At 57.5% G+C, this 56,471-nt stretch carries 53 protein-coding genes, 2 tRNA genes and 1 pseudogene (1 of these 56 running past the window's edge); 20 read left to right on the forward strand and 36 right to left on the reverse strand.

The genetic code is table 11. The features are described 5' to 3' along the window. Nucleotides 1–217: 217 nt before the first annotated feature. Nucleotides 218–574 (reverse strand): 6-carboxytetrahydropterin synthase QueD, encoded by a 357-nt coding sequence (queD, locus tag ACODS3_RS02795; protein WP_025259462.1) that lies wholly within the window; start codon nt 572–574, stop codon nt 218–220. A 200-nt stretch (nt 575–774) separates the two neighbouring features. Between queD and ACODS3_RS02800 the strand changes: the two genes are divergently transcribed. The 6 genes and pseudogenes from ACODS3_RS02800 to ACODS3_RS02825 all read left to right on the forward strand — a co-directional run bounded on the left by ACODS3_RS02800 (nt 775) and on the right by ACODS3_RS02825 (nt 5,164). Next, entirely contained in the window at nt 775–1,083 is a 309-nt protein-coding gene (locus ACODS3_RS02800; RefSeq protein WP_025259463.1) for a PepSY domain-containing protein, read from the forward strand. Continuing rightward, nucleotides 1,083–1,391 carry a PepSY domain-containing protein gene (locus ACODS3_RS02805; protein WP_095068634.1) on the forward strand — a complete coding sequence of 103 codons (309 nt, stop codon included), beginning with the start codon at nt 1,083–1,085 and terminating at the stop codon, nt 1,389–1,391. The genes ACODS3_RS02800 and ACODS3_RS02805 overlap by 1 nt, the downstream gene beginning before the upstream one ends. Then, nucleotides 1,391–2,059: a response regulator transcription factor gene (locus ACODS3_RS02810; protein ID WP_025259465.1), complete on the forward strand. Its 669-nt coding sequence runs from the start codon at nt 1,391–1,393 to the stop codon at nt 2,057–2,059. The genes ACODS3_RS02805 and ACODS3_RS02810 overlap by 1 nt, the downstream gene beginning before the upstream one ends. Next, a complete protein-coding gene (locus ACODS3_RS02815) occupies nt 2,056–3,378 on the forward strand; it encodes an ATP-binding protein (protein WP_201003345.1) in 1,323 nt (440 codons plus the stop codon). The genes ACODS3_RS02810 and ACODS3_RS02815 overlap by 4 nt, the downstream gene beginning before the upstream one ends. A 106-nt stretch (nt 3,379–3,484) precedes the next feature. Continuing rightward, nucleotides 3,485–4,306, forward strand: a pseudogene (locus ACODS3_RS02820) (cache domain-containing protein); the annotation flags it as partial. A 102-nt stretch (nt 4,307–4,408) separates the two neighbouring features. After that, the gene (locus ACODS3_RS02825) at nt 4,409–5,164 is read left to right on the forward strand and encodes a methyl-accepting chemotaxis protein (RefSeq protein WP_405046111.1); all 756 of its coding nucleotides are present in this window, start codon (nt 4,409–4,411) and stop codon (nt 5,162–5,164) included. Nucleotides 5,165–5,307: 143 nt separating this feature from the next. Here ACODS3_RS02825 and nuoN read toward each other — a convergent pair whose 3' ends face one another. The 22 genes from nuoN to ACODS3_RS02935 all read right to left on the reverse strand — a co-directional run bounded on the left by nuoN (nt 5,308) and on the right by ACODS3_RS02935 (nt 31,298). Beyond that, nucleotides 5,308–6,771: an NADH-quinone oxidoreductase subunit NuoN gene (gene nuoN / locus ACODS3_RS02830; RefSeq protein ID WP_201017806.1), complete on the reverse strand. Its 1,464-nt coding sequence runs from the start codon at nt 6,769–6,771 to the stop codon at nt 5,308–5,310. A gap of 7 nt (nt 6,772–6,778) precedes the next feature. Next, on the reverse strand, nt 6,779–8,311 hold the full coding sequence (gene nuoM / locus ACODS3_RS02835) for an NADH-quinone oxidoreductase subunit M (RefSeq protein ID WP_489033154.1): 1,533 nt from the start codon (nt 8,309–8,311) through the stop codon (nt 6,779–6,781). A 41-nt stretch (nt 8,312–8,352) separates the two neighbouring features. Then, a complete protein-coding gene (nuoL, locus tag ACODS3_RS02840; RefSeq protein WP_489033156.1) occupies nt 8,353–10,206 on the reverse strand; it encodes an NADH-quinone oxidoreductase subunit L in 1,854 nt (617 codons plus the stop codon). After that, complete coding sequence (gene nuoK, locus ACODS3_RS02845) at nt 10,203–10,511, reverse strand: NADH-quinone oxidoreductase subunit NuoK (RefSeq protein ID WP_122316072.1); 309 nt, start codon at nt 10,509–10,511, stop codon at nt 10,203–10,205. The genes nuoL and nuoK overlap by 4 nt, the downstream gene beginning before the upstream one ends. Beyond that, nucleotides 10,508–11,017, reverse strand: a complete 510-nt coding sequence (gene nuoJ, locus ACODS3_RS02850; protein ID WP_201003335.1) for an NADH-quinone oxidoreductase subunit J — start codon at nt 11,015–11,017, stop codon at nt 10,508–10,510. Before nuoJ ends, nuoK begins: the two co-directional genes overlap by 4 nt. 10 nt (nt 11,018–11,027) lie before the next feature. Next, nucleotides 11,028–11,576, reverse strand: a complete 549-nt coding sequence (gene nuoI, locus ACODS3_RS02855) for an NADH-quinone oxidoreductase subunit NuoI (protein WP_003223795.1) — start codon at nt 11,574–11,576, stop codon at nt 11,028–11,030. 11 nt (nt 11,577–11,587) lie between these two features. Beyond that, on the reverse strand, nt 11,588–12,595 hold the full coding sequence (gene nuoH, locus ACODS3_RS02860; protein ID WP_201003333.1) for an NADH-quinone oxidoreductase subunit NuoH: 1,008 nt from the start codon (nt 12,593–12,595) through the stop codon (nt 11,588–11,590). After that, a complete protein-coding gene (gene nuoG, locus ACODS3_RS02865) occupies nt 12,592–15,306 on the reverse strand; it encodes an NADH-quinone oxidoreductase subunit NuoG (protein ID WP_489033160.1) in 2,715 nt (904 codons plus the stop codon). Before nuoG ends, nuoH begins: the two co-directional genes overlap by 4 nt. 133 nt (nt 15,307–15,439) lie before the next feature. Next, complete coding sequence (nuoF, locus tag ACODS3_RS02870; RefSeq protein ID WP_201003329.1) at nt 15,440–16,795, reverse strand: NADH-quinone oxidoreductase subunit NuoF; 1,356 nt, start codon at nt 16,793–16,795, stop codon at nt 15,440–15,442. Then, the gene (nuoE, locus tag ACODS3_RS02875) at nt 16,792–17,289 is read right to left on the reverse strand and encodes an NADH-quinone oxidoreductase subunit NuoE (protein ID WP_201003327.1); all 498 of its coding nucleotides are present in this window, start codon (nt 17,287–17,289) and stop codon (nt 16,792–16,794) included. Before nuoE ends, nuoF begins: the two co-directional genes overlap by 4 nt. A gap of 2 nt (nt 17,290–17,291) precedes the next feature. Further along, nucleotides 17,292–19,073 carry an NADH-quinone oxidoreductase subunit C/D gene (gene nuoC / locus ACODS3_RS02880; protein ID WP_201017803.1) on the reverse strand — a complete coding sequence of 594 codons (1,782 nt, stop codon included), beginning with the start codon at nt 19,071–19,073 and terminating at the stop codon, nt 17,292–17,294. A gap of 73 nt (nt 19,074–19,146) precedes the next feature. Continuing rightward, nucleotides 19,147–19,821 carry a NuoB/complex I 20 kDa subunit family protein gene (locus tag ACODS3_RS02885; protein ID WP_025259479.1) on the reverse strand — a complete coding sequence of 225 codons (675 nt, stop codon included), beginning with the start codon at nt 19,819–19,821 and terminating at the stop codon, nt 19,147–19,149. A 10-nt stretch (nt 19,822–19,831) separates the two neighbouring features. Then, nucleotides 19,832–20,245 (reverse strand): NADH-quinone oxidoreductase subunit A, encoded by a 414-nt coding sequence (locus tag ACODS3_RS02890; protein WP_032627857.1) that lies wholly within the window; start codon nt 20,243–20,245, stop codon nt 19,832–19,834. A gap of 453 nt (nt 20,246–20,698) precedes the next feature. Beyond that, nucleotides 20,699–22,024, reverse strand: a complete 1,326-nt coding sequence (aceA, locus tag ACODS3_RS02895; RefSeq protein WP_201017802.1) for an isocitrate lyase — start codon at nt 22,022–22,024, stop codon at nt 20,699–20,701. A gap of 505 nt (nt 22,025–22,529) precedes the next feature. Continuing rightward, complete coding sequence (locus tag ACODS3_RS02900) at nt 22,530–23,270, reverse strand: secretin N-terminal domain-containing protein (RefSeq protein WP_201003321.1); 741 nt, start codon at nt 23,268–23,270, stop codon at nt 22,530–22,532. Between the two features lie 187 nt (nt 23,271–23,457). Next, nucleotides 23,458–23,880 carry a GNAT family N-acetyltransferase gene (locus ACODS3_RS02905; protein WP_201017801.1) on the reverse strand — a complete coding sequence of 141 codons (423 nt, stop codon included), beginning with the start codon at nt 23,878–23,880 and terminating at the stop codon, nt 23,458–23,460. Further along, on the reverse strand, nt 23,873–25,039 hold the full coding sequence (locus ACODS3_RS02910) for a ribosomal protein uL16 3-hydroxylase (protein ID WP_489033166.1): 1,167 nt from the start codon (nt 25,037–25,039) through the stop codon (nt 23,873–23,875). The genes ACODS3_RS02905 and ACODS3_RS02910 overlap by 8 nt, the downstream gene beginning before the upstream one ends. A 61-nt stretch (nt 25,040–25,100) precedes the next feature. Beyond that, entirely contained in the window at nt 25,101–26,471 is a 1,371-nt protein-coding gene (gene purB / locus ACODS3_RS02915; RefSeq protein ID WP_201017800.1) for an adenylosuccinate lyase, read from the reverse strand. A 131-nt stretch (nt 26,472–26,602) separates the two neighbouring features. Then, entirely contained in the window at nt 26,603–27,223 is a 621-nt protein-coding gene (gene hflD / locus ACODS3_RS02920) for a high frequency lysogenization protein HflD (RefSeq protein WP_201003314.1), read from the reverse strand. Beyond that, nucleotides 27,223–28,353 carry a tRNA 2-thiouridine(34) synthase MnmA gene (gene mnmA / locus ACODS3_RS02925; protein ID WP_025259487.1) on the reverse strand — a complete coding sequence of 377 codons (1,131 nt, stop codon included), beginning with the start codon at nt 28,351–28,353 and terminating at the stop codon, nt 27,223–27,225. Before mnmA ends, hflD begins: the two co-directional genes overlap by 1 nt. Before the next feature lie 60 nt (nt 28,354–28,413). Beyond that, on the reverse strand, nt 28,414–28,860 hold the full coding sequence (locus tag ACODS3_RS02930) for an NUDIX hydrolase (RefSeq protein WP_201017797.1): 447 nt from the start codon (nt 28,858–28,860) through the stop codon (nt 28,414–28,416). Between the two features lie 212 nt (nt 28,861–29,072). Then, complete coding sequence (locus ACODS3_RS02935) at nt 29,073–31,298, reverse strand: NADP-dependent isocitrate dehydrogenase (RefSeq protein WP_489033169.1); 2,226 nt, start codon at nt 31,296–31,298, stop codon at nt 29,073–29,075. Between the two features lie 435 nt (nt 31,299–31,733). On the opposite strand from ACODS3_RS02935, the gene icd reads away from it, so the two are divergent. Then, a complete protein-coding gene (gene icd, locus ACODS3_RS02940; RefSeq protein WP_304573822.1) occupies nt 31,734–32,990 on the forward strand; it encodes an NADP-dependent isocitrate dehydrogenase in 1,257 nt (418 codons plus the stop codon). An 81-nt stretch (nt 32,991–33,071) separates the two neighbouring features. On the opposite strand, the gene cspD is transcribed toward icd, so the two are convergent. Further along, nucleotides 33,072–33,344, reverse strand: a complete 273-nt coding sequence (gene cspD / locus ACODS3_RS02945; protein WP_201003306.1) for a cold shock domain-containing protein CspD — start codon at nt 33,342–33,344, stop codon at nt 33,072–33,074. 226 nt (nt 33,345–33,570) lie between these two features. Here cspD and clpS point away from each other — a divergent pair, with 226 nt between their 5' ends. Both clpS and clpA read left to right on the forward strand, forming a co-directional pair. Continuing rightward, the gene (gene clpS, locus ACODS3_RS02950; protein WP_025259492.1) at nt 33,571–33,933 is read left to right on the forward strand and encodes an ATP-dependent Clp protease adapter ClpS; all 363 of its coding nucleotides are present in this window, start codon (nt 33,571–33,573) and stop codon (nt 33,931–33,933) included. A gap of 30 nt (nt 33,934–33,963) precedes the next feature. Continuing rightward, nucleotides 33,964–36,237: an ATP-dependent Clp protease ATP-binding subunit ClpA gene (gene clpA, locus ACODS3_RS02955; protein ID WP_201003304.1), complete on the forward strand. Its 2,274-nt coding sequence runs from the start codon at nt 33,964–33,966 to the stop codon at nt 36,235–36,237. A 93-nt stretch (nt 36,238–36,330) separates the two neighbouring features. Here clpA and infA read toward each other — a convergent pair whose 3' ends face one another. From infA to aat, 3 genes are all read right to left on the reverse strand, one after another. Next, nucleotides 36,331–36,549 (reverse strand): translation initiation factor IF-1, encoded by a 219-nt coding sequence (gene infA, locus ACODS3_RS02960; protein WP_002553999.1) that lies wholly within the window; start codon nt 36,547–36,549, stop codon nt 36,331–36,333. A 101-nt stretch (nt 36,550–36,650) separates the two neighbouring features. Then, a complete protein-coding gene (locus ACODS3_RS02965; RefSeq protein ID WP_201003302.1) occupies nt 36,651–37,358 on the reverse strand; it encodes an arginyltransferase in 708 nt (235 codons plus the stop codon). Nucleotides 37,359–37,406: 48 nt separating this feature from the next. Continuing rightward, nucleotides 37,407–38,096 (reverse strand): leucyl/phenylalanyl-tRNA--protein transferase, encoded by a 690-nt coding sequence (aat, locus tag ACODS3_RS02970; RefSeq protein WP_201003300.1) that lies wholly within the window; start codon nt 38,094–38,096, stop codon nt 37,407–37,409. Between the two features lie 493 nt (nt 38,097–38,589). On the opposite strand from aat, the gene ftsK reads away from it, so the two are divergent. From ftsK to cysG, 6 genes are all read left to right on the forward strand, one after another. Then, entirely contained in the window at nt 38,590–40,992 is a 2,403-nt protein-coding gene (gene ftsK, locus ACODS3_RS02975; RefSeq protein WP_304573823.1) for a DNA translocase FtsK, read from the forward strand. 69 nt (nt 40,993–41,061) lie between these two features. Continuing rightward, nucleotides 41,062–41,685 carry an outer membrane lipoprotein periplasmic chaperone LolA gene (gene lolA, locus ACODS3_RS02980; RefSeq protein WP_025259498.1) on the forward strand — a complete coding sequence of 208 codons (624 nt, stop codon included), beginning with the start codon at nt 41,062–41,064 and terminating at the stop codon, nt 41,683–41,685. 19 nt (nt 41,686–41,704) lie between these two features. Next, nucleotides 41,705–43,027: a replication-associated recombination protein A gene (locus tag ACODS3_RS02985; protein ID WP_489033174.1), complete on the forward strand. Its 1,323-nt coding sequence runs from the start codon at nt 41,705–41,707 to the stop codon at nt 43,025–43,027. Then, nucleotides 43,027–43,401, forward strand: coding sequence for a fluoride efflux transporter CrcB (gene crcB / locus ACODS3_RS02990; RefSeq protein WP_025259500.1), 375 nt, complete (start codon nt 43,027–43,029; stop codon nt 43,399–43,401). Before ACODS3_RS02985 ends, crcB begins: the two co-directional genes overlap by 1 nt. Nucleotides 43,402–43,417: 16 nt before the next feature. Next, nucleotides 43,418–44,698, forward strand: coding sequence for a serine--tRNA ligase (gene serS, locus ACODS3_RS02995; protein ID WP_304573824.1), 1,281 nt, complete (start codon nt 43,418–43,420; stop codon nt 44,696–44,698). Continuing rightward, the gene (cysG, locus tag ACODS3_RS03000; RefSeq protein WP_304573825.1) at nt 44,699–46,093 is read left to right on the forward strand and encodes a siroheme synthase CysG; all 1,395 of its coding nucleotides are present in this window, start codon (nt 44,699–44,701) and stop codon (nt 46,091–46,093) included. It abuts the gene before it with no gap. Between the two features lie 121 nt (nt 46,094–46,214). On the opposite strand, the gene ACODS3_RS03005 is transcribed toward cysG, so the two are convergent. From ACODS3_RS03005 to ACODS3_RS03035, 7 genes are all read right to left on the reverse strand, one after another. Next, entirely contained in the window at nt 46,215–47,225 is a 1,011-nt protein-coding gene (locus ACODS3_RS03005) for a glutathione S-transferase family protein (protein ID WP_201017792.1), read from the reverse strand. A 107-nt stretch (nt 47,226–47,332) separates the two neighbouring features. Next, nucleotides 47,333–48,334, reverse strand: a complete 1,002-nt coding sequence (locus ACODS3_RS03010) for a glycosyl transferase family protein (protein WP_489033177.1) — start codon at nt 48,332–48,334, stop codon at nt 47,333–47,335. Continuing rightward, nucleotides 48,331–48,666 (reverse strand): TusE/DsrC/DsvC family sulfur relay protein, encoded by a 336-nt coding sequence (locus ACODS3_RS03015; protein WP_201017790.1) that lies wholly within the window; start codon nt 48,664–48,666, stop codon nt 48,331–48,333. The genes ACODS3_RS03010 and ACODS3_RS03015 overlap by 4 nt, the downstream gene beginning before the upstream one ends. Then, the gene (gene tusB, locus ACODS3_RS03020) at nt 48,663–48,962 is read right to left on the reverse strand and encodes a sulfurtransferase complex subunit TusB (protein WP_201017789.1); all 300 of its coding nucleotides are present in this window, start codon (nt 48,960–48,962) and stop codon (nt 48,663–48,665) included. The genes ACODS3_RS03015 and tusB overlap by 4 nt, the downstream gene beginning before the upstream one ends. Next, on the reverse strand, nt 48,962–49,324 hold the full coding sequence (gene tusC / locus ACODS3_RS03025; RefSeq protein WP_201017788.1) for a sulfurtransferase complex subunit TusC: 363 nt from the start codon (nt 49,322–49,324) through the stop codon (nt 48,962–48,964). The genes tusB and tusC overlap by 1 nt, the downstream gene beginning before the upstream one ends. A 1-nt stretch (nt 49,325) precedes the next feature. Beyond that, nucleotides 49,326–49,718: a sulfurtransferase complex subunit TusD gene (gene tusD / locus ACODS3_RS03030; RefSeq protein WP_025259508.1), complete on the reverse strand. Its 393-nt coding sequence runs from the start codon at nt 49,716–49,718 to the stop codon at nt 49,326–49,328. A gap of 102 nt (nt 49,719–49,820) precedes the next feature. Further along, the gene (locus ACODS3_RS03035; RefSeq protein WP_198728234.1) at nt 49,821–50,492 is read right to left on the reverse strand and encodes a Bax inhibitor-1/YccA family protein; all 672 of its coding nucleotides are present in this window, start codon (nt 50,490–50,492) and stop codon (nt 49,821–49,823) included. 122 nt (nt 50,493–50,614) lie between these two features. Between ACODS3_RS03035 and ACODS3_RS03040 the strand changes: the two genes are divergently transcribed. The 3 genes from ACODS3_RS03040 (at nt 50,615) to ACODS3_RS03050 (ending at nt 51,879) form a co-directional block, all read left to right on the forward strand. Continuing rightward, a tRNA-Ser gene (locus ACODS3_RS03040) sits at nt 50,615–50,700 on the forward strand. Nucleotides 50,701–50,735: 35 nt separating this feature from the next. After that, nucleotides 50,736–50,826 (forward strand) — tRNA-Ser (locus tag ACODS3_RS03045). A 504-nt stretch (nt 50,827–51,330) separates the two neighbouring features. Then, nucleotides 51,331–51,879 carry a hypothetical protein gene (locus tag ACODS3_RS03050; RefSeq protein ID WP_489033181.1) on the forward strand — a complete coding sequence of 183 codons (549 nt, stop codon included), beginning with the start codon at nt 51,331–51,333 and terminating at the stop codon, nt 51,877–51,879. A gap of 330 nt (nt 51,880–52,209) precedes the next feature. On the opposite strand, the gene ACODS3_RS03055 is transcribed toward ACODS3_RS03050, so the two are convergent. Together ACODS3_RS03055 and ACODS3_RS03060 are read right to left on the reverse strand one after the other, a co-directional pair. Beyond that, nucleotides 52,210–53,106 (reverse strand): EcsC family protein, encoded by an 897-nt coding sequence (locus ACODS3_RS03055; RefSeq protein WP_489033183.1) that lies wholly within the window; start codon nt 53,104–53,106, stop codon nt 52,210–52,212. A 1,139-nt stretch (nt 53,107–54,245) separates the two neighbouring features. After that, a complete protein-coding gene (locus ACODS3_RS03060) occupies nt 54,246–54,575 on the reverse strand; it encodes a hypothetical protein (protein WP_489033185.1) in 330 nt (109 codons plus the stop codon). A 617-nt stretch (nt 54,576–55,192) separates the two neighbouring features. On the opposite strand from ACODS3_RS03060, the gene ACODS3_RS03065 reads away from it, so the two are divergent. Beyond that, the gene (locus ACODS3_RS03065) at nt 55,193–56,152 is read left to right on the forward strand and encodes a hypothetical protein (RefSeq protein WP_489033187.1); all 960 of its coding nucleotides are present in this window, start codon (nt 55,193–55,195) and stop codon (nt 56,150–56,152) included. A gap of 107 nt (nt 56,153–56,259) precedes the next feature. Then, nucleotides 56,260–56,471: the 5' end (the start) of a hypothetical protein gene (locus ACODS3_RS03070; RefSeq protein ID WP_489033189.1), read on the forward strand. The gene runs 559 nt beyond the window's last position; the window shows 212 of its 771 coding nt (coding positions 1–212); it begins with the start codon at nt 56,260–56,262; its stop codon lies off the right edge, out of view.

A 56,471-nucleotide genomic window follows, 5' to 3' on the forward strand; every position in this document is an offset into this window, starting at 1 on the left:
TCAAGATTCAAATTCAGAACCCCCGTCTGCGAAAGCAGGTGGGGGTTTTGTCTTTCTGGTGATGAAAACATCGCACCTCACAGGACCGGATTTATCCGGGAAGAGGCCGCCCGTCTCGCGAATGAATTCGCTCCTGCTCATTGGGGGAGCGCCGTCCGTGTCTTGATTCAGGGCAATAAAAAACCACCGTAAAGGTGGTTTTATATATGAGCTGGCATCACTCGCCGCGATATTCACATCCGCTGGTACAGGTTTCGTGAATGCGAACCGCCGAGAGTTCAGGCAGCAAGGGCTTCAGTTCATCCCAGATCCATTTCGCCAGATTTTCGCTGGTCGGGTTTTCCAGGCCAGGGATGTCGTTGAGGTAGTTATGATCCAGGCGTTCATACAGTGGCTTGAAGATAGCCTTGATCTCGGAGAAGTCGCGTATCCAGCCAATATGAGGATCGACCTTGCCGGACAGATGAATCCCTACCCGGAACGAATGCCCGTGCAGGCGTCCACATTTATGGCCCTCAGGCACATGGGGGAGCCGGTGTGCAGACTCGAAAGTAAACTCTTTGAAAATTTCCACTGTGTATAAGCCCTGGATAGATGGCGATCGCGCAAGCGATAAATGCAGGGGACGAGTTTAACAGCAATGCTTTCAAACACCATGCTCAGGTAAGGTGGTCGGACAAGCAGTGATGGCATGTAGCCAGAAGGATTCAGCTTGAGTTAAGTTGATACCCTTATCTTGGTATCCGTAGAAAGCACCACTCGACGGAGCCCATAATGAAAAGACTGACCACTTTGCTGACTGCCGTAATGCTCACTGCTTCTGCCGGGTTTGCCCTGGCACGTGATATCGGGCCAGATGAAGCCCTGCGCCTCAGGGATGCAGGAACCATCCAGTCTTTTGAAAAGCTCAACGAATACGCATTGTCCAAGCACCCTGGTGCAACGATCACCGAGACGGAGCTCGAAAACGAATACGGTAAATACGTTTATCAAATCGAATTACGTGATACCGCAGGCATTCAGTGGGACCTGAAAATAGACGCTGTCACCGGGCAGATATACAAGAACTATCAGGATAAGTAATGAAGGTCGAAAAGCGTCTCTGCACACTCCTTGGTTTGGGGCTGCTCTGCACTGCGGCTCAGGCCAAGGACCTGAATCAGGACGAGGCACTCAGTTTGCGACAGCGTGGGGTGATCCTGCCTCTTGAGCAATTCATCGAGCAAGCGTTGAGTCATCATCCTGGTGCCAAGCTGCTTGAGGCTGAGCTGGAAGAAAAAAATGACCTGTACGTCTATGAATTCGAGTTGCTGACCACGCAAGGCGTTGTCCGCGAGCTCAAGTTCAACGCACGTGACGGGCGACTCCTGCAAGACGAGGAAGATGATTGATGCGGCTACTACTGGTTGAGGATCATGTGCCTTTGGCGGATGAACTGATCTCTGCCCTTGGGCGACAAGGTTATGCCGTGGATTGGCTGGCTGACGGCCGTGATGCGGTCTATCAAGGTGTGAGCGAGCCCTATGACCTGATCGTTCTGGATCTTGGGCTGCCAGGTCTTCCCGGTCTTGAGGTGCTTCAACAATGGCGCGCCAAAGGTCTGGCTGCGCCTGTGCTCATTCTTACGGCGCGGGGCTCATGGTCAGAGCGCATAGAAGGCTTGAAGGCAGGTGCCGACGATTACCTGACCAAACCCTTTCATCCCGAAGAATTGCAGTTGCGTATCCAGGCTTTGCTGCGCCGCTCGCATGGGCTGGCCAACCAGCCGACCCTCGAGTCAGCAGGGCTCAATCTGGATGAAAGCCGGCAGTGTGTTGTTCGCGACGGCGTGGATATTCAGCTGACGTCTGCCGAATTCCGTCTGCTTCGTTACTTCATGCACCACCCTGAGCAGATCCTTTCCAAAAGCCATCTTTCCGAGCATTTGTACGATGGCGAAAACGAACGCGACTCCAATGTGATAGAAGTTCATGTCAATCACCTGAGGCGCAAGCTCGGGCGTTCAGTGGTCACGACTCGTCGTGGCCAGGGTTATCTGTTCGGTGGTAATAACGCTTGAAGTCCATACAGAGGCGCCTGAGCCTCGGTCTTATCGCCGTTCTGGTCGTTGTGGGTCTGGTGATGGCCCAGACCAGCCTGTATTTGTTCGAACTGGGTCTACAGCGCTATCTGGAAGCCGGGCTGCGCAAGGAAAGCGAAAGCCTGCTGGTTGCCCTGGTTCGTGGCCCGGTCGGGATTCAACTGGATGAGCAGCGCTTGTCTGCGGCCTACCAGCGTCCGCTCTCCGGTCATTACTTCCGTCTGGACTTCCCCCAGGGCTATTGGCGCTCTCGCTCATTATGGGATTTTGAGTTGCCCAAACCCGAGGGGGCAGGGCTGCATGCTGACCTGGAGCTGGGACACACCGGACAATCACTTCTGGTATGGAGTGCGGACTACCGAAAGTTCGGTCAGCAGATCACTGTGACGGTTGCGCAGGACTACACGCCAGTCAGGGCCAGCTTTCAGCGCATGCAGCAAATAGGCCTGGGATTTGGCTTGGCTGCACTTATCCTGGTTCTTGTGCTGCAGCGCGTTACCGTGCGCAGAGCCTTGCGACCTCTGGAAACCGTTCGCGAACAGATATCCCAATTGCAGCAAGGCCAGCGCTCGCAACTGGACAATCAAGTGCCCCTTGAACTTGAGCCGCTGGTGGCTCAGATCAACCATTTGCTTGCTCATACCGAAGACAGCCTCAAGCGTTCACGCAATGCGCTGGGTAACCTTGGCCATGCCCTTAAAACCCCCCTGGCTGTTCTGCTCAGCCTGGCATCGAGCGAACAACTGGATGCCAACCCGGCTTTGCGTAAAACACTGCATGAACAACTGGAGAACATTCGCCTGCGTCTGGAGCGCGAGCTCAACCGTGCTCGTCTGTCCGGTGATGCGTTGCCTGGGGCGCGCTTCGATTGCGATGCAGAATTATCCAGCCTGTTTTCTACACTGCGCATGATCCATGGTGAGCATCTGGATCTGATCAACGATGTCCAGAGCGGCCTGCATCTGCCGTGGGATCGTGAGGATATTCTCGAGCTGCTGGGTAACTTGCTCGATAACGCCTGCAAGTGGGCAGACAGTGAAGTTCGCCTGAACATTACACCGAAAGCGCAGGGCTTTTCGCTTCTGGTCGACGACGATGGACCGGGTATTCCAGAGTCTCAGCGTGCCGATGTTTTCAGCCGTGGCACCCGTCTCGACGAACAGATCACCGGCCATGGGCTCGGCCTGGGGATCGTGCGCGATATTGTCGAAGCATGGGGCGGCGACCTGCAACTGCTCACCAGCCCCATGGGCGGGCTTCGTGTGCAGATCGACCTACCTGAACGCACCTTGCCCTGAGTCAGTCCCTTCCTACAAAAAAGTGGGGAATATCTTAATTCCCCACTACCTTTGCCGATAAAGGTTGAAACACTCCCCTATAAAAACAACTGAATAGGCGAATCCTATGCGTCTGAGTCTGAAAGCCAAGGTTCTGTCATTGGCCGTCTTGCCAGTGTTGTTGTTCGCTGTGGTGATCAGCGCGACAACGGTGTTTATCCTCCACCAACAAGCCGATAGAGAGGTCAGCGAAACACGGGAACGCTTGCTGACAGAGGCTCGGGCCACCCTGAAAAACTATGTGGACATCGCCCTTAGCGGCATCAAGCCCATTTACGACAATGCTGCGCCAGGCGATGACGCTCCCAAGGCCAATGCCATAAAGCTGCTCGCATCTGTCAGCTATGGCAAAGATGGCTACCTGTTTGGTTATGACTCCGAAATCATACGTATCTTTCGCAGCACCAGTGCCGATGGCCTGGGCAAAAGCTTCAAGGACGCGCGCGATCCCAATGGCATCTACCTGAATAGAGAGCTGGTGGCCGTCGCCAAGGCCGGTACTCACTACACCTATTACGCCTCGGCATTGCCAGGCAAGACTGAACCGGTCCCCAAGGTCGGTTACACCGAATACCTGCCCAAGTGGGATCTGGTCGTGGGTAGCGCAGTCAACCTCGACGGTATCGAAGCCCAGGTCGCGGTGGTCAAGCAGAACGTTGAAGCACGCCTGCAAGACATGCTCTACAGCATTGTCGGCATTACCGTGCTGGTACTGGTGATCATTAGCGTGATCGGTATTGTCCTGACCGGAACCCTGTTGCGTCCTCTGCGTTTGATGAAAAACAACCTGGACGATATCGTCGCCGGTGAAGGTGATCTGACGCGCCGGCTGGCCATTACCAGCCAGGATGAACTCGGCGAACTGGCGGGATCGTTCAACCGCTTCGTCGACAAGATCCACGGCATCGTTCGCCAGATCACCGAGATGACTGCGCAGTTGACCGGATTGGTCAGCGAGGTGTCCGATCAGGCACAACGCTCGGAACAGGCAATGGATCGTCAGCGTCATGAAACCGATCAGGTTGCGACCGCCATCAACGAAATGTCTGCCGCTGCCCAGGAAGTCGCAAAAAGCGCTCAGGGTGCTTCTGTGGCTGCCCAGCAGACCGATGAGCAAGGAAAGGCTGCCAAGCGAGTGGTTGATGGCAGTATCAAGCAGATCCACGCTCTGGTAGATGACATCCGCAAAAGTGGTTCATCGCTGGATAGCTTGCAGCAGGATGTTTCCTCGATTGTCAGCGTGCTGGGCGTCATTCGTTCCATTGCAGAACAGACCAACCTTCTGGCGCTCAACGCGGCAATCGAAGCCGCGAGGGCAGGGGAGGCCGGGCGAGGTTTTGCGGTCGTGGCCGATGAAGTCCGGGCACTGGCCAGCAGGACTCAGCAAAGCACCCAGGAAATTCAGGGCATGATCGACCGTCTGCAAAAGGGCACTGAGGAAGCGGTAGGAGCCATGCGCCGTTCCAGCGAGGCCGGTGACGGTACCTCGACTCAGGCCAATGATGCAGGACAGTCGTTGGTGACTATTGGTGAGCTGATTGCGACCATCAACTCGATGAACGCCCAGATCGCCAGTGCCGCTGAAGAGCAGACGGCGGTAGCTGAGGAGATCAACCGCAGCGTCCACCAGATCGCCGTAGCAGTCGAAACCGTTGCCGATGAAACCCGACAGGGCGCTCAGACCTCTCGCAGCCTGTTTGACCTTGGCAAACGCCTTGGCGGCCTGGTCGCCCAGTTCCGCGTCTGACCAAGACCCAGGAGCGAATTCATTCGCGAAACGGTATTCCAAACGATGAACATGTATTGGATGCACTGACTCTTCGCGAATGAATTCGCCCCCTGCAAGCCAAAAAAAACCCTGCCGAAGCAGGGTTTTTTGTTTAGTACCGATCAGCCCGCCAGGGCTGCATTCAACACCAGATCCAGCAATGGTTGTGGGTACACGCCCAATGCGAAGGTCAGGATGGCAACGGCCAGCAGCATGATGCCGCCTGTACGCTGTGCCCAGTTGAAGGCCGCATCGTGACGAGGCAGCTTGTTATCGACCAGATACATCGTGACCATCACTCGCAGGTAGTAGAACACGCCGATTGCACTACCAATGACCAGTGCGCCGATCAGCCACCACAGGTGCGATTCAACGCCGGTGGCGATGATGTAGAACTTGCCGATGAAGCCAGCCGTCAGCGGGATGCCCGCCAGAGACAGCATCATCAGGGTCATGACCGCAGTCAGGTACGGACGGCGCCAGAACAGGCCGCGGTACTCGAACATCGCATCGGCATCGCGGCCGCTGTACGGCGAGGACATCATGGTGATTACACCGAAGCTGCCCAGCGAGGTCAGTACATAGGTCGCCAGATAGACACCGATTGCCTCAACGGCCATGCCTTTACTGGCCACCAGCGCGATCATCAGATAACCGAAGTGGGCGATGGACGAGTAGCCCAGCAGACGCTTGAGGTTGTTCTGGGTCAGCGCCAGCAGGTTACCGACCAGGATCGAAGCCACGGCGATTACGGCCAGGACGTCATGCAATACGCCACTGCTGGCTGCCGGGGAAATCTGGAACAGACGCACCAGCACAGCGAAAACCGCGACCTTGCTGGCGGTTGCCAGGAAAGCAGCAACCGGGGCTGGGGCGCCCTCGTATACGTCCGGTGTCCACAGGTGGAACGGGACCAGCGACAGTTTGAATGCCAGACCCACAACCATCATGCCAAGACCCAGGCTGGCAAGCGGGCTGGGCATGCCTGTAGCGGCAATCGCCTTGCCGATACCATCGAAGCTCAGGCTGCCTGCCTCTGCGTACAACAGCGCCATACCGAACAGCAGGAACGCCGAGCCGGCTGCCGAAAGCACCATGTACTTGATGCCGCCTTCCAGCGAGCGCTTGTTGAAGAAGGCGTAGGCGACCAGACCGTAGACAGGTACCGACAGCAGTTCCAGGCCGATGAACAGGCCAGCCAGATGCTTGGCACTCACCAGTACCAGACCGCCGGCCGCAGCCAGCAGGATCAGCAGGTAAAGCTCTTCACGGTTGCCCGGATAGCCTTTCTTGTCGTCGCCCAGATAAGCATGCGCCATCGTCACGCACGCCAGGGTCGAGGCGAGGATGATTGCCATGTACAGGCAGGCGAAGCTGTCGATCTGCAGCAATGGCGTAACGGCCAGTGGAGCGACCTTTAATGCCGGGTAGATCGACAGCAATGCCAGGTTGAGCCCTGCTACCGACAGCAGGAATGTTTGCGAGTGATTGCGGCGCCATGCGATGGCCAGCATCACCACCACGACAGTGATGCTGGTAATCAGCAGTGGGGCAAGCGCAATAAAGTGTTGAATCGTCAGGTCCATAGCGCTCTTACCGGGCCGAAGCGAGTTGAGTGAAGGCAGTGCCTAGCCATTGCTGCACGCCGTGCATGGTCGCTGCCGAAGTATCGAGGAACGGCTGCGGGTAAACCCCCAGCACGATCAGCAATACGGCAAGGCCCAGCACCATGATCAATTCCCGTGCATCCATGCCCTTGAGAAGCTCGTCGGACTTGGCAGGGCCAAAGTAGGCGCGGTGGATCATGATCAGCGAGTAGACAGAACCGAACACCAGACCTGAAGTTGCAATGGCCGTAACCCACGGCGCGTGGACAAAAGAGCCCAGCAGGATCAGGAACTCGCCAACGAAGTTGCCGGTACCCGGCAGACCCAGCGACGCAGCAGCGAAGAACAGGCTGATGGCTGGCAGGTACGGGATACGTGACCACAGGCCACCCATTTGACGCATGTCACGGGTGTGCAGGCGCTCGTACAACTGACCGCTCAGGATAAACAGCGCTGCTGCCGACAGACCGTGGGCAATCATCTGAATGACCACGCCTTGCAAGGCGTGCTGGCTGCCCGAGTAGATACCGATCAGGACGAACCCCATGTGCGAGACGCTGGAGAACGCGATCAGACGCTTGATATCGGTCTGTGCGAAGGCCAGGAAAGCACCATAGAAAATGCCGATCAGGCCGAGGGTCATTGCAATCGGTGCGAACTCTGCCGACGCATTGGGGAACAGCGGCAGGGCGAAACGCAGCAGGCCGTAGGCAGCGGTTTTCAACAGAATACCGGCCAGGTCGACGGAGCCTGCAGTCGGTGCCTGAGCGTGAGCATCCGGCAACCAGGAGTGCAGCGGCACGACCGGCAGTTTCACCGCGAAAGCGATGAAGAAGCCCAGCATCAGGATGTACTCGATGCCCGGTGCCAGCTTCGTCTTCAGCAGTTCAGCGTAAGCGAAGGTGACCACGCCGGTCTGGTTGAAGTTGACCAGTACCAGACCCAGGATCGCCACCAGCATGATCAGGCCGCTGGCCTGAGTGAAGATGAAGAACTTGGTCGCAGCGTAGATACGTGTCTTCTTGCCGTCCGACGAGCTATGACCCCAGAGCGCGATGAGGAAGTACATCGGCACCAGCATCATTTCCCAGAAGAAGAAGAACAGGAACAGGTCGATGGCCAGGAACACGCCGACCACGCCACCCAGAATCCACATCAGGTTCAGGTGGAAGAAACCGACCTTGCGCTGGATTTCCTTCCACGAGCACAGGACCGACAACACGCCGAGCAGGCCGGTCAGCAGGATCATCAGCAGCGACAGGCCGTCCAGAGCCAGGTGCAGGCTGATGCCGAAGCGCTGGATCCACTGGGCCTGGAATTCCAGGGTCCAGGTGGGTGCGGCGCCCGGGGCAGGGGAGAGGGTGTAGTCGCCGACGCTCCACAGCCACAGGCCGATACCGAGCAACAGAGACATGGTCAGCAGCGCGATCCAGCGTGGCAGTGTGGCGCTTACGCGCTCACACAACCAGCACAGCAGGCCGCCGATAAAGGGGATCAGGATTAGCCAAGGCAGAATCATGACGGGCTCAATTCCTTTCGCAAATTCGCAAAGTTTTCATGTCAGACCGCAACCAGAACGACGGCACCAAGTACCAGAACGGCACCTACGGCTATCGAGGCAGCATACCAACGCAACTGGCCGGTCTCGGTGCGGCTCATGGTTGCATGACCCCCCTTGACCAGACGCGGGATCAAACCAATGGTGCGGTCGAACGGATCGCTACGCAGCACATGGCTGATCGCCAGATAAGGTTTGACGAACAGCTTGTCGTAGATCCAGTCGAAGCCCCATGCAGCGAACCACCAGGCTGACAGGAGACGGCCAGGGCCGCTGTTGGCGATAGCTGTCACCAGCCGACGCTTGCCCAGGAACAGCAAGGCCGCCAGCAAGATACCGGCCAGGGCAATGGCACCCGAAGCGATTTCCAGACTGTGCTTGGCTTCGCCGCCAGCATGGCCGACGCTTTGTGGCAGCACACCGGCCAGCGGAGGCGTGATCATGGCGCCGATGAAGGTCGACAGCACGATCAGCACCGACAGCGGCAGCCAGTGAGCGATGCCATGACCGGCATGGGCTTCGGTCTTGGCTTCACCGTGGAACGCGATGAAGATCAGGCGGAAGGTGTAGATGGAGGTCATGAATGCGCCGGCCAGACCTGCATACAGCAGACCGTTGTTACCGCTGGCGAAGGCTTCCCAGAGAATTTCGTCCTTGGAGTAGAACCCGGCAGTCAGCAACGGCAGGGCTGCCAGAGCGGCACCACCGACGATGAAGCTTGCATAGGCCAGAGGCAGTTTCTTCCACAGGCCACCCATCTTGAAGATGTTCTGCTCGTGGTGGCAGGCAACGATCACCGCACCCGAAGCAAGGAACAGCAGCGCCTTGAAGAAGGCGTGGGTCATCAGGTGGAAGATCGCGCCTTCCCAGGCACCAACACCCAGCGCCAGGAACATGTAGCCGATCTGGCTCATGGTCGAGTAGGCGAGGATACGTTTGATGTCGGTTTGTACCAGAGCTGCGAAACCTGCCAGAACCAGTGTCACGCCGCCGACAATGCCGACCAGATGCAGGATGTCTGGAGCCAGAGTAAACAGGCCGTGGGTACGGGCAATCAGGTAGACACCTGCGGTTACCATGGTTGCCGCGTGGATCAGTGCCGAAACCGGAGTAGGACCGGCCATCGCATCCGCCAGCCAGGTTTGCAGCGGCAGTTGCGCGGATTTACCGACCGCACCGCCCAGCAGCATCAGCGTTGCCAGCACGATCCAGAAGTCACCGACCTTGAAGTGCTGAGGCGCAAGGACCAGCAGTTCCTGGACATTCAATGTGCCCAGTTGCTGGAACAGGATGAACAGGCCGATGGCCATGAACACGTCGCCGATGCGGGTCACGATGAAGGCTTTGAGTGCTGCGTTACCGTTGTTGCGGTTGCTGTAGTAGAAACCGATCAACAGGTAGCTGCACAGGCCCACGCCTTCCCAACCGAAGTAGATGAACAGCAGGTTGTCGCCCAGGATCAGGAACAACATGCTGGCAAGGAACAGGTTGGTGTAGGAGAAGAAGCGCGAGTAGCCCTCTTCACCGCGCATGTACCAGGACGCGAACAGGTGAATCAGGAAGCCTACGCCGACCACCACGCCGAGCATGGTGACCGACAGACCGTCCAGATACAGCGCGAAGTTCGGGCTGAAGCCATCAACGTCCATCCATTGCCACAGCACCTGGGTGTAATGGCCACCCTCTGGTGGTGCGACGTTGAATTGCCAGATGACCCAGGCGGTGACCAGGGCCGACAGGCCTACGGAACCGACGCCGATCAGGGCTGCGAGGTTTTCCGAGATGCGTCCACGGGAGAACGACAGCAGCAGAAAACCGATCAGGGGAAATACGAAAGTGAGAAAGAGTAGGTTCATCCGCGCATCTCACTGGCAGCGTCGATATCGAGGGTGTGGAAGCGGCGATACAGTTGCATCAGGATCGCCAGGCCAATGCTGGCCTCGGCAGCAGCAAGGCTGATCACCAGAATGAACATGACCTGTCCATCCGGTTGGCCCCAGCGGCTGCCGGCAACGATGAACGCCAGAGCAGATGCGTTCATCATGATCTCCAGGCTCATCAACACGAACAGAATGTTGCGACGAACTATCAGGCCGACCAGGCCAAGACAGAACAGGACGCCGGCGACCGCCAGACCATGTTCCAGAGGGATAGCATTCATTGGCTTGGCTCCTTCGCGTCTGTGCGGCCCAGATGGAATGCCGTGACGGCTGCGGCAAGCAGCAGCATCGAGGCCAGTTCCACCACCAGCAGATAAGGTCCGAACAGGCTGATACCGACCGCCTTGGCGTCGACTGTGGTGTGACCGATGCCAGCACCGCTCGGGTTGGCGAACAATACATAGAGCAGTTCAGCCAGCAGCAGTGCGCCAAGAATGACCGGACCTGCCCAGATGCCGGGTTTGAGCCAGGCACGTTCCTGCTGAACCGAGGCCGGGCCCAGGTTCAGCATCATTACCACAAACACGAACAGGACCATGATCGCGCCCGCATAGGCGATGACTTCCAGAACCCCGGCGAACGGTGCGCCCAGGCTGAAGAAAGTCATTGCCACTGCAATCAGCGAAATGATCAGGTAGAGCAGGGCGTGCACCGGGTTCGTATTCGTGATCACCCGCAGGGTGGACACGACGGCGATGCCGGATGCGAAATAGAAAGCGAATTCCATCTTTACTTCCTTAAGGCAGCAAGCTCTTGACGTTGATCGGCTCGGCTTCGTTCTGTGCAGAGCCCTTGGGCTTGCCAGCGATAGCCATACCGGCGACGCGATAGAAGTTATAGTCAGGGTTCTTGCCGGGGCCGGAGATCAGCAGATCTTCCTTCTCGTAAACCAGATCCTGACGTTTGAACTCGGCCATCTCGAAATCCGGTGTCAGCTGGATTGCGGTGGTCGGGCAGGCTTCTTCGCACAGGCCGCAGAAAATGCAACGTGAGAAGTTGATGCGGAAAAAGTCCGGGTACCAGCGGCCGTCTTCGGTTTCAGCCTTCTGCAATGAAATGCAACCGACCGGGCATGCCACGGCGCACAGGTTGCAGGCCACGCAGCGCTCTTCGCCGTCCGGGTCGCGAGTCAGAACGATACGGCCACGATAGCGCGGAGGCAGGTAAACCGGCTCTTCCGGATATTGCAGGGTGTCGCGTTTGCGGAAGCCGTGACCGAAGACCATCACCAGGCTGCGCAATTGGGTACCAGTACCCTTAACGATGTCGCCAATATATTTGAACATGGGTCAAATCCTCACTGAACCGAGCCTGCCGGTGTGTTCAACAACACAATCGCAGCAGTCACCAGCAAATTGATCAGGGTCAGCGGCAGACAGAATTTCCAGCTGAAGTCCATTACCTGGTCATAGCGTGGGCGCGGGATAGAGGCGCGCAGCAGGATGAACAGCATGATGAAGAACGCGGTCTTCAGGGCGAACCAGACGAAGGACAGTTGCGGCAGAATGCCGAACGGGCCGTGCCAGCCGCCGAAGAACAGGGTCACCAGCAACGCCGAGATCAGGATGATCCCGATGTATTCACCGACGAAGAACATGCCCCATTTCATGCCGGCATATTCAATGTGGTAGCCGTCGGCCAGTTCCTGTTCCGCTTCCGGTTGGTCGAAGGGGTGACGGTGAGTCACTGCAACGCCTGCGATGAAGAAAGTACAGAAGCCGAAGAACTGCGGAATGATGAACCACAGGTTCTGTGCCTGATATTCAACGATGTCGCGCATGTTGAACGAACCGACCTGAACCACGATGCCCATCAGCGCCAGACCCATGAACACTTCATAGGAAACGGTTTGCGCCGAGGCACGCAGACTGCCGAGCAGGGCGTACTTGTTGTTGCTCGACCAGCCGGCGAACAGCACGGCATAGACCGAGAGACCGGCCATGGCAAAGAAGAACAGCAAGCCGATGTTCAGATCCGCCACGCCCCAGGTCGGGGTGATCGGGATGATTGCGAAGGCAATCAGCAAGGCGCTCATGGCCACGATCGGTGCCAGGGTGAAAATCACCTTGTCGGCAAACGGCGGTGTCCAGTCTTCCTTGAAGAACATTTTCAGCATGTCGGCAGCGATCTGGAACATGCCGAACGGGCCAACGCGGTTAGGACCGTAACGGTCCTGCCACCAGCCCAGCAGGCGACGTTCGACAAAGCTCAGCAGCGCGCCGCAGACCACGACGGCCAGCAACACGACAATGGCTTTCACGACCGCGAAGATGGTGTCGATCACATCAGGAGTGAACCAGCTCATTGTGCTGCCTCCTGAAGGCCGTCAACCGATTTGCCGAAGACTGCTGCAGGAATGCCTGCCAGCCCGACCGGCAATGCAACCAGGCCTGCGCCCAGTTCTTCATTGATGCGCAGCGGCAGACGCAGTGTCTGGCCGGCAACGTTCAAGGACAGCAGGGAACCTTCATTGACACCCAGGCGATCGGCTTCGGACTTGGCCAGCGCAACGTAGGCAGCCGGGATGCGTTCCTGGACCGGAGCGGCTTTCGAAGAGTTCTCTTCGCTGCCGAACAGGTGATAGAACGGCACCACTTGCCAGGTTCCCTGAGCAGGGGAGAAGGCCCGTGGAACGCTGGTGAACCAGTTCAGGTTGTCGCCCTGGCTTTCGATCAGACGAACACCCGGATCACCGGCGCGCAAGTGACCGCCGACTTCGTCCTGAAACTTGTTCCAGGCCTGAGGCGAGTTCCAGCCCGGAGACCAGGCGAATGGCACTTGCTGACGAGGTTCGGCAGAGCCCGAGTAACCTTCCATGGAGAAGGCGAACGCGGTGTCCTGGTCTTGCGGAGTACGAGGCTCATGCACGCTGATGTTGGCACGCATGGCGGTACGGCCACTGTAACGCAGCGGTTCGCGAGCCAGCTTCATGCCTTTGATGCGGAAGGCAGCAGAAGGCGCAGCATTGATGATGCCAGCCAGTTGCGTACTGCTTTGTGCGCAGGCAGCGGTGACGTGGTCCAGCTGGGTCCAGTCCACCGGCTTGTTCAGCAGGGTAGCGCGCAGGGCATGCAGCCAGCGCCAGCCTTCGTGAACCAGAATGCTGGCGTCCATGTAGGTTGGATCGAACACCTGGAAGAAGCGCTGGGCGCGGCCTTCCAGGCTGACCAGCGTACCGTCGCCTTCAGCGAAGCTGGCTGCCGGCAGGACCAGATGCGCACGGTCGCCCGTAGCGGTCTTCTGGTGGTCGGCCACGATCACCACTTTTGCGGCGCTCAGGGCTGCATCGACCTTGGCGGCATCGGTGCGGGTGTACAGATCGTTTTCCAGCACGACGATGGCGTCAGCCTTGCCGTCGATGACGGCCTGCAAGGCGGCATCCACCGACTCGCCGCCGAGCAGGGCCAGGCCAAGGCTGTTGGCTTCCGGCACGATCAGGCTGATGGAGCCTTCTTTTTCGCGCAGCTTCAAGGCTTTGGCGATGTTCGCTGCGGCTTCGATCAGGGCTTTGGAGCCCAGCGAAGTACCGGCGATGATCAGCGGACGCTTGGCGGCCAGCAGAGAGTCGGCGATGCGCTTGGCCAGTTCCAGTGCTTCAGCGTCCAGGCCTTCGACGGCAGGGGCGCTGGCGTCCAGAGCGTGGGCTACGGCAAAGCCGATACGGGCCAGATCGTCTGGAGCGGCGTGTACACACTCTTCAGCGACGTCGTCGAGTTTTGTTTCAGCAAGGCTTGCAATGAACAGCGGGTTCAGCGCGTGCTGGCCGATGTTTTTCACTGCGGCATTGAGCCATGGCTGTACGCGCATGGCGTCGGCCATGTCTTCGGCCTTGCCCTTGACCGATTGACGCAGGGCCAGGGCCACGCGAGCTGCGGTCTGGGTCAGATCTTCACCGAGGACGAAGACGGCGTCGTGATCTTCGATGTCGCGCAGGGTCGGGATCGGTAGAGGACTGTCCTTGAGCACCTGTGCCACCAGACGGATACGCTCCAGCTCGCTGGCTTCGATACCCGAGTAGAAGTGCTCGGCACCGACCAGTTCGCGCAGTGCGTAGTTGCTTTCCAGGCTGGCGCGTGGCGAGCCGATACCGACGATGTTACGACCGCGCAGCAGGTCGGCAGCCGTGTCCAGCGCTGCATCGAGGCTCAACTTGCTGCCGTCGGCCAGCAGTGGCTGACGTGGACGGTCTTCGCGGTTGACGTAGCCATAGCCGAAACGGCCACGGTCACACAGGAAGTACTGGTTCACCGAACCGTTGAAACGGTTTTCGATGCGGCGCAGTTCGCCGTAACGTTCACCGGGGCTGATGTTGCAACCGCTTGAGCAGCCATGGCAGATGCTCGGCGAGAACTGCATGTCCCATTTACGGTTGTAGCGCTCGGAGTGAGTCTTGTCGGTGAACACACCGGTCGGGCAGACCTCGGTGAGGTTGCCGGAGAACTCGCTTTCCAGCACGCCATCTTCAACACGGCCGAAGTACACGTTGTCGTGAGCGCCGAAAACGCCCAGGTCGGTGCCGCCTGCGTAGTCTTTATAGAAGCGTACGCAACGGTAGCAGGCGATGCAGCGGTTCATCTCGTGAGAGATGAACGGGCCGAGCTCCTGGTTCTGGTGGGTACGTTTGGTAAAGCGATAACGGCGCTCGTTGTGGCCGGTCATCACGGTCATGTCTTGCAGGTGGCAGTGACCGCCTTCCTCGCAGACCGGGCAGTCATGCGGGTGGTTGGTCATCAGCCATTCGACAACGCTGGCCCGGAAGGCCTTGGATTCGTCATCGTCGATGGAAATCCAGGTGTTGTCGGTGGCAGGAGTCATGCAGGACATGACGATGCGACCACGGGTGTCGTTCTCGTCGTTGTACTGCTTGACCGCACATTGGCGGCACGCACCAACGCTGCCAAGGGCGGGATGCCAGCAGAAATAAGGAATGTCGAGGCCCAGCGACAGACATGCCTGTAACAGGTTGTCTGCCCCGTCGACTTCGAGCGCTTTGCCGTCTACGTGGATAGTGGCCATGGTTCAAAGTTCTTCGTTGGCCCGGTGTCAGCGGGCGTGGCTAATGGAATCTTGTTATTCGTGCGACTCGAAACAGCCTCTGAGGCGTCATCGCACGATGGGTGAAGGGCAAGGCCCTTCACCTTGCAAAGCGTTATGCGCCGACGATGATCGGTTTCGCCAGGGGCGGGACGGCGGCGCTGGTGGGCGCGATGCCTGCCTCGAACTCCGGGCGGAAATACTTGATCGCACTGCCCAGTGGCTCAACGGCTCCCGGTGCGTGAGCACAGAAGGTCTTGCCTGGGCCGAGGAAACCGACCAGACCGAGCAGCGTCTCGATATCACCGGCTTGCCCCTGACCGTTCTCAAGCGCACGCAGGAGCTTGACGCTCCATGGCAGGCCATCACGGCAAGGGGTGCAGAAGCCGCAGGATTCGCGGGCGAAGAACTCTTCCATGTTGCGCAGCAGGGACACCATGTTGATGCTGTCGTCTACCGCCATGGCCAGACCGGTGCCCATACGGGTGCCGACCTTGGCGATGCCGCCAGCGTACATTTGCGCATCCAGGTGTTCAGGCAGCAGGAAACCGGTACCGGCGCCGCCTGGCTGCCAGCACTTGAGCTTGTAGCCATCGCGCATGCCGCCGGCATAGTCCTCGAAGAGCTCGCGGGCGGTCACGCCGAATGGCAGTTCCCACAGGCCAGGGTTCTTCACTTTGCCGGAGAAGCCCATCAGCTTGGTGCCGTGGTCTTCACTGCCTTCGCGGGCGAGGGATTTGTACCAGTCGATGCCGTTGCCGATGATGGCCGGCACGTTGCACAGGGTTTCGACGTTGTTGACGCAAGTCGGCTTGCCCCATACGCCGACAGCGGCGGGGAAGGGCGGCTTGGAGCGCGGGTTGGCGCGACGGCCTTCCAGGGAGTTGATCAGTGCGGTTTCTTCACCGCAGATATAGCGCCCGGCGCCGGTGTGGACGAACAGCTCGAAATCGAAGCCGCTGCCCAGAATGTTCTTGCCCAGCAGACCGGCTGCCTTGGCTTCTTCCACGGCACGGTTCAAGTGCTTGGCGGCGGTGGTGTACTCGCCGCGCAGGAAGATGTAGCCACGGTAGGTTTTCAGTGCGCGGGCACTGATCAGCATGCCTTCGATCAGCAGATGGGGCTGTTGCTCCATCAGCATGCGGTCTTTCCAGGTGTTGGGCTCCATTTCATCCGCGTTGCACAGCAGGTAGCGGATGTTCATGGATTCGTCTTTGGGCATCAGGCCCCACTTCACACCCGTGGGGAAGCCTGCACCGCCGCGACCCTTGAGGCCGGCATCCTTGACGGTCTGGACGATATCGTCCTGAGACAGATCGGCGAATGCCTTGCGTGCCGCCGCGTAACCGTTCTTGGCCTGGTACTCGTCGAGCCAGACCGGCTCGGCGTCGTCACGCAGACGCCAGGTCAGCGGATGGGTTTCTGCACTGCGCGCGATGCGGTTGGCAGGGCCGAAGGAAGTCAGGGTCATACGTAGCCCTCCAGCAGTTTGGCAACGCCAGCGGGCTGTACGTCACCGAAAGTGTCGTCGTCGATCATCAGCGCCGGGGCTTTGTCGCAGTTGCCCAGGCAGCAGACCGGCAGCAGCGTGAAGCGGCCGTCAGGAGTGGTCTGGCCAAGGCCGATGCCCAGCTTGCTCTGGATTTCGTCGACTACCGATTCATGGCCGCCGATGTAGCAGACCATGCTGTCGCAGACGCGGATGATGTGACGGCCGACCGGCTGACGGAAGATCTGGCTGTAGAACGTTGCCACACCTTCGACGTCGCTGGCGGGAATGCCAAGGATCTCGCCGATCGCGTAGATGGCGCCATCCGGCACCCAGCCACGTTCCTTCTGGACGATCTTGAGGGCTTCGATGGACGCCGCGCGGGAGTCTTCGTAGTGATGCAGCTCGTGCTCGATGGCCGAGCGTTCGGTTTCGCTCAGGGCGAAACGGTCTGTCTGGATAAGCGTGCTGTTCATGCTTAGCGGTCCACGTCGGCCATAACGAAATCGATGCTACCCAGGTACGCGATCAAGTCCGCGACCATGCTGCCTTTGATCACCGAAGGGATCTGCTGCAGGTGCGGGTAACTTGGGGTGCGAATCCGGGTACGGTAGCTCATGGTGCCGCCGTCGCTCGTCAGGTAATAACTGTTGATGCCCTTGGTCGCTTCGATCATCTGGAAGGATTCGTTGGCCGGCATGACCGGGCCCCACGAAACCTGCAGGAAGTGCGTGATCAAGGTTTCGATGTGCTGCAAGGTGCGCTCTTTGGGCGGCGGCGTGGTCAGCGGGTGATCCGCCTTGTACGGGCCTTCCGGCATGTTGCGCATGCACTGGTCGATGATCTTGATGCTTTGACGCATCTCTTCGACGCGGACCATGCAGCGGTCGTAGGCATCGCCATTGGCCGCAAGCGGGACTTCGAACTCGAAGTTCTCGTAGCCGGAGTAAGGACGGGCCTTGCGCAGGTCGAAATCACAGCCGGTGGAACGCAGGCCTGCACCGGTGACACCCCATTCCAGGGCCTCTTTGGTGTTGTAGGCTGCGACGCCGATGGTACGGCCTTTGAGAATACTGTTCTGCAGTGCTGCCTTGGTGTATTCGTCCAGGCGTTTTGGCAGCCAGTCGACGAATTCCTTGACCAGTTTTTCCCAGCCGCGTGGCAGGTCGTGAGCAACACCACCAATGCGGTACCAGGCCGGGTGCAGACGGAAGCCGGTGATGGCTTCGATGACCTTGTAGGCTTTCTGGCGGTCGGTAAAGGTGAAGAATACCGGGGTCATGGCGCCCACGTCCTGGATGTAGGTACCCAGGAACAGCAGGTGGCTGGTGATCCGGAAGAACTCGGCCATCATGATGCGGATGGTGTCGACTTTCTCTGGCACCTTGATGCCGGCCAGCTTCTCGACCGAAAGCACGTAAGGCAGGTTGTTCATCACACCGCCCAGGTAATCGATACGGTCGGTGTACGGAATGAAGCTGTGCCAGGACTGACGCTCGGCCATCTTCTCGGCACCACGGTGGTGGTAGCCGATATCCGGAACGCAGTCGACGATCTCTTCGCCGTCCAGTTGCAGGATGATGCGGAATGCACCGTGCGCAGAAGGGTGGTTCGGGCCGAGGTTGAGGAACATGTAGTCCTCGTTCTCGCCGGAACGCTTCATGCCCCAGTCTTCCGGACGGAAGCGTGCGGCTTCCTCTTCCAGTTGCTGCTTGGCCAGGTTCAGGCTGTACGGGTCGAACTCGGTGGCGCGGGCCGGGAAGTCCTTGCGCAGCGGGTGACCTTCCCAGGTCGGCGGCATCATGATGCGGCTCAGGTGCGGGTGGCCGGGGAAGTCGATCCCGAACATGTCCCACACTTCGCGCTCGTACCAGTTGGCGTTAGGCCAGATGCCGGTAACGCTTGGCAGGCTCAGGTCGCTTTCGGACAGGGCAACCTTGATCATCACGTCGCTGTTACGTTCTACCGAAAGCAGGTGGTAGAACACAGTGAAGTCGGCATCAGGCAGGCCGCGACGGTGAGTGCGCAGGCGCTCATCGACACCATGCAGGTCGTAGAGCATGGAGTAGGGTCTGGACACCTGTCGCAGGAACTTCAGTACCTCGACCAGATGGGCACGGGCGACCCACAGTACCGGCATGCCGGTACGGGTCGGCTGAGCCGTGAAGGCTTCGGCGCCAAAGCGGTTGTTCAATTCTACGACGACGTCTTGGTCGTCAGCCTTGTAAGGCGGGATGTACAGAGCGGTGTCTGCAGTCATAGGTCTCAATCACTTCGGTCAACGTACAGAATCAACCCGGTTCTTGTCTTTTTTATAAGAAGAGCGGGTTGGATCAGACTTCGTCGGGGCTGCGCAGGTTGGTGACCTGGATACGCTGTTCGCGGCGCTGTTCCTTTTGCGACGGCATTTCGGCGCGGTACACGCCTTGATCGCCGACGACCCAGGAAAGAGGGCGACGCTCCTGGCCAATGGATTCCTGCAACAGCATCAAGCCTTGCAGAAATGCCTCTGGGCGGGGCGGGCAGCCGGGCACGTACACATCGACAGGAAGGAACTTGTCCACGCCCTGAACCACAGAGTAGATGTCGTACATGCCACCGGAGTTGGCGCACGAACCCATGGAGATGACCCACTTGGGCTCAAGCATTTGCTCGTAGAGACGCTGGATGATTGGTGCCATCTTGATGAAGCAAGTCCCGGCAATAACCATGAAATCCGCCTGACGCGGCGATGCCCGGATGACTTCGGCGCCAAAGCGTGCGATGTCGTGGGGCGCCGTGAAGGCGGTGGTCATTTCCACATAGCAGCACGACAAGCCGAAGTTGTACGGCCACAGAGAGTTTTTACGCCCCCAGTTGACCGCGCCATTCAGCACGTCTTCGAGTTTGCCCATGTAGATGTTTTTGTGGACTTGATCTTCTAACGGATCGGAAACGGTTTCCCGTTTGCCGATTGGATACTGCTCATTAGGAGCATCCGGGTCGATCCTGGTGAGATTGTATTGCATCGCCAAAGCCTCATTGTTTTAGCTTCGCTTGCCGGTTACGGCGACCTTCAGGAGCCCAATCCAGCGCTCCAACCCGCCATAGGTAGACAAGACCTGCCAACAGAATTGCTATGAAAACGAGTGCTTCGACGAATCCGGTCCAGCCGCTTTCGCGGACGGACACAGACCAGGCAAAGAGAAAAAGGGCTTCAATGTCAAAGATCACGAAGAGCATCGCGACCAGATAGAATTTTGCGGAGAGTCGCAGGCGCGCACTGCCGGTGGGCAGCATGCCGGACTCGAAAGGTTCGTTCTTGCTGCGGCCCCACGCCTTGCTTCCCAGCAGGCTTGAGACACCGAGCATGAAGGCGCAAAGACCGACAACACCCAAAAGGAAAATGGCGAAGCCCCAGTTGTGGGCAATCAAACCTGTCGATTCGGGCATGCTGGCAGTCCTTAATAGAGAGCAAAGGTCTCTGTGCTTGATAAAGAGTGAGTCCGTGACGATATGTCGCAGCGGGAGCATCGGGGTGATTTTATGTGCAAATACTTGGCAAGTAAATTTTCTACATCAAAATTATTTAATGAATTAATCGAATCTGGCATCTAGTAATGGCTGCAAGGCTTGTGGGCCGGGCCTTACCAAGGTTTTCACTAATTGCTTTTCTTAATAGGGAAAAGCAATAAAAGGAAATTTGAATGATAATTAATATCATTTGAGTGAGCGTTTTATAGTTCGCCAGGGGATTCAGTGCTCCTGTTCTGTTTATTAAGACATTACAGTTGTATCACTGCGAACCGCATCAAAGGTTGTCCGGGGTCAATGCGCGGCGTTGAAACATGAAAAAACAGGCCGCCCGATCGGGCGGCCTGCCTGTCCGTTTCCTTGCACGAAGGATCAGTGGAACTGCTCTTCCTCGGTGGAGCCTTTCAGTGCGGTGACCGATGAAGTGCCGCCCTGAATCACGGTGGTCATGTCGTCGAAATACCCGGTGCCCACTTCCTGCTGGTGAGCCACGAAGGTATAGCCCTTGGCAGCATCTGCGAACTCCTGCTCTTGCAGCTTCACGTAGGCAGTCATGTCGTTGCGGGCGTAGTCGTGCGCCAGGTTGAACATGCTGTGCCACATGTTGTGAATGCCGGCCAGGGTGATGAACTGGTGTTTGTAGCCCATGGCCGAAAGCTCGCGCTGGAACTTGGCGATGGTCGCGTCGTCCAGGTTCTTCTTCCAGTTGAAGGAGGGCGAGCAGTTGTAGGAGAGCAACTGGTCCGGGTACTCCTTCTTGATGGCTTCGGCGAAACGGCGGGCTTCGTCCAGATCCGGCTTGGCAGTCTCACACCAGATCAGGTCCGCATAAGGGGCGTAAGCCAGGCCGCGGGAGATGGCCTGGTCCAGGCCTGCGCGCACTTTGTAGAACCCTTCAGGGGTACGGGCTCCGGTGACGAAAGGCTTGTCATAAGGGTCGCAATCGGAGGTCAGCAGGTCGGCGGCATTGGCGTCGGTGCGGGCCAGGATAATGGTCGGTACGCCTGCAACGTCAGCAGCCAGGCGAGCGGCAACCAGTTTCTGCACGGCTTCCTGGGTCGGGACCAGAACTTTGCCGCCCATATGACCGCATTTCTTGACGGACGCCAGTTGGTCCTCGAAATGCACGCCGGCGGCACCGGCTTCGATCATGCTTTTCATCAGCTCATAGGCGTTGAGCACGCCACCGAAGCCAGCTTCGGCATCGGCCACGATGGGCGCAAAATAGTCGATATAGCCTTCATCGCCCGGATTCTTGCCCGCTTTCCACTGGATCTGGTCGGCGCGGCGGAACGAGTTGTTGATCCGCTTGACCACGGTCGGAACCGAGTCCACCGGGTACAGCGACTGATCGGGGTACATGGACTCGGCGGAGTTGTTGTCGGCAGCAACCTGCCAGCCCGAGAGATAGATCGCCTGTATGCCTGCCTTGACCTGTTGCACCGCCTGGCCGCCAGTGAGGGCGCCCATGCAGTTGACGAAGTCCTTGTCTGGGCGGAAAGACGGCTTGGCACCTTGCGTGACCAGATTCCAGAGCTTGTCGGCGCCCATTTTTGCGAAGGTGTGTTCAGGTTGAACCGAGCCACGCAGGCGGACGACATCAGCAGCAGAATAGGTACGGGTCACGTTTTTCCAGCGCGGATTTTCAGCCCAGTCTTTCTCGAGAGCCGCTATTTGTTGTTCGCGTGTCAGTGCCATGGAGATAAACCTCATTGTCAGGTTTTGGTTGGAAGATCCTGCTCCGCCAAAACGCCTCGTTTATCGAAGGCACGGTAGATGGCTGCTCGCTTGTCAGAGGTCAGCAATAAGCGCGGTGCGACGGGGGAGCGAAGTGCTCGGGAGAGGAAGGCGCAGGTGTGGCGGCGCGAGTGAGCAATCCGGCTCGTGGATGCCTTATTGCTTTGCTCGAACAGCTTTGCCGATCAACCGCTAACGCTTCCGTCCCCAGGGACAACTTCGTTCCAGTCGTAACCTCGTCAAACAGCCTTGTGGGCAATATCGACGGGAATCGGCTCAGGCTTAGAGCTTCGATCCTGAGGCTTTTTGAAGGCCTCTGATTAGCGGGAGCGAGGCAATCATGCCTCGCTCTTTTTTACTCGTCAAACGTTTTGTAGTGCTTTTTTATTGGCACTACATCTTTGGTCTAATGCGACTGTCTGGTCACTAAAAGGCCCGTGGGTGCCGGGTTTCACGCCATTGCCGATTATTCAAGGCTTTCGACCTTGACCCGCAGAACCATGTCGTCGCGACCCTGGGTGGAGTAGCGTTGCGCTATGCCACGCTGATCAGCCACCGATTGATCGCTGGAACCCGCCAGAGTGATCCATTCGCCCAGGCGTCCGCTGACCTGGCTGTCGGTGCTCTGGACCTTTATGGCGTCCGGTCGCTCCTGGCTCAGGCGATCTCGATTGGTGCTGATGTTCAGGTGGACGATATCGCCGGTAACGCTGGCCGTGACATAGAAGCCCTGAGTGACATTGCGATATTCGGTATTGCTCTGGGGATAGCCATAAGCGTCCGTGCGAGTGGTGGTCAGAGGTACGCTCTGGCCTGTCTGAATCAGTGCAGGCGTGCCTTCGGTGGCTTGCACCTGCTGTACGCCGCCATCGCGGCTGGAGGTGCCGTAGCTGATGATGCGAGTTGCATTGCCGCCGTTGGTGGTTCGTGCGGCACTGTCACTGGTGTCGACGCTGATGAGCAGGCGTTTGGGGGCGGTGTCCAGTTGCGAGATCAGGGCGCGAAGTTCTTCGATCTTGCGTGATTCGGCATTGACGATCAGTTGGTTGCCGTAGGCGCTGACCGAGCCGTCCGCTCCCAGAAAGGATTTGGCGACTGGCAGCAGATCCGCGCTGGTGCGGTAATTGAGCGGTACGATTTCGGTAGCGGCCAGCGTACAGGTGCTGAACGCGACAAGTAATGAAGTGAGCAGGGTACGTAACAACATGTCCAATCTCCGCGAGGGGCGCGTAAAAACCGAGTGTGCCACTTTGTCGGCCAGGGGTGGGGGCAAGTTGAATTGGCAGATGGCAAAACGCCCCGGCATTTCCTGTTCCAGCATAGTCATGCTGCAAGAAAATGGCGGGGCGTTACGTTATGTAGTGCCTTGAAAATCGCCTACATATCGGTCTGGATCAGGCCTGACGCACCATATCGATATGCGGCAGCCCGGCTTCGAGAAACTCGTCGCCGACCACGGTGAAACCAAAGCGCTGATAGAACGCAACGGCCTGAACCTGCGCACTGAGCTTCTGCTGCTTCAGGCCACGGGTCTGTGCTTCTTCGAGGATGGCGGTCAGCAGCATTTCACCGGCTTTCAGGCCGCGCCAGTCCTTGAGGACCGACAGGCGGCCGATCTCGCCGTCCGGCAGCAGTCGGGCAGTGCCGACGGCATAATCGCCTTCACGGGCCAGAAAATGTATGGCGTCGCTATCCTCCGAGTCCCATTCCAGTTCCGGTGGTACCGATTGCTCGGCAATGAACACGGCTTCACGAATACGCCGGATATCGGCGTTATTCTTCTGCCAGTCCGCGACGGATACAGTGATTTTATTCATCGGCAAATCCCAGGCTTCCTTGTTTTACGAGTGCGCAAATCAGATTGCGTCCCTCTTCATCGGCCAACCATTGGCCGAGGTTTTCGCTGTGCAGCGAATCGGCCGCACAAATCAATTTAAGCAGTTCGCGCAGGCTGCCCGGCAAAAGACGACTTTGGCCACTGGCGAACAGTAGCAGATCGTCATCAACTTCAGACCATGCCAGGCGTGCGCTTGGGTTGCGAATGAGAACTGCGCCCTGTTCCAGGCTGTCGAGCAGGTCCTCTTCTTCGAGTTCCGGGCCGACGACCAGCTCCGGGTAGCGAGGCTCGGTCATGAACTGGCCAAACCAGGTCAGCAGCAGGCGTTCGTCGCTCATGTGCTCGGCCAGCAGTGTCTTGAGACGGTCAAGGGCGTCTTTCTGGATCTGATGCGGGTCGCTGGCCGGTTGTGCGTCGGCGTCGGTGTAACGCTCTTCATCCGGGATGAACTGGCTGAGGAAGTCGGTGAAGTGGGTCAGCACTTCCGCAGCGCTCGGTGCCCGGAAACCTACCGAGTAGGTCAGGCAGTCATCCACGGCAACGCCGCTGTGTGCAAGGCGTGGCGGCAGATACAACATGTCGCCCGGCTCCAGAGTCCACTCTTCGGTCATCTGGAAATCCGAAAGGATGCGCAGGTCTGCGTGAGGGAGCAGCGGGCTTTCGGAGTCGCACATCTGGCCGATCTGCCAGTGACGTTTGCCATGACCTTGCAGCAGGAATACGTCGTAATTGTCGTAATGTGGCCCGACGCTACCGCCCGGTGCGGCGTAGCTGATCATGACGTCATCGATACGCCAGCTTGGCAGGAAGCGGAAATTCTCCAGCAGTTCGCTGACTTCGGGGACGAATTGATCCACGGCCTGGACCAGCAGGGTCCATTCGCGCTCAGGCATCTTGCTGAAATCGTCTTCGGTGAACGGGCCGCGACGCAATTCCCATGGGCGTTCGCCGTTTTCGATGACCAGTCGGGATTCGACTTCTTCTTCCAGGGCCAGGCCAGCCAGCTCGTCAGGATCGATCGGGCTTTGAAAGTCCGGCAGCGCCTGACGGATCAGGAGGGGCTTTTTCTGCCAGTAGTCACGCAGGAAAACACGCGCGCTCATGCCGCCCAGAAGTTGAAGAGGAATATCAGGATTCATTTGTAAGCCCTTGAAATGAAAACGCCCGGCACAGCCGGGCGTGTGCAGAAAGTGTTACTTGTCAGATACGCTTGGCTTGCGCCACGGCATTACCGATGTAATTGGCTGGAGTCAGCTTCTTCAGCTCGGCCTTGGCCTCGGCTGGCATGTCCAGGCCGTCGATGAAAGTTTGCAACGCTTCAGGGCTGATGCCCTTGCCGCGTGTCAGTTCTTTCAGTTTTTCGTACGGGTTTTCGATGTTGTAGCGACGCATTACGGTCTGGATAGGCTCTGCCAGAACTTCCCAGCATGCGTCCAGGTCGGCAGCGATGCGCTGTTCGTTCAGTTCCAGCTTGCCGATGCCCTTGAGGCTGGCTTCGTAGGCGATAACGCTGTGTGCAAAGCCCACGCCCAGGTTGCGCAGTACGGTGGAGTCGGTCAGGTCGCGCTGCCAGCGGGAAATCGGCAGTTTGCTCGCCAGATGCTGGAACAGTGCGTTGGCGATACCCAGGTTGCCTTCGGAGTTCTCGAAGTCGATCGGGTTGACCTTGTGCGGCATGGTCGACGAACCGATTTCGCCTGCAATGGTGCGCTGCTTGAAGTAGCCCAGGGAGATGTAGCCCCAGATATCGCGATCGAAGTCGATCAGGATGGTGTTGAAGCGGGCAATGGCGTCGAACAGCTCGGCGATGTAGTCGTGTGGTTCGATCTGGGTGGTGTACGGGTTGAAGCCCAGGCCCAGTTCGTCTTCGATGAAGGCGCGAGCGTTGGCTTCCCAGTCGATGTCCGCATAGGCCGACAGGTGAGCGTTGTAGTTGCCTACCGCGCCGTTGATCTTGCCGAGCAGGGGAACTGCGGCGATCTGGGCGATCTGGCGCTCCAGACGATAGACGACGTTTGCCAGTTCCTTGCCCAGAGTGGTCGGGGAGGCTGGCTGACCGTGGGTGCGCGACAGCATCGGCACGTCGGCGAAGCGCTGGGCCAGTTCGCGGATGGAGTCGGCGATCTGGCGCATCAGCGGCAGCATCACGTTGTCGCGACCTTCGCGCAGCATCAGGGCGTGGGACAGGTTGTTGATGTCTTCGCTGGTGCAGGCGAAGTGGATGAATTCACTGACCTTGTCCAGCTCAGGCAGTTTGGCAGCCTGTTCCTTGAGCAGGTATTCCACGGCTTTAACGTCGTGGTTGGTGGTGCGTTCGATTTCTTTCACGCGCTCGGCGTGTTCCACGGAAAAGTCTTCAGCCAGGGCATCGAGGATGGCGTTGGCTTGCGCGGAAAACGGCGGTACTTCGCTGATTTGCGGGTGAGCTGCCAGGCGCTGGAGCCAGCGAACTTCAACCATCACGCGAAAGCGGATCAGGCCGTATTCGCTGAAAATAGGGCGCAGGGCCTGGGTTTTGCCGGCGTAGCGGCCATCAACAGGGGAAACCGCAGTGAGCGAAGAAAGCTGCATGGGGTGGTCTCGAACAGTCGGGCAACGAAAAGGGGCGCATATCATACATGAAATTTCAGTCCGACTGGGTCGGACTGACCAGCGTAGATAGCGTCGTGCCTGGGTGGTAAGGGTCGCAGTTGCGTGGCGGGTCAGCCGTGCATCAGCGGATAGAGTTCTTTCAATAACTTGCGTCGGTTGAAGACCAGTTGCCAGCGATGACCGCCAACTTGTCGCCATAGACGGGCAGAGCGAATGCCGGCCAGCAACAGGGCGCGGATCTTCGAGGCGTTGTTGGGTTGCTGCAGGTTACGCATGTCGCCATGAACCTGGATGCGCTGGCGCAGAGTGCTCAGGGTGTCCTGATAAAGCGCGCCGGTGGCGGCAATCACGTTTTCATGGGCAATGCCGAAATGCTCCGCCTGGGACTGGATTTGCGGCAGGCGTTTGCCGATCACTTCCAGCATGTCATCCCGTTTGGCCAGTTGCCGCTCAAGGCCCAGCATCGACAGGGCGTAGCGCAAAGGCTCGCGCTGCAGGGTCGCGGGGTCACGCTCCAGGGCGCTGGCCATGGCGCGGTAGCCTTCGCGCAGGTTCAGGTCGTCGCCACCATAAACCTCCAGCGTGTCCTTGGGGTCCAGCACCAGCAGGCTGCCGAGCATGCAGCTCAGCCCGGCTTCGCTGACCTGTCCGGTCTTGGCAATCCTGTCGACCAGCATGGCGGCCTGGAATACGCCGCCCAGAGCGATCAGTTGCTCCTGAATTGGGGTCATCAACGCTTGTCCTTGCTCTTCCAGGGTTCGGCTATTTCAATGACGCCGCCCCCCAGGCAGATTTCACCGTCATAGAACACCACGGACTGACCGGGTGTCACGGCGCGCTGCGGTTCATCGAATAGGGCGCGGTAGCCATCAGCGGTCTTTTCCAGCGTACAGTGCTGGTCGCCCTGGCGATAACGAACCTTGGCGGTCAGTTTCTTCGGGCTGCTCAGGTCTATCGGGTTGACCCAATAGATCTGCGAGGTGACCAGTGCCTGGGAAAACAACCATGGATGGTCGTTGCCCTGGCCGACGATCAACTCGTTGTGTTCCAGGTCCTTGACCAGTACATACCACGGATCATCGCTCGCATCCTTCAGGCCGCCGATGCCCAGGCCCTGACGCTGACCGATGGTGTGATACATCAGGCCGTTGTGGCGGCCGATGACCTCGCCTTCGGTGGTCTTGATCTCGCCGGGCTGGGCGGGAAGGTACTGACGCAGGAAATCCGTGAAACGGCGCTCGCCGATAAAGCAGATGCCGGTGGAGTCCTTCTTCTTGGCTGTCGCCAGGCCGTGTTTCTCGGCGATGGCACGCACCTCGGGCTTTTCCAGTTCGCCGACCGGAAACAGCGTCCTGGCAATCTGTTCGCCGCCTACGGCATGCAGGAAATAGCTCTGGTCCTTGTTCGGGTCCAGGCCTTTGAGCAGTTCGGTACGGCCGTCGATATCGCGGCGACGTACATAATGTCCGGTTGCAATCAGGTCGGCGCCGAGCATCAGGGCGTAGTCAAGGAAGGCCTTGAACTTGATTTCCCGGTTGCACAGGATGTCCGGGTTGGGCGTGCGGCCTGCCTTGTACTCTTCCAGGAAGTGCTCGAACACGTTATCCCAGTACTCGGCGGCGAAGTTGGCGGTGTGCAGCTTTATGCCAATCTTGTCGCACACGGCCTGAGCGTCTGCCAGGTCTTCGCGGGCAGTGCAGTATTCCGTTCCGTCGTCTTCTTCCCAGTTCTTCATGAACAAGCCTTCCACCTGATAACCCTGCTCCATGAGCAGGACAGCGGAAACGGATGAGTCCACGCCGCCGGACATGCCGACTATGACGCGCTTGTTTTCTGGGTTGCAGTGGGCTGGATCACGCATGGGAGTTCAATGGGTGGCCTTGAAAAGGACGCGATTCTATCAGGCTGTGGGCGTCGAGTCTCACGCCTTGTCGCGCAGCAAGGCAAGACTGAAGTGTTCGCCATTCAGATAATCATCGACACAGCGCAGGACCAGCTCGCTGCGCCAGCGATGCTGCTGGGTCAGGAGTTCGTCGCGTGTCAGCCAGACCGGGCCGACAATGCCTTCGTCCAGCGCGTACTCGGGATGATGGCGCAGGGCCTTGGCGGCAAAGCAGATGCGTTGGTAAGTCACGCCATTGCTGGGCGCGGTGTACAGATAAATGCCGATCACGCTGGTCAGTTCGACGTTCCAGCCGGTTTCTTCCAGGGTTTCGCGCACGGCCGCGTGTTGCAGGCTTTCGTTCGGGTCCAGATGGCCGGCGGGTTGGTTGAGTACTGCTTGTCCGCCCTTGATCTCTTCGACAAACAGGAAGCGGCCCTGATCTTCGACGATGGTGGCGACGGTAACGTGGGCTTGCCATTCCATAATGTTGCTACTCGTGTATGGGGGTAGGAGGCAGCTTGCTGGCGAAAAGGCCTGTGAAACCGGCAGATATTCTGCGCCTGTACGCTGAAGTCGCCAGCAAGCTGCCTCCCACAAAGTGATTGATGACCTTTGAATTTTCTCGGCCCTGAAATACAAAAGCCCCGGTGCGTGGCCGGGGCTTTTGCAGGTCATGTGTCTGACCGGTTTGCCACTTACAACGCAGCGATTGCGGCGTTCAAGGTTGCGCTAGGGCGCATGGCTTTGCTGGTCAGCTCAGGGTTGGTGAAGTAGTAACCACCGATTTCCACTGGTTTGCCCTGGACAGCGTTGAGCTCGGCAACGATTTTCTCTTCGTTGTCGGTCAGTGTCTTGGCCAGCGGGCTGAACTGCGCCTTGAGGGCGGCGTCGTCGTTTTGAGCAGCCAGAGCCTGTGCCCAGAACAGGGTCAGGTAGAAGTGACTGCCGCGGTTGTCGATGCTGCCGACTTTGCGCGAAGGCGACTTGTTGCGATCCAGGAACTCACCGGTAGCCTGATCCAGAGTCTTGGACAGGACCAGAGCTTTAGGATTGTTGTAGGCATTGCCCAGGTGCTCAAGCGAAGCGGCCAGAGCCAGGAACTCGCCCAGGGAATCCCAGCGCAGGAAGTTCTCTTCGACGAACTGCTGAACGTGTTTCGGAGCCGAACCGCCAGCGCCGGTTTCGAACAGGCCACCGCCATTCATCAGCGGCACGATCGACAGCATCTTGGCGCTTGTGCCCAGTTCCATGATCGGGAACAGGTCGGTCAGGTAGTCGCGCAGTACGTTACCGGTCACCGAAATGGTGTCCTTGCCGGCACGGGTGCGTTCCAGGGTCAGCTTCATGGCTTCGACCGGCGACAGGATCTGGATGTCCAGGCCCGAAGTGTCGTGGTCGCCCAGGTACTTCTGGACTTTCTCGATCATGACGCTGTCATGGGCGCGAGCCGGGTCGAGCCAGAAAATCGCCGGGGTGTTGCTGGCGCGGGAGCGGTTGACGGCCAGTTTGACCCAGTCCTGGATCGGCGCGTCCTTGGCCTGGCACATGCGCCAGATGTCGCCGGTTTCGACGTTCTGTTCCATCAGCAGGTTGCCCTGGCTGTCGGTTACGCGAACCACGCCATCGGTCTTGATGTGGAAAGTCTTGTCGTGAGAGCCGTACTCTTCGGCTTTCTGAGCCATCAGGCCGACGTTCGGAACGCTGCCCATGGTGGTTGGGTCGAAGGCGCCGTTTTTCTTGCAGTCTTCGATGACAGCTTGGTAGATGGTCGCGTAGCAGCGATCCGGGATAACAGCCTTGGCGTCGTGCAGTTGACCGTCGGTGCCCCACATCTTGCCGGAGTCACGGATCATTGCAGGCATCGAGGCGTCGACGATGACGTCGCTCGGTACGTGCAGGTTGGTGATGCCTTTGTCGGAGTTGACCATCGCCAGTTGTGGGCGAGTGGCGTAGACCGCCTGGATGTCAGCCTTGATTTCAGCCTGTTTGTCAGCGGGCAGGGCGCCGATGCGGTCATACAGATCGCCGATGCCGTTGTTCAGGCTGAAGCCGATTTCCTTCAGGATGTCGGCGTGCTTGGTCAGCGCGTCCTTGTAGAACTCGTCGACGATCTGACCGAACATGATCGGGTCGGAGATTTTCATCATGGTGGCTTTCAGGTGCACCGAGAACAGAACGCCTTGCTTCTTGGCGTCTTCGATTTCGGCGGCAATGAAGCTGCGCAGGGCTTTCTTGCTCATGACCGAGCAATCGATCACTTCGCCAGCCTTGACGCTGGTTTTCTCTTTCAGGACGGTGGTTGTACCGTCTTTGGCAATCAGCTCGATCTTGACGCTGTTGTCAGCCTCGACCAGAGCGGCTTTTTCGCTGCCGTAAAAGTCGCCGCTGCTCATGTGAGCAACGTGAGCCTTGGAGTCGGCAGCCCAGGCGCCCATCTTGTGCGGGTGCTTGCGAGCGTAGTTCTTGACCGAGAGCGGGGCGCGGCGGTCGGAGTTGCCTTCACGCAGAACCGGGTTCACGGCGCTGCCCTTGACCTTGTCGTAACGGGCGCGGGTTTCTTTTTCCGCGTCGGTGGACGGCGCTTCCGGGTAGTCCGGGATCTTGAAGCCTTGTTCCTGCAGCTCTTTGATGGTCGCCTTCAATTGAGGGACCGAGGCGCTGATGTTCGGCAGCTTGATGATGTTGGCTTCTGGCGTTGTAGCCAGTTTGCCCAACTCGGCGAGATGATCCGGCACTTGCTGATCGGCGCCAAGCGATTCGGGGAAGCTGGAAAGAACACGGCCCGCCAGTGAGATATCACGTGTTTCGACGTCGATATCGGAAGAGGCTGTAAATGCTTCGATGATTGGCAGAAGCGAGTAGGTGGCGAGGGCTGGAGCTTCGTCAGTGAAGGTGTAGATGATCTTCGAGCGGTTGGACATTGGTATTAACTCTCTGTTTTGCTGAGCATGCACAAAATCTCGATACGCGCAGGGTATGCACTCTTGCCCAAAGTTCTGTCATGGGCACAAGTCGAGGTTTATTCGCGGTGATGTTAGGTGCATCAGTCGAGCGTCAAGCTGTCGGGCGGGGTAGCAGCCCGACGCATATATAAAGCTGAAAGTCTCATTCCAGAGGCTTCGGCCTTTATGACTCTGCGGTCACGTCGCGAGTATATCAAACCCTTGGCGCCAAGCATTAATGCTATGCGTGCTATCGAATGGCGACTATTCGCCGTTGGTCGAACGAACAGGCTCAAAACCAAGGCTTTCGGGGCTTTTCGGGGTCTTCGGACTGGCGGGCTTTGCCTGTGCCTGTGGGGTTGACTAGGCTCAATGGCTGTCAGGATGTCCACTCAGCCCGCACCGGAGTCCCGCATGGCATATCAAAAAACAATAATTCCCGCCGTCGGTGAGAAGATCACTGTCAACGCAGACCACTCCCTGAACGTTCCCGATAATCCGATCATTCCCTTCATCGAGGGGGATGGCATTGGCATCGATATCACGCCCGTCATGATCAAGGTGGTGGATGCGGCAGTCAGCAAGGCATATGGCGATACACGCAGGATTTCATGGATGGAGGTCTATGCCGGAGAGAAGGCGACCCGGATTTACGACCCGGACACCTGGCTGCCCCAGGAAACGCTGGATGCTGTGAGGGAGTACGTGGTTTCCATCAAGGGGCCTCTGACCACACCGGTCGGTGGCGGCATTCGTTCGCTGAACGTTGCCTTGCGCCAGCAACTGGACCTGTATGTCTGCCTGCGGCCGGTGCGATGGTTCGAGGGCGTGCCCAGCCCGGTCAAGAAGCCCGGCGATGTGAACATGACGATCTTTCGTGAAAACTCCGAAGATATTTATGCCGGGATTGAATGGAAGGCAGGATCTCCCGAAGCGACCAAAGTCATCCGTTTTCTGAAGGAGGAGATGGGGGTCACGAAAATCCGCTTTGATCAGGATTGCGGTATCGGGGTCAAGCCTGTTTCCCGAGAGGGTACCCGGCGTCTGGCGCGCAAGGCGTTGCAGTATGTGGTCGACAATGATCGCGACTCGCTGACCATCGTGCATAAAGGCAACATCATGAAATTTACCGAAGGCGCCTTCAAGGAGTGGGCTTATGAGGTTGCCGCCGAGGAATTTGGTGCGACCCTGCTCGATGGTGGCCCCTGGATGCAGTTCACCAATACTCGTACCGGCAAGGATGTGATCGTCAAGGATGCCATCGCCGATGCGATGCTTCAGCAGATCCTGCTGCGTCCGGTCGAATACGATGTCATTGCAACGCTTAATCTCAATGGGGATTACCTTTCCGACGCGCTGGCTGCCGAGGTTGGAGGCATCGGGATTGCGCCAGGTGCCAATCTCTCGGATACCGTGGCGATGTTCGAGGCGACGCATGGTACGGCGCCAAAATATGCCGGTAAGGATCAGGTCAATCCGGGATCCTTGATTCTGTCTGCCGAAATGATGCTGCGGCACATGGGGTGGGTCGAGGCTGCCGATCTTGTTATAAAGGGCACCAATGGCGCGATTGCCGCTAAAACTGTTACTTATGATTTCGAGCGTTTGATGGAGGGCGCGACGCTGCTCTCGTCATCGGCGTTCGGCGATGCCCTGATTGCGCACATGTGAGCAACCGCTGCCGTGCAGCAGCCAGTTCAGTCATCCTGAACTGGCTGTTTCTTTCATGGCTGGCGTCTGTGGTGGTCTGCTTCAGGCCGACACATTAGCTGGCTTTTGTGCTGCGCTTGAAGCATCTGCGGATGTTGGAACAGTAGCTGTGGACGCAGACGAGATATTCACGGCATGTAATCCCTTTGGCCCTTGAATGATCTCAAATTGGACCGGTTGGCCTGCCTTGAGCGTTTTGTAGCCATCCATTTGTATGGCTGAATAATGAGCAAACAGATCTTCATCTCTGCCATCGGCAAGAATAAATCCATAGCCTTTTGCATTATTGAACCACTTGACTTTACCACTGAGCATAGCCATATCCCTCTGCAAAGGACTCCGTCTGGAGTATCATCCACCTCAATCCGCCTGGCCTAAAAAAAATTTTGGTTGACTGCGCGGACCCTTTTTACCCAATGTGGGCTCTATTGTTTGTAACACCGATTAGCTGATAGTCAAGGTCATGCGGCGGTCGATGTGAAAACCGGTCATGCTGCGACTAAATTATTCAACCCGCTCTTTATACGAACCTTTCTTTACCATGCATGCAATCAGCAAGATTCGACTAACATTCAATCAGGACGGTCCACAGTCACACGAGGACGACTCAGCTGGCATTGCGTTGCAGGACGCCAAGCCCACCCTGCAGGCGCCACCAATGTACAAGGTGGTTTTGTTTAACGATGATTACACCCCTATGGATTTCGTCGTCGAAGTTCTTGAGGTGTTTTTCAACCTGAATCGTGAGCTGGCCACCAAGGTCATGCTGGCCGTCCATACAGAGGGGCGGGCAGTATGCGGATTGTTTACCCGCGACATAGCCGAAACCAAGGCAATGCAGGTCAATCAATACGCCCGGGAAAGCCAGCATCCACTACTCTGTGAGATCGAGAAGGACGGTTAAACGCCGGCCACTTGGGTATGAGGTGAAGCTATGTTAAACCGTGAGCTCGAAGTCACCCTCAATCTTGCCTTCAAGGAAGCTCGCTCAAAACGTCATGAATTCATGACGGTCGAGCACCTCCTGCTGGCTCTATTGGATAATGAGGCTGCAGCCACTGTCTTGCGTGCCTGCGGCGCAAACCTCGATAAGCTCAAGCATGATCTGCAGGAGTTCATCGACTCCACAACTCCACTGATCCCCGTCCATGACGAGGATCGTGAAACCCAGCCGACGCTAGGGTTCCAGCGCGTGTTGCAACGTGCAGTCTTCCATGTACAGAGTTCCGGCAAGCGTGAAGTTACCGGTGCCAATGTGCTGGTTGCGATTTTCAGTGAGCAGGAAAGCCAGGCCGTCTTCTTGCTCAAGCAGCAGAGCGTGGCCCGGATTGATGTCGTCAATTACATCGCCCATGGTATCTCCAAGGTTCCAGGGCATGGCGAACACTCTTCTGAAGGTGAGCAGGATATGCAGGACGACGAGGGTGGCGAGGCTTCTTCCTCAGGCAATCCTCTGGATGCCTATGCAAGCAACCTGAACGAACTGGCGCGCCAGGGGCGAATCGACCCTCTGGTCGGGCGTGAGAGTGAGGTCGAGCGCGTTGCTCAGATTCTCGCCCGTCGTCGCAAGAACAACCCTCTGCTGGTGGGTGAGGCGGGTGTTGGCAAGACGGCCATCGCCGAAGGGCTGGCCAAGCGTATCGTCGACAATCAGGTGCCGGATCTGTTGGCCAGCAGCGTCGTCTACTCCCTTGATCTGGGAGCATTGCTGGCGGGTACCAAATATCGCGGTGATTTCGAGAAGCGTTTCAAGGCGCTGCTCAATGAACTGCGCAAGCGGCCTCATGCCATCCTGTTCATCGATGAGATTCATACCATCATCGGTGCGGGTGCAGCTTCTGGCGGGGTGATGGATGCTTCCAACCTGCTCAAGCCGCTGCTGTCTTCCGGCGATATCCGTTGCATCGGCTCTACCACCTTCCAGGAGTTCCGCGGGATTTTCGAGAAGGATCGCGCCCTGGCGCGTCGCTTCCAGAAAGTCGATGTCTCCGAGCCGTCGGTCGAGGATACGATTGGTATCCTCAGAGGGCTCAAGGGGCGCTTCGAGCAGCATCACAGCATCGAGTACAGCGACGAAGCGTTGCGCGCCGCTGCCGAGCTGGCTTCTCGCTACATCAATGATCGGCATATGCCGGACAAGGCGATTGACGTCATCGACGAAGCCGGTGCCTTCCAGCGCCTGCAACCGGCCGAGCGTCGGGTCAAGTGCATCGATGTGCCGCAGGTCGAAGATATCGTCGCGAAAATCGCGCGTATTCCCCCGAAACACGTCAACAGTTCCGACAAGGAGCTGCTGCGTAATCTGGAGCGCGATCTCAAGCTCACGGTCTTTGGCCAGGATGCAGCTATCGACTCGCTGTCCACGGCAATCAAGCTGTCTCGTGCCGGGCTGAAGTCACCTGACAAACCCGTGGGTTCCTTCCTGTTTGCCGGGCCTACCGGCGTCGGCAAGACGGAAGCGGCGCGTCAGTTGGCCAAGGCTCTGGGCGTCGAGCTGATTCGCTTCGACATGTCCGAATACATGGAGCGTCATACCGTTTCGCGTCTGATCGGTGCGCCTCCGGGCTATGTCGGTTTCGATCAGGGCGGTCTTCTTACCGAGGCCATCACCCGTCAGCCGCATTGCGTATTGCTGCTCGATGAAATCGAAAAGGCGCATCCTGAAGTCTTCAACCTGCTCTTGCAGGTCATGGACCACGGTACGCTCACCGATAACAACGGGCGCAAGGCGGATTTCCGCAATGTGATCGTCATCATGACCACCAACGCGGGTGCCGAGTCGGCAGCGCGGGCTTCGATCGGTTTCACGCATCAGGACCACTCGTCCGATGCAATGGAAGTGATCAAGAAGAGTTTCACGCCGGAGTTCCGCAACCGTCTGGACACCATCATCCAGTTTGGCCGTCTCAGCCACGAAGTCATCAAGAGCGTGGTCGACAAGTTCCTTACCGAGCTTCAGGCGCAACTGGAAGACAAGCGTGTGCTGCTCGAAGTCTCCGACGCTGCCAGAAGCTGGCTGGCGCAAGGTGGCTACGATGCCGCGATGGGCGCTCGACCAATGGCTCGCCTTATCCAGGACAAGATCAAGCGTCCCCTGGCTGAGGAGATCCTGTTCGGTGAGTTGTCGGAGCACGGTGGCGTTGTGCATGTCGATATCAAGGATGGTGAGATCACCTTTGATTTCGAGACAACTGCCGAGATGGCTTGACGGTAGTCTTGCCCTGACACTCAGCAATGGGTGTCAGGCAAACGAACAAACAAAAACGCCCGGCATATGCCGGGCGTTTTTGTCAGTACTAGCTTAGCGGGCGCGGTAGGTGATACGCCCTTTGCTCAGGTCATAAGGCGTCAGTTCGACGCGGACCTTGTCACCGGTAAGAATACGGATGTAGTTCTTGCGCATCTTGCCGGAGATATGCGCGGTTACGACGTGCCCGTTTTCCAACTCCACACGAAACATGGTGTTGGGCAGGGTGTCGACGACAGTGCCTTCCATTTCGAAGCTGTCTTCTTTCGACATGCAGTAAAGCCCTCGGTATACAAATGAGTGGCCCGGTGCAAGTGGCGCCAGGCAAAAGCGGCGTGCATTGTGCCCGAAAAAACCACTTTAAGCCAAGGGCTTCAATACAGAGTGACCCATCTTTGATTGGTTAGCAGCTCGATAGGGCGATATTGAGTCTTGTAATTCATCTTTTTGCAGTTCTTGATCCAGTATCCCAGATACACGGCATGCAACTGGAGTCTGGCTGCTTCGGCGATCTGCCACAAAATGGCATAGCGTCCCAGGCTGCGCCGCTCTTCATCCGGTTCGTAGAAGGTGTAGACCGCAGAAAGACCATTGGGCAGCAGGTCGGTCACGGCGACCGCCAGCAGGCGCTGGTCTGCCCGGAACTCATAAAATCGCGAGAAGGGCAGGTCACGGACCAGAAAAGTGGAGAACTGGTCGCGACTGGGCGGGAACATGTCTCCATCGGCATGCCGCTGTTCGATATAACGCTGGTAGAGGTCGAAGTACTCCTCGGTGAAAACCGGCTTTGCCCGGCGTACCTCAATGTCGGCGTTGCGTTTCAGGATGCGCTTCTGCTGTCTGTCCGGAACGAAAATGCTCACCGGGATGCGTGCCGGTACGCAGGCACTGCAGTTCTGGCAGTGTGGACGATAGAGGTGGTCGCCGCTGCGGCGAAAGCCCATGTCAGACAGGTCGGCATAGACCTGAACGTCCATTGGCTGGCTGGGGTCGAGGAACAGCGTGGTCGCCTGCTCTTCAGGCAGGTAACTGCAGGTATGGGGTTGAGTGGCATAAAACTTAAGCCGCGCCAGCTCTGTCATGATCGCCCCCGTTATCAGAATCCATGAATAAGAGTGTATGCCAGCCTTTCAAACTCGACTAGGCAACCAGTCGGCGTTATTGGGTTGATCCAGGTGTTGTTGCAGGTAGTCGGCAAATGTCTGGCGCGGGATCGAGCGGGCACCGAAGCTGTGCAGGTGCTGTGTGGGCATCTGGCAGTCGATCAACACAAACCCCCAGGCATGCAGGCGTTCCACCAGCGTGGCGAAGCCGACCTTCGATGCGTTATCGGCACGGCTGAACATGGATTCGCCAAAAAACAGCTGCCCCATGGCCAGGCCATACAGCCCGCCAACCAGCTTGTCCTGCTCCCAGACCTCGACGCTGTGTGCGTGTCCCCGCTGATGCAGTTCCATGTAGGCCTCCTGCATCGAGCGGGTGATCCAGGTTTCGTTGGCGTAGCTGCGAGGTTCGGCGCAGGCCTGGATGACCGCTGCGAAGTCCTGGTCGAACGTCACCTTGTAACGCCCCTGGCGCATGAGTTTGCCCAGGCTGCGCGACACATGTATCTCGCTCGGCGGCAATACGGTACGTGGGTCGGGTGACCACCAGAGAATGGGTTGCCCGTCCTGAAACCACGGAAAGCAGCCATGCCGGTAAGCCTGTATCAGCCTGTCGGCGGACAAGTCGCCGCCCGCGGCCAGCAGGCCGTTGGGTTCGCGCAGGGCTTTTTCCAGTGGTGGGAAAACAAGGCTGTTGCGTTGCAACCAGGTCAGCATGGCATCAGAACTTCGCGGTAGGGGAGGGCACGCAGGTGTGTGACGTGCAACTCTGTACGATAAATGCGGTCACAAACGATCGCCATTATGGTGCGTGTCACAATGTTTCGGTAGTGCGGGTAAAAGATGGCAGGCGGATAGCCTCTCATGCTCTGTCTCGCTGATAGAATCACGTCATAAGCCTTTGTCACAAAAGAGAATGCATGCTCAAATTGAGCATCATGAAAAAGGCTTTGGCCTGTAGGCTCCGATCTTTGGCTGAAAACGTCGATCATGGGGCGTTAAAAGCCGATGTGGCGAGTTTTCCTACAGACCTCGGGACTTACAAAGCCGTACAATGCCAGCTTTGCGCGTTATCATTCAGGTCATCTGTTCTGCGGGTGTTTCAGAGGTTCGCGATCCCGTTTTCGGCTGGAGTCAGTCGATACTATTCAACAGCCGTGCATAGTCAATCAACGAGATGTTCGCGCTTGAGCGCAGGAAATAAAGCGTTTTGAAAAAATCCACCACAGCACCCAGCTCTGTGCCGCTCTGGCGGCAGCAACTGCATTATCGGCTCAAGGAAGGTGCACTGATCGCCTTTGGTGCCTTGTGCCTGTACCTGATGATGGCTCTGTTGACCTACGATCAGAACGATCCGGGCTGGAGCCATACCAGCAGCTCCGCGCAGGTCCAGAACGCCGCAGGCCGTGCGGGTGCCTTTTGTGCCGATATCCTGTTCATGGTTCTGGGCTATTTCGCCTACATCTTTCCGTTGTTGCTGGCCATCAAGGCCTGGCAGGTCTTCAGTCAGCGCCATGAACCGTGGCAGTGGAGCGGCTGGCTGTTCTCCTGGCGCCTGATCGGCCTGGTATTCCTGGTGCTGGCGGGTGCGGCGCTGGCGCATATCCATTTCCATTTCGCGGCGGGCTTTCCTGGCTCTGCGGGCGGAGTGCTGGGGGAAGTGCTTGGCGATCTGGCCAAGAAAGCCCTCAATATCCAGGGCAGCACATTGCTGTTCATTGCCTTGTTCCTGTTCGGTCTGACGGTGTTTACCGACCTGTCCTGGTTCAAGGTCATGGATGTGACCGGCAAGATCACCCTCGATCTTTTCGAGCTTATCCAGAGTGCCGCCAACCGCTGGTGGATCGCTCGTACCGAGCGCAAGCAGATGGTTGCGCAGTTGCGTGAAGTCGATATGCGGGTCGATGAGGTCGTAGCGCCTGTCGTCAGCGACCGTCGTGAGCAGGTCAAGGCCCGGGAGCGTCTGATCGAGCGCGAGGAATCCCTGAGCAAGCACATGACCGAGCGCGAAAAACACGTGCCAGCGGTCATTGCTCCTGCGCCTGCGAAGGCGCCCGAGCCGAGCAAGCGTGTCCAGAAAGAGAAACAGGTGCCGTTGTTTGTCGACAGTGCCATCGAAGGCACCTTGCCGCCTATCTCGATTCTCGATCCGGCCGAAAAGAAGCAGCTCAACTATTCGCCCGAATCGCTGGCGGCGGTGGGGCACCTGCTGGAAATCAAGCTCAAGGAGTTCGGCGTCGAGGTTTCGGTGGACTCCATCCATCCCGGGCCGGTCATTACACGCTATGAAATCCAGCCTGCCGCCGGGGTCAAGGTCAGCCGTATCGCCAACCTTGCCAAGGACCTTGCCCGCTCCCTGGCCGTGACCAGCGTGCGGGTGGTCGAGGTGATTCCGGGCAAGACGACGGTCGGTATCGAAATCCCCAACGAAGACCGGCAGATCGTGCGGTTCTCCGAAGTGTTGTCCTCGCCCGAGTACGACAATGCCAAGTCGCCGGTTACCCTGGCGCTCGGGCATGACATCGGTGGTCGTCCGGTCATTACCGATCTGGCGAAGATGCCTCACCTGCTGGTGGCCGGTACGACCGGTTCCGGTAAGTCCGTGGGTGTGAACGCCATGATCCTGTCGATCCTGTTCAAGTCTGGCCCGGAAGACGCCAAGCTGATCATGATCGACCCGAAAATGCTTGAATTGTCGATCTACGAAGGCATTCCACACTTGCTGTGCCCGGTCGTGACCGACATGAAGGATGCGGCCAACGCCTTGCGTTGGAGCGTTGCCGAGATGGAGCGTCGTTACAAGCTGATGGCGGCCATGGGCGTGCGTAACCTTGCCGGCTTCAACCGCAAGATCAAGGACGCCGAGGAAGAGGGCAACCCGATTTCCGATCCGATGTATCGTCGTGAAAGCATCCATGACGAAGCACCGTTGCTCACCACCTTGCCGACCATCGTGGTGGTGGTCGATGAGTTCGCCGACATGATGATGATTGTCGGCAAGAAGGTCGAAGAGCTCATTGCCCGTATTGCGCAAAAGGCGCGGGCGGCCGGTATTCACCTGATCCTGGCAACCCAGCGCCCGTCGGTGGACGTCATCACCGGTCTTATCAAGGCCAACATCCCGACGCGCATGGCCTTCCAGGTGTCGAGCAAGATCGACTCGCGGACCATCATCGATCAGGGTGGCGCCGAGCAACTGCTGGGCCATGGTGACATGCTGTACATGCCGCCCGGTACAAGCCTGCCGATTCGCGTGCATGGCGCCTTCGTTTCCGACGAGGAAGTCCACCGTGTCGTGGAAGCCTGGAAAATGCGTGGCACGCCAAACTACAACGACGATATTCTGGCTGGCGTCGAAGAGGCCGGTAGCGGCTTCGATGGCGGCAGCGGCGAAGGCGGTGAAGACAGCGAGAGCGATGCCTTGTATGACGAGGCGGTGAAGTTCGTTCTTGAAAGCCGTCGTGCATCGATTTCAGCCGTGCAGCGTAAACTCAAGATTGGCTACAACCGTGCTGCGCGGATGATCGAGGCGATGGAAATGGCAGGTGTCGTGACGTCCATGAACACCAATGGCTCACGTGAAGTGATTGCGCCAGGCCCGATGCGCGACTGATTTAATCCCATAGCGCCGACAGCGTGCCGGGCACGCTGTCGGCGTTTCATGAATCCAATGAGGAATCCCATGCGTCTTATCCGCATGTTGTTGGCAACTGCACTGACGTTCTCCGCGATCCCGGCCCATGCCGACAGCAAGGACGTGGCGCGCCTGACCCAGTTGCTGGAAAAATCCCAGACCCTGACTGCCCGCTTTTCCCAGCTGACGCTCGATGGCAGCGGCACGCAATTGCAGGAAACTTCGGGTGAAATGGCTTTGCAGCGTCCAGGCCTGTTCAACTGGCACACCGATGCGCCGCAAGAGCAGTTGATGGTGTCCGACGGCAAGAAGGTTTCGCTCTGGGACCCGGATCTGCAACAAGTCACCATCAAGACTCTGGATCAGCGCCTGACCCAGACGCCGGCCCTGCTGCTGTCCGGTGATGTGTCGAAGATCAGCGAAAGCTTCGATATCACTGCCAAGGAAGCGGGTGGCGTGATCGACTTCGTGCTCAAGCCCAAGACCAAGGACACCCTGTTCGACAACCTGCGTCTGTCCTTTCGCAATGGCATCATCAACGACATGCAGTTGATCGACAGCGTCGGCCAGCGCACCAATATCCTGTTCACGGGCGTCAAGGCGAACGAGCCGATTGCGGCCAGCAAGTTCAAGTTCGACATTCCCAAGGGTGCCGATGTCATCCAGGAATAAAGAGGCTTAACCTCAGACCATGGACCTGTTTCGTAGCGAACCGATAGCTCAGCCACTGGCTGCACGTTTGCGTGCGACCAATCTGGACGAGTATGTCGGTCAGGAGCACCTGCTGGCTCACGGCAAGCCTCTGCGTGAGGCGCTGGAGCAGGGTGCTTTACACTCCATGATTTTCTGGGGGCCGCCGGGTGTGGGTAAAACCACACTGGCCAAGCTGCTGGCCAAGGTTTCCGATGCGCATTTCGAAACCGTTTCGGCTGTGCTTGCCGGGGTCAAGGAAATCCGGCAGGCGGTCGAGGTTGCCAGGCAGCAGGCCGGGCAATACGGGCGCCGCACCATCCTGTTTGTCGATGAGGTCCACCGCTTCAACAAGTCGCAGCAGGATGCCTTTCTGCCGTATGTCGAAGATGGCACCCTGATCTTTATCGGTGCTACCACTGAAAACCCTTCATTCGAGCTGAACAACGCCTTGCTCTCGCGAGCGCGGGTCTATGTGCTCAAGAGCCTCGACGAAGCAGCCTTGCGCAAGCTGGTGCATCGGGCACTGAATGAAGAGCGTGGCCTGGGCAAACATCACCTGAGTCTGAGCGACGAAGGTTTCGAGATGCTGATGTCGGCGGCTGATGGTGACGGTCGGCGCATGCTCAACCTGCTGGAAAACGCCTCCGACCTTGCCGAAGATGGCTCGCAGATCAGTGTCGATCTGCTGAAAAGCCTGCTTGGCGACAGCCGTCGCCGTTTCGACAAGGGCGGTGAAGCGTTCTACGACCAGATATCCGCGCTGCACAAATCCATTCGTGGCTCCAATCCCGATGCGGCCCTGTATTGGTTTGCACGAATGATCGATGGTGGCTGCGATCCGCTGTATCTGGCGCGTCGTGTGGTTCGCATGGCCAGCGAAGATATCGGCAATGCCGATCCGCGTGCCTTGCCGCTGTGCATGTCCGCCTGGGATGTGCAGGAACGTCTCGGCAGCCCGGAAGGTGAGCTTGCAGTGGCCCAGGCCATCGTTTATCTGGCCTGCGCGCCCAAAAGCAATGCGGTTTACATGGGCTTCAAGGCGGCGATGCGAGAGGCGACCGAGCACGGTTCGCTTGAAGTCCCGCTGCATTTGCGCAATGCGCCGACCAAACTCATGAAGCAACTGGGTTATGGCGAAGAATACCGCTATGCCCACGATGAGCCCGATGCCTACGCGGCCGGTGAAGACTACTTCCCCGAAGAGCTGGAACCACGCGAGTATTACAAGCCGGTGCCCCGTGGCCTGGAGCTTAAAATCGGCGAAAAGCTCAAACATCTGGCTTCATTGGACGCCGCCAGCCCTCGTCAGCGGAGAAAGTAGTGATTCAGACGATTCTTGCGGTGTCCGTAGCCGGTATCGCTGGTACATTATTGCGCTTTGCTGCAGGAACCTGGGTAAGCGCTAACTGGCCGCGGCATTTCTATACGGCAACTCTGGCGGTGAATATCGTCGGGTGCCTGATAATCGGCGTGCTTTACGGCCTGTTTCTGATTCGCCCGGAAGTGCCCATCGAGGTTCGTGCCGGCTTGATTGTCGGCTTTGTAGGCGGTCTGACGACCTTTTCATCCTTTTCACTGGATACGCTGCGCCTGCTGGAAAGCGGGCAAGTACCGATGGCTCTGGGCTATGCGGGTATCAGCGTGTTCGGCGGGCTGCTCGCAACCTGGGTTGGCCTGTCCCTGACCAGACTTTGATAGACGAGAGAACGATATGCTCGATTCCAAACTGTTACGTACCCAACTTCAGGACGTAGCGGATCGCCTGGCTTCCCGTGGTTTCACACTGGACGTAGCGCGCATCGAATCGCTGGAAAACCAGCGCAAGACGGTACAGACCCGCACCGAACAGTTGCAGGCCGAGCGTAATGCCCGTTCAAAATCCATCGGTCAGGCCAAGCAGCGCGGCGAAGACATCGCGCCGTTGATGGCGGATATCGACCGTATGGCTGAAGAGCTCAGCAACGGCAAGAAAGAGCTGGACGGCATTCAGTCCGAGCTGGACGCCATGCTGCTGAGCATGCCGAACCTGCCTCACGAGTCCGTGCCGGTAGGTGCTGACGAGGATGGAAACGTCGAAGTGCGTACCTGGGGCACGCCTGCTGCCTTCGACTTCGCCGTTCAGGACCACGTTGCCCTGGGCGAGAAATACGGCTGGCTGGACTTCGAGACCGCCGCCAAGCTGTCCGGCGCACGCTTTGCCCTGCTGCGCGGGCCAATCGCCCGTCTGCATCGCGCCCTGGCGCAGTTCATGATCAACCTGCACATCAACGAACACGGCTATGAAGAGGCCTACACGCCTTATCTGGTACAGGCGCCTGCCTTGCAAGGCACCGGTCAGTTGCCGAAGTTCGAGGAAGACCTGTTCAAGATCTCCCGTGATGGCGAAGCCGATCTGTATCTGATCCCGACCGCCGAAGTGTCGCTGACCAACATCGTCTCCGGCGAGATTCTCGATCCCAAGCAGCTGCCGCTGAAGTTCGTTGCGCACACACCATGCTTCCGTAGCGAAGCCGGTGCTTCGGGGCGCGATACCCGCGGCATGATCCGTCAGCACCAGTTCGACAAGGTCGAGATGGTACAGATCGTTGCGCCGGATCAGTCCATGGAAGCACTGGAAGGCCTGACCGCCAACGCCGAGCGCGTCCTGCAATTGCTGGAGCTGCCTTACCGCGTTCTGGCGCTTTGCACCGGCGACATGGGCTTCAGTGCCGTCAAGACCTATGACCTTGAAGTCTGGATTCCGAGCCAGGACAAGTTCCGCGAGATTTCTTCGTGCTCCAACTGCGGAGACTTCCAGGCGCGTCGCATGCAGGCCCGCTGGCGCAACCCGGAAACCGGCAAGCCGGAACTGGTTCATACCCTGAACGGTTCGGGCCTGGCGGTTGGCCGTACCCTGGTCGCGGTGCTGGAAAACTACCAGCAGGCTGACGGCTCGATCCGTGTGCCTGAAGTGCTCAAGCCCTATATGGGCGGCCTTGAGGTCATCGGCTAAATGGAATTCCTGCCGCTGTTCCACAATCTGCGTGGCAGTTGGGTGCTGGTCGTCGGTGGCGGCGAGATTGCCTTGCGCAAGTCTCGCCTGCTGGCCGAAGCCGGTGCGCTGTTGCGGGTGGTCGCTCCCGACATCGAAGAGCAACTGCGCGAGCTGGTAGAGCGCAGCGGTGGCGAATTGATCCTTCGCGGTTACAGCGAAGGCGATCTGGACGGCTGTGTATTGGTCATTGCCGCCACCGACGATGAGCCGCTCAATGCCCAGGTGTCCCAGGATGCCAGGCAGCGTTGTGTTCCCGTCAATGTGGTGGATGCGCCAGCCCTGTGTACGGTCATCTTCCCGGCCATTGTCGACCGTTCACCCCTGGTGATTGCGGTTTCCAGTGGCGGCGATGCTCCGGTACTGGCGCGTTTGATCCGCGCCAAGCTGGAAACCTGGATACCTTCTACCTACGGCCAGTTGGCCGGGCTTGCGGCGCGTTTTCGCAATCAGGTCAAAGGGCTGTTTCCGGATGTTCAGCAACGGCGGGCGTTCTGGGAAGATGTTTTCCAGGGGCCTATCGCCGACAGGCAACTGGCCGGGCAGGGTGGTGAAGCCGAGAAGCTGCTGATTGCCAAGATCGCAGGCGATGCGCCCAAGGCTCAGGGTGAGGTTTATCTGGTGGGCGCTGGTCCCGGTGACCCGGACCTGCTGACCTTCCGCGCCTTGCGTCTGATGCAGCAAGCCGATGTCGTGCTGTATGACCGTCTTGTTGCTCCAGCGATTCTCGATCTTTGCCGTCGTGATGCCGAGCGTGTCTATGTGGGCAAGCGTCGGGCCGATCATGCGTTGCCTCAGGATCAGATCAACCAGCAACTGGTTGCCCTGGCCAAAGAGGGCAAGCGCGTTGTACGTCTGAAGGGCGGTGATCCATTCATCTTCGGCCGTGGTGGCGAAGAGATTGAAGAGCTGGCTTCCCATGGCATCCCGTTTCAGGTCGTGCCGGGCATCACGGCAGCCAGTGGCTGCGCGGCTTATGCCGGGATTCCGCTGACCCATCGGGACTATGCCCAGTCGGTGCGATTCATCACCGGGCATCTGAAAGACGGCACCAGCAATCTGCCCTGGGATGATCTGGTTTCGCCCGCGCAGACCCTGGTGTTCTACATGGGCTTGATCGGGCTGCCGATCATCTGTGAGCAATTGATCAAGCATGGTCGATCGGCGGACACGCCTGCTGCATTGATTCAGCAGGGCACGACTTCCAGCCAGCGTGTTTTCACTGGCACCTTGGCCAACCTGCCTCAGTTGGTGGCAGAGCATGAAGTTCATGCTCCGACACTGGTGATCGTGGGGGAAGTAGTCGTGTTACGCGAAAAACTGGCCTGGTTCGAAGGCGCACAATCCAGCGTCTGATTCTTGTGATAGCCCATGTGGGAGGCAGCTTGCTGGCGACTTCAGCGTAAGGACGCAGAATATCTGCCGGTTTTGAGGCCTTTTTCGCCAGCAAGCTGCCTCCTGCAAGTTTCTTTGCGCCTTAACTGATCGGCATTGCTTCGTAGATTCCCTTGCCCGGCAAACGCTCGCGGTCATGGCTGGCTTCCAGGCTCAATGCCGGGCCTTTGGGGACTATCCCGGTCGGATTGATGGTGCGATGGCTAGCGTAGTAATGGCCTTTGATGTGTTCAAGGTCTACGGTTTCGGCAATCCCCGGCCATTGATACAGCTCTCGCAGCCAGTTGCTCAGGTTGGGATAGTCGGCGATGCGTCGCAGGTTGCACTTGAAGTGGCTGTAATAGACCGCATCGAAACGCACGATGGTGGTGAAGAGCCGAACATCGGCTTCGGTCAGGTATTCACCCGCCAGATAGCGATTTTCCCCCAGCAGCTTTTCCAGCACATCCAGCTCGGTGAACAAGGCATCGAATGCTTCTTCGTACGCGCCTTGCGAGGTGGCAAAACCTGCCCGGTACACACCGTTATTGACGGTGGGGTAAATCTGCTCGTTTAGCAGGTCGATTCTTGATTGCAGGGCGCTCGGATACAGGTCCAGATGATTGTCTGTCAGGCCATTGAATGCCGAGTTGAACATGCGGATGATTTCCGCCGATTCGTTGCTGACGATACGCTGCTGCTGTTTGTCCCACAGCACCGGCACGGTGACGCGGCCGGTATAGCGCGCATCATCTGCGGTGTAGCGTTGATGGAGAAACTGCAGGTTTTCGAGCTTATCGCCCGTCGAGCCTGTCTGTGGATCGAAGGTCCAGCCGTTTTCCAGCATCAGCCAGCTGACCACCGAAACATCGATCAGATCTTCCAGGCCTTTGAGTTTGCGCAGGATGAGGGTGCGGTGAGCCCACGGGCAGGCCAGCGATACGTACAGATGGTAGCGACCCGCCTGGGCTGCAAAGCCGCCTTCACCGGTAGGACCGGGTTTGCCGCTGGCCGTGACCCAGTTACGACGCTGGGCGTTTTCCCGTTGGAATGCCCCATCCTTGCTGCTTTCGTACCACTGGTCATGCCAGCGTCCTTCGATGAGAAGGCCCATGTCTGACTCCAATCTGTAAATGAATATAGGTTGTGAGTCAGTCTAATCGAGTTGGTTCGACATAAAAGCGCAAAGAATGGCCTCTCATGATCGAATAAATCGATAGATTAAAGGGCCTTGTCTCGGCGATCCCAGAAGCTTTGTGCTTGCTCGAAGGCTTCCTCGCGCTGGATACCGAGCCCGCGCAAAGCCAGGGCAATGGTGGAAATCAGGGCGAGTTGCGGATAGCTGTCTTCTATCTCGCCACGCCACAAGGCCACCAGTTGCTGTGGTTCCAGCGTTGCGGGTTTGACGTGGCGTCTTGGCGAGAGTGCAGGCCATTCCTCATCCCAGGCTTGCCCGTTGCTGGTGCCATACAAGTGGCTGATGGTGTCGGGGTTGATCTCGATTTCGCCGCCATCGCCCTTGACCACAATGGCATTGTCGCCCAGCAGGGTGCTGGCCTCGCGATGCACGCTTTGGTAGCCAGGGTGAAAGATGCTCTGCAGGCCGCAACGGGCATTCAGCGGATTGAGAACCCTGGCCAGCGAGTGAATCGGTGAGCGCAGGCCCAATGTGTTGCGCAGATCGATCATGCGTTGCAACTGCGGAGCCCAGTCACCCAGCGGGATAAATGCCAGATTGTGTTGCTCCAGTGCGCTTTCCACCGTTTGCCAGTTACGGCATAGCGGGATATCCAGCAGGCCGAGCAATTGTTCCGTATAGAGCCGCCCGGCGGTATGCGCGCCGCCGCCATGCAGCAGCACCTTGATACCGTTCTGCGCCAGGCACTTTGCGGCCAGCAGATACCAGGGCAGGTGGCGCTTCTTGCCGGAGTAGGTTGGCCAGTCGATATCGACCTGTATGGGCGGGGCCGTGAGGCGTTCGCGAACCGCTTCGGTGAACCCGGCCAGTTCTTCCGGGCTTTCTTCCTTGTGGCGCAATAGCATAAGGAAGGCGCCGAGTTGCGTGTCTTCGACCTTCTCATCGAGCAGCATGCCCATGGCTTCCCGGGCTTCTTCGCGGGTCAGGTTGCGGGCACCGCGTTTGCCTTTGCCCAGAGCACGGACGAACTGGGCAAAAGGATGCTCGGCAGGTGTTTCGGTGACGAGGGGAGCGTAATCGTTCATATGCAATTGGTCGGCTTCGGCAGGCCCGCCAGCTTGGCGGCCAGTTTGGCGGGAGTGCCATTGAACAGGCGGTTGAGATGCATGCTGTTGCCTTTTTCCGGTCCCAGTTTGAGTGCGGTGTACTTGATCAATGGGCGAGTGGCGGGCGAGAGCTGAAATTCTGCATGGAAATCGCGTAGCAGCTCCAGAATTTCCACATGCTCGGCGCTCAGGGCAATACCTTCCTCTGCAGCCAGCGCATGGGCCACTTCCAGCGACCAGTCGTGCAGGTCCCGAAGGAAACCATCCTTATCCAGGGCAATGCTGCGTTCGGCAACGATCAACTGTTTCATAACCAGGTATTGACCTTGTCGAAACGGATCGACAGCTCGACGAAGCCCGGATAATCGACGCCAGTTGCACCTTCAGGCAACTGCAGGTTGCGGGCTTTCATATCTTCATCCAGCGCGAACAGCTTGAGCGCGGGCAACTGTTTTTCCAGTGCCAGCAAGGGGGCGCTGGAGGGCATCAAGGCGTAGGTTGCATCGCCGCACAGCAGCAGGCCGTCATTTGGCCCCAGCAGGCTCAGGCAGCTATCCAGCCGGGTGTCGGCAAAGGGCGAGTGAGAAAGAACATGCAAGGTAGCCATCAGATCGTTATCACTTGGTCGTAGCGGTCAATAAGGGCCGATAACTCGGCTCTTGCGGACAGATGATGGATTTCGGCATCCAGCTCGGCATGGGGCATGCCACGTGCTGCCAGGCTTTGGCCGCAGGCATAGACCTCTTCCACGCCAAACATCGACAGGGCTTTCAGATTGGCGGTGAGGTCTTTTTGTTGCAGCGCCGAGGCGTTCTGCTGTGGCAGCAACTGAAACACTCCATCATCCATGAACAGCAGCCCCACCGGCAGGTCATAGGCGCCGCCCGCCAGCACGATATCCAGCGCTTCACGGGCACTCGTGTCTGACCAGGGTGCCTGACGGCTGATGATCAACAGTGACTTGGCCATTTCAAGGCCCTCCGAAACAGATCAACCGATCCGCCGATTGCACGGCGTCGTGCAACTGGCCCAGCCCGGACAATTCCCAGGGTTCAAGGAGATTGGCGGACGGGCGCTGATAGCGCTCGGCTTCTTCTGCATTCAGCACGCCACGACGCAAGGCGGCTGCGATGCAGACCACGCCATCAAGCTGGTGCTTCACGATGAAGTCGCGCCATTGCTGTGACAGGTCCTGCTCATCCTGTGGCGACACGACATTGGCCGAAGCACTGTGGACGCCATCCTGATAAAAGAACAGACGCACAATCTCATGGCCGCCTGCCAATACAGCCTCTGCAAATAGCAGGGCGCGTCGAGAGGAGGGCGCATGGGCCGCGGAAAAAAGGGATATGGCGAATTTCATTGTCGGCTCTGTCGGCGGAACATGCGCAATGATAAAGAATTCACGGAGGCTGGACAGCAAAAAGCCCGCGAAGGCGGGCTTTTTGTTGAAACCGGACAGCTATCAGTCGTCGCGGCTCATGATGCCGAAGATCTGCAACAGGCTGACGAACAGGTTGTAGATCGATACATACAGGCTGACAGTCGCCATGATGTAGTTACGCTCGCCGCCATGGATGATGGCACTGGTCTGGAACAGGATGCAGACCGAGGAGAACAGCACGAAACCTGCGCTGATCGCCAGTTGCAGCCCGCTGATCTCGAAGAACAGGCTGGCCAGTACGGCGCCCATCAGAACGAAGAAGCCAGCAGTGATGAAGCCACCCAGGAAGCTCATGTCCTTGCGGGTCATCAGCACATAAGCCGACAGACCGCCGAACACCAGAGCTGTCATCGCGAACGCCGAGCTGACAACTTCAGCGCCGCCCGACATGCCCAGGTAACGGTTGAGGATCGGGCCCAGCAGGAAACCCATGAAGCCGGTCAGGGCGAACGTCGAAACCAGACCCCACGCCGAATCACGCAGCTTGTTGGTGAGGAAGAACAGACCATAGAAGCCGATCAGCACCACGAAAATGTTCGGGTAACCGACGCGCATCTGCTGGGCTACAAAGGCCATGACGCCGCTGAAAGCCAGGGTCAGGGCGAGAAGACCGTAAGTGTTGCGCAGGACACGACTAACCTCTAGCTGGTCGGCCTGCATGCCGGTTTTAAGGGCGTAATCCTGTTCGCGCATTGCGAAACTCCTTCCTGTTGAAATGTTGAGTTGCAAAGATCATAACAGAGGCGCTGCAACTGGCCACCCAGAGAGTTTGACAGCTTGTTTCATTCCGGTATTATGGCGCCCGCAACGCAAGTGGAAGTATGGCCGAGTGGTTTAAGGCAGCAGTCTTGAAAACTGCCGACTGTAACAGGTCCTAGAGTTCTTATCTAAGGTTCTTCCTGGCTGCAGACTACATACCTCCCATCAGCAGCATCCGGGAAATTGGCAGAGTGGTTGAATGCACCGGTCTTGAAAACCGGCGAACGTTAATAGCGTTCCCAGGGTTCGAATCCCTGGTTTCCCGCCACACTCAGCAAAATCAGGGCTTAGAGCGATCTAGGCCCTTTTTTGTGCCTGGTCATTTGCGATGCCCCGGCCAGGCGTATATCCCCCCAAAGCCTAGAATCACCAGTATGCACTCAGCCAAATGCACGCTACTGCGCTCTGCTGCACACCAAAAAGACAAGACGCTTTCAACTGCATGCTTGTGAAAGCCCCATTCCTATTGATGTTCAGGGCCATTGGTGTAGCGGAAAGAGCTCAATCCTGTTGCTTCACCTCCCAACGAACCGAGCAACAAACCAACCAACCTATCAGCGCCCAGTCCCACATTTGACGAAAGGATCGCGTAACTGACTGAATGTCCGAGCGGTGCAGATATCGAAGCAGACATCGATATTTGGTTGGGAAGCGATGTTACCCCCTCGGAAAGCCATCTATCCGGACATGCGCGTTGCGCCTGCGGCTCAGTAGATTTCAAGCGCATGGGAAGTGGAATTTCCTAGAAGCGAGCGAGAAGGAGCTTTTAGTGATGATTGATATTGTGGCGGCCAAAGCGACTGAGAATCCGTTGGCGTTCATTGGAATCAGTGTGGCAGCGGCCTCACTTCTGGTTGCCATCAGCTCGCTGACGCTCACTTGGCGTCTCTGGAGGAAAACGAACCGGCCTATCCTCACTGCATGGATTGCGAGTGCAGCCGCTGGCGAGAAGGGTATCGCGCTGAATATCGTGTTGGAAAATTCTGGGAATCGGCCCGCTAAAAACATCAAGTTGGTTGCGATCAAGAAGTACGTTCTAGCAGCTTTGGATCACCCGAACGGAGCTGAAATCCCACGCGATGCGCGGCACTGTTTTTTCAGCGATAAACAAATTTCTGTGCTGGCCAACGGCAAGCGGATCACAAACGCTTTTGGACACCTTGGTGGAGAGCCAGGGGCTTGGAAGAGCGGAGGGGTCATTCCGTTGGTTATCGAGTATCGAGGGCTTGAGAACCAGCGCTATCGGGCAAGGATGAACCTGATCCTGGTTGACGATAACGGCTTCGCACAGAGCTCATGGGATACTGCGCACGAGTTGTAATCGTCTGCGCATAACCCACCCTCCGCAGTACCTCCGGATAACCTCAGCCGGTATTATTGATGGTTGCGCCCCTGTGGGGGGCGGCTGTCGTGAACCAAGCCCGATAGAGAGCGCCGGTCTTGGCCCTGCGGGCTTCCATCCTCACGTCTGCGAGCTCCGCTTGCTTACAGGCGGCGCGCAATGCTCATCATCGCCACTAGAAAGACGATGGAGACGTCAAAGTGGTGAGAAGTCCATGAAAGTGCAGGTGCATCGGGGCGCCTTGCTCCGGGACGTCATACGCTGATCGGCTGACGTAAGGATCGTGGCTCCCCGGCACCTAAAGATTTCTCACAATGGGTCTGAGGCTTCAGTGTAGTGAGGGTCATAGTCCGTGGCGGGCTTGACGGTTTCCTCGATTATTTCGACCCCATACTTTTCTGCGAGGAAACGTTCTCGGTACAGGTAGTAGGCCGCGTCGCACACTTTCATGGTGAAGTAGGCGTTGAAGCCGCCGCCCACTGCAGCGCCGATGGCTGGAATTGCCTGTGCGAGCTTGGCTTTGGTGAGGCGTATACCCAAGGCTTTCGCTATTTCCTGGATGATCTTAACGAAAGCGTTTTTTTCGAGTTCCTGCCACGTGGCTTTTTTCGCGACATCCTGTGAAATCTTGATCAGCTGAGCCATGGCGAGGGTTTTGGAGCTGTCGGTGGGGGACGACGCCAAGCCTAGTACGTTGAAGGCAAACAGCCGCTCTTCTTGGCGCGAGGTATCAAAGCCATAGTACGCGGCGTATTCGCCGATCGCCCGAAGGTTCAGTGTGATCAACGCCGGGATGTCGATTGCAAGTCCGGGAAGGCCCACGACGCCGGCTCCGGCACCCTCTACCAAGGCAATGCCCTTGTACTTGGCGCCGAGGAAGCCAACAACCTTATCAATCTGCTCTAGATCGAGGTCAAGGATGTCCTTATGGGTTTTGATGGTGCTGTGGCCGTCGCCACGGAACTCCTCAAAAATTGCTTCAGGTCTGACGCTCCACTGTGCTGCGTCGTGGCACACACTAGTAAGGCCCTCAATAGCTCCTCTGATGGCAGGGCCGACTCCTGGCGCGTTGAACAGGAGGTCGCCTGCCTTATCCAAGGGCTGGTTTATCACCCGCAACGCTTGGCCGAACCAGCCGACTTCAGGCTCCTTCCAGTTGTGAATCTCTTTGAGTGCGTGTTGCTCGTATTTGCTCAGCTTCGACATGCCGGATCCTTGAGAGATGAATCAATCATCAGTGATTCTGAAGGGCCAGTATACCGCGAGGGGCTCAGCTGAATGCTTATGGAAGGTGTGCATCGGGCGGTGGGGCGTTAGTGATTTCTCGGCTGAGAAGCGCTCCGCACAATGGGCGGCGCAGTTATAAGACTCCCAGATGTTTCGCTGCGAGAAACAGCAGCCTAGGCGAATACATGTGTTTGCAACGCTTCATCGTCCAGCCCGTGCTAGAGCCTTGGGCTCCCAACCATGCGTAGCTGGAAGTGCTTTGCAATTCGTGATGACGTATTGATATTATGTTTTGGATCCATTCGGCGGTGTTCCAACCTGTCGGGATACCGTCGATGTGGCGCTCAGCGACGCATTACCGGGTCAAGCTGCATGTCTTGGCTCTGGCCCCTTAGCCAGAGCTTTAGGCAATTTCGGTTCCAGATACGCCATGGCTTTGCCGCTGACTGTCTGGATGGTACCTACCTATTGTGGAGCGTTATCCGATGTATACGAGCATCAAGCCTGGCCCTAAGCCTAAGCGTGAAGACGGTGGAGACGATCGTCGCCGTCATGTGAACCCAGAGAATAAGCCGAAGCACCCTACGCTTCCGGTGCATAAGCCTGAAAAGTAAGCTAAGTCAGCGTTGTCGGTTTATGCAGGCGCTCTTTCGAACATCGATGGGGCGTTTGCACGCCATTCGATTTGAAGCTGAATACCGATGCTTAGATCGCTGTGATGAGCATTTTCTGGGTTGAGGTGGGGTTTCAATCTTTCATACCGCTCCATTACCTTCTGTCGGTTCACATTGCATGCAACGAACATCGTCATGGCTGACAAGCCTCTATATGAGGAACTCGTCGAGCGGTAACAGACAGCGCTGATATCCGTGACGCCAAGATGCAGAGAGTAGGGCTCAAGGGGGCACGGATGCATTTCATAAGATTGCCTGATGGCTTCAATCCAAAGAAAACACCACGGGGACTAGGGCTAGACGCTGATCCGTCGCCTGATTCCTGATGATTTAAGGCTTTGCAGTGAGCTAAATCTTTTTACTACCTGGTGTTTGAGCTACGCCTTGAAGCGGAAAATTAACATCCGTGAAAGCGAGGTTGGGCCAATAGTTCTCGAACGTGGATTAGTCAAGTTTTCTGGCGTTTGATCGCTCATGCTCGTCAATAAAATTCCACACCAACCTCATTCGTCGAGTCCATCCTTTTGCAGCCAAGAGAGTCTCGGCGAATTCAAGACCAACGCCGATTTTGGACATTTTTTTAACAAAGTGAGACTTGGCCTCGTAGGGGTTGTCGGTAATTCTTTTTCTGATTACATCTGACTCTCGGTAAGCTAGCCCTATTTTTTGGAAAATAGAATCGCCGAAAGAGTCCCATTTTTTGATGGAGGAATACATGTAGAAATCAGTCTCATCACATGCGTTCACAGAAATTGTTATGCGTAGGGAGGTCATGTTGGGTACCTTCTTATTGTTGTTTAAACATGTTGGCAGTCATCCCTTTGTGTTGCAATGACTTTAGCTGTTGACAATGTGCGCTTTAGAAGTATGGAAACTATTGGTATCAGCTCGATTAAACAGCACGTAATGGTTTTGCATTGATGGGTATCCTTGATACGTTTGAGTGTACCTGAAGAGTTGCAGGCCGAAGCAAACCGGTTCGTCGATGAACTCCTGTATATCGTTACAGCGAGGTTGTGCTGTACATCCCCACCTAGGTGATCGGATAGGTTGGGGCGTGGCCTGCGGGCTGGCTGTCGTGAACCAAGCCTGACCATGCTGGCCTGTCTTGGCCCTGCGGGCTTCCATCCTCACGCCTGCGCGCTCCGCTTGCTTATGGTAAAAATCCTTACAGCGGTGATTTTTTGACCAATTCGGCGTCGCCGGATTTAGTCGTTACCAGTTACGATTCTCCCTCTTTTTTCAAGATGACTTTAGTAGTGCAGCAAATAGCGCAGGTAATCGCGTAGCGTTCTTTCGCGAGCCGGGGACGGCTCATGGATTTGGTTTGAGATGCTCTGGCATCGCAGTTTTTACCTTACTGCAGTAGCCACCGGAGCGAGGCGTACAACATGACCATGGTCGATAATGCTGTCACCTCTATCCAGCTAGGGATGGAGGATTTCCATAACCAAGACCCAAGGAGAGTGCTTTCCGCGATCCGCAATCTGTATGCGGGTTTGCTACTGCTGTTCAAATGCAAGCTGCAGGAACTCAGTCCTCCAGGGTCTGATGAAGTGCTATTGAAGACCGATATCAGTCCAGTCATTAACCCTGAGAGCCAGGCTCTCGTGTGGACTGGGAAGGGCAAGAAGACAGTCGACTACGCGGACATCCGGCTGCGGCTGACCTCTCTAGGCGTGACAGGCATTGATTGGAAGCTGCTCGATAAACTTCAGCAAATTCGTAATTCGATTGAGCACTATTACAGCGTCGTTCCACATTCCCAAATGCAGGAAGCGATCGCGAACGCGTTGCAGCTCATCGTTCAGTTCTGCCAGCCGCATTTGGGAAAAGACCCTGTCAGCCTTCTTGGCCCTGCATGCTGGCAATCGCTGGTGGAGGTTGAGCAGGTGTATGTGCTTCAGCTCAAGGCTTGTGTCGAGTCTTTGGAGAAAATCGATTGGGCATTTCCCGAGCTGGCTGATGCGGTCAAGGATATCCGCTGTCCCGAGTGCGATTCACAGCTGGTCACGGTTGAAGATCCTGACGTCGATGCCGAGTTCCTGGCATTTATCTGTACGGCGTGTCAGGAAGCAAGCAGCTACGAAGCCGTGATGGCGCCTGCCCTTATGGAGTCTCTGGCGGGGGCCAACTATGTCAGCATCAAGGATGGCGGTGACGCCTGCTTAGAGAATTGCAACGATTGTGGAAACGATACTTTTCTGGTTGAGCACGGACAGTGCGGTATCTGCTTCGCTGAACTTGAGTATACGGAGTGTCCTGTTTGTGGGGATGGTCTGGGCGTAGGTGACCAGGAGTTTGGGGGGCTGTGTGCTTACCACCACCACGTTGTGAACAAGGACGACTGATTGTCTCTGCATGGGCACGTCGCCTGAAGGGGCGAGCAAGGAGGCAGCAGGTTTATTATTTAAGAGCGGTTTGATACTGACTCTACTCCGAGTACATTGAATTCACGATGAAAAACAGAGCTGAGCAGATAGATAGTGTTGGATCGAAAGAAAAATCTGAAAAGAAGGACAATGTGCTTTTGCAAACAGCGCTTGGTGCGATCATCACAAGTTGCTTGACTCTTACAGGTACGGCGCTGTTGCAAAAAAGCCAGAATGACAATGCGGAAAATCTAAAATTCCTGGACGGTGCACAATCTGCTGCGCAAGAAACGAGTCG

This window comes from Pseudomonas sp. FG43 (genome assembly GCF_057809175.1).

Excerpts from the sequence above, each read along its gene's own strand:
- tusC (WP_201017788.1), bottom strand. The coding sequence starts at position 49,324 with ATGGCCAAGTCACTGTTGATCATCAGCCGTCAGGCACCCTGGTCAGAC.
- nuoE (WP_201003327.1), bottom strand. The coding sequence starts at position 17,289 with ATGAACAGCACGCTTATCCAGACAGACCGTTTCGCCCTGAGCGAAACC.
- nuoF (WP_201003329.1), bottom strand. The coding sequence starts at position 16,795 with ATGACCCTGACTTCCTTCGGCCCTGCCAACCGCATCGCGCGCAGTGCA.
- ACODS3_RS02935 (WP_489033169.1), bottom strand. The coding sequence starts at position 31,298 with ATGTCCAACCGCTCGAAGATCATCTACACCTTCACTGACGAAGCTCCA.
- ACODS3_RS02910 (WP_489033166.1), bottom strand. The coding sequence starts at position 25,039 with ATGAATCCTGATATTCCTCTTCAACTTCTGGGCGGCATGAGCGCGCGT.
- clpS (WP_025259492.1), top strand. The coding sequence starts at position 33,571 with ATGCATGCAATCAGCAAGATTCGACTAACATTCAATCAGGACGGTCCA.
- ACODS3_RS02985 (WP_489033174.1), top strand. The coding sequence starts at position 41,705 with ATGGACCTGTTTCGTAGCGAACCGATAGCTCAGCCACTGGCTGCACGT.
- nuoC (WP_201017803.1), bottom strand. The coding sequence starts at position 19,073 with ATGACTGCAGACACCGCTCTGTACATCCCGCCTTACAAGGCTGACGAC.
- ACODS3_RS02965 (WP_201003302.1), bottom strand. The coding sequence starts at position 37,358 with ATGACAGAGCTGGCGCGGCTTAAGTTTTATGCCACTCAACCCCATACC.
- ACODS3_RS02900 (WP_201003321.1), bottom strand. The coding sequence starts at position 23,270 with ATGTTGTTACGTACCCTGCTCACTTCATTACTTGTCGCGTTCAGCACC.
- nuoH (WP_201003333.1), bottom strand. The coding sequence starts at position 12,595 with ATGAGCTGGTTCACTCCTGATGTGATCGACACCATCTTCGCGGTCGTG.
- tusB (WP_201017789.1), bottom strand. The coding sequence starts at position 48,962 with ATGGCTACCTTGCATGTTCTTTCTCACTCGCCCTTTGCCGACACCCGG.
- serS (WP_304573824.1), top strand. The coding sequence starts at position 43,418 with ATGCTCGATTCCAAACTGTTACGTACCCAACTTCAGGACGTAGCGGAT.
- nuoI (WP_003223795.1), bottom strand. The coding sequence starts at position 11,576 with ATGTTCAAATATATTGGCGACATCGTTAAGGGTACTGGTACCCAATTG.
- cysG (WP_304573825.1), top strand. The coding sequence starts at position 44,699 with ATGGAATTCCTGCCGCTGTTCCACAATCTGCGTGGCAGTTGGGTGCTG.
- ACODS3_RS03065 (WP_489033187.1), top strand. The coding sequence starts at position 55,193 with ATGACCATGGTCGATAATGCTGTCACCTCTATCCAGCTAGGGATGGAG.
- nuoL (WP_489033156.1), bottom strand. The coding sequence starts at position 10,206 with ATGAACCTACTCTTTCTCACTTTCGTATTTCCCCTGATCGGTTTTCTG.
- ACODS3_RS02805 (WP_095068634.1), top strand. The coding sequence starts at position 1,083 with ATGAAGGTCGAAAAGCGTCTCTGCACACTCCTTGGTTTGGGGCTGCTC.
- ACODS3_RS02885 (WP_025259479.1), bottom strand. The coding sequence starts at position 19,821 with ATGCAATACAATCTCACCAGGATCGACCCGGATGCTCCTAATGAGCAG.
- nuoK (WP_122316072.1), bottom strand. The coding sequence starts at position 10,511 with ATGAATGCTATCCCTCTGGAACATGGTCTGGCGGTCGCCGGCGTCCTG.
- purB (WP_201017800.1), bottom strand. The coding sequence starts at position 26,471 with ATGCAGCTTTCTTCGCTCACTGCGGTTTCCCCTGTTGATGGCCGCTAC.
- aat (WP_201003300.1), bottom strand. The coding sequence starts at position 38,096 with ATGCTGACCTGGTTGCAACGCAACAGCCTTGTTTTCCCACCACTGGAA.
- ACODS3_RS03015 (WP_201017790.1), bottom strand. The coding sequence starts at position 48,666 with ATGAAACAGTTGATCGTTGCCGAACGCAGCATTGCCCTGGATAAGGAT.
- ACODS3_RS02930 (WP_201017797.1), bottom strand. The coding sequence starts at position 28,860 with ATGGAATGGCAAGCCCACGTTACCGTCGCCACCATCGTCGAAGATCAG.
- ACODS3_RS03005 (WP_201017792.1), bottom strand. The coding sequence starts at position 47,225 with ATGGGCCTTCTCATCGAAGGACGCTGGCATGACCAGTGGTACGAAAGC.
- cspD (WP_201003306.1), bottom strand. The coding sequence starts at position 33,344 with ATGCTCAGTGGTAAAGTCAAGTGGTTCAATAATGCAAAAGGCTATGGA.
- ACODS3_RS02905 (WP_201017801.1), bottom strand. The coding sequence starts at position 23,880 with ATGAATAAAATCACTGTATCCGTCGCGGACTGGCAGAAGAATAACGCC.
- ACODS3_RS03035 (WP_198728234.1), bottom strand. The coding sequence starts at position 50,492 with ATGCGCGAACAGGATTACGCCCTTAAAACCGGCATGCAGGCCGACCAG.
- nuoM (WP_489033154.1), bottom strand. The coding sequence starts at position 8,311 with ATGATTCTGCCTTGGCTAATCCTGATCCCCTTTATCGGCGGCCTGCTG.
- ACODS3_RS03055 (WP_489033183.1), bottom strand. The coding sequence starts at position 53,106 with ATGTCGAAGCTGAGCAAATACGAGCAACACGCACTCAAAGAGATTCAC.
- aceA (WP_201017802.1), bottom strand. The coding sequence starts at position 22,024 with ATGGCACTGACACGCGAACAACAAATAGCGGCTCTCGAGAAAGACTGG.
- clpA (WP_201003304.1), top strand. The coding sequence starts at position 33,964 with ATGTTAAACCGTGAGCTCGAAGTCACCCTCAATCTTGCCTTCAAGGAA.
- ACODS3_RS03050 (WP_489033181.1), top strand. The coding sequence starts at position 51,331 with ATGATTGATATTGTGGCGGCCAAAGCGACTGAGAATCCGTTGGCGTTC.
- nuoJ (WP_201003335.1), bottom strand. The coding sequence starts at position 11,017 with ATGGAATTCGCTTTCTATTTCGCATCCGGCATCGCCGTCGTGTCCACC.
- ACODS3_RS02825 (WP_405046111.1), top strand. The coding sequence starts at position 4,409 with ATGGATCGTCAGCGTCATGAAACCGATCAGGTTGCGACCGCCATCAAC.
- lolA (WP_025259498.1), top strand. The coding sequence starts at position 41,062 with ATGCGTCTTATCCGCATGTTGTTGGCAACTGCACTGACGTTCTCCGCG.
- ACODS3_RS03060 (WP_489033185.1), bottom strand. The coding sequence starts at position 54,575 with ATGACCTCCCTACGCATAACAATTTCTGTGAACGCATGTGATGAGACT.
- infA (WP_002553999.1), bottom strand. The coding sequence starts at position 36,549 with ATGTCGAAAGAAGACAGCTTCGAAATGGAAGGCACTGTCGTCGACACC.
- icd (WP_304573822.1), top strand. The coding sequence starts at position 31,734 with ATGGCATATCAAAAAACAATAATTCCCGCCGTCGGTGAGAAGATCACT.
- ACODS3_RS02800 (WP_025259463.1), top strand. The coding sequence starts at position 775 with ATGAAAAGACTGACCACTTTGCTGACTGCCGTAATGCTCACTGCTTCT.
- ACODS3_RS02890 (WP_032627857.1), bottom strand. The coding sequence starts at position 20,245 with ATGCCCGAATCGACAGGTTTGATTGCCCACAACTGGGGCTTCGCCATT.
- hflD (WP_201003314.1), bottom strand. The coding sequence starts at position 27,223 with ATGACCCCAATTCAGGAGCAACTGATCGCTCTGGGCGGCGTATTCCAG.
- tusD (WP_025259508.1), bottom strand. The coding sequence starts at position 49,718 with ATGAAATTCGCCATATCCCTTTTTTCCGCGGCCCATGCGCCCTCCTCT.
- nuoG (WP_489033160.1), bottom strand. The coding sequence starts at position 15,306 with ATGGCCACTATCCACGTAGACGGCAAAGCGCTCGAAGTCGACGGGGCA.
- ACODS3_RS02810 (WP_025259465.1), top strand. The coding sequence starts at position 1,391 with ATGCGGCTACTACTGGTTGAGGATCATGTGCCTTTGGCGGATGAACTG.
- nuoN (WP_201017806.1), bottom strand. The coding sequence starts at position 6,771 with ATGGACCTGACGATTCAACACTTTATTGCGCTTGCCCCACTGCTGATT.
- mnmA (WP_025259487.1), bottom strand. The coding sequence starts at position 28,353 with ATGCGTGATCCAGCCCACTGCAACCCAGAAAACAAGCGCGTCATAGTC.
- ACODS3_RS03010 (WP_489033177.1), bottom strand. The coding sequence starts at position 48,334 with ATGAACGATTACGCTCCCCTCGTCACCGAAACACCTGCCGAGCATCCT.